The 55,811-nt window shown below is 62.9% G+C and carries 55 protein-coding genes and 4 pseudogenes (1 of these 59 only partly in view); 23 read left to right on the top strand and 36 right to left on the bottom strand.

The annotated features are described in order from the left end of the window. The first annotated feature begins 127 nt into the window (after positions 1-127). Together Q9235_RS25855 and Q9235_RS25850 are read left to right on the top strand one after the other, a co-directional pair. Positions 128-1,579, top strand: coding sequence for a GumC family protein (locus Q9235_RS25855; protein WP_306224597.1), 1,452 nt, complete (start codon positions 128-130; stop codon positions 1,577-1,579). Beyond that, a complete protein-coding gene (locus tag Q9235_RS25850) occupies positions 1,576-3,201 on the top strand; it encodes an O-antigen ligase family protein (RefSeq protein WP_306224596.1) in 1,626 nt (541 codons plus the stop codon). The genes Q9235_RS25855 and Q9235_RS25850 overlap by 4 nt, the downstream gene beginning before the upstream one ends. 304 nt (positions 3,202-3,505) lie before the next feature. Here the strand turns inward: Q9235_RS25850 and Q9235_RS25845 are convergent. The 6 genes and pseudogenes from Q9235_RS25845 to Q9235_RS25820 all read right to left on the bottom strand — a co-directional run. Continuing rightward, positions 3,506-4,270: pseudogene (locus Q9235_RS25845) on the bottom strand (IS3 family transposase); the annotation flags it as partial. A 1-nt stretch (position 4,271) separates the two neighbouring features. After that, positions 4,272-4,424, bottom strand: a pseudogene (locus Q9235_RS25840) (helix-turn-helix domain-containing protein); the annotation flags it as partial. Positions 4,425-4,483: 59 nt separating this feature from the next. Next, positions 4,484-5,536 carry an ACR3 family arsenite efflux transporter gene (arsB, locus tag Q9235_RS25835; RefSeq protein ID WP_257735562.1) on the bottom strand — a complete coding sequence of 351 codons (1,053 nt, stop codon included), beginning with the start codon at positions 5,534-5,536 and terminating at the stop codon, positions 4,484-4,486. Between the two features lie 7 nt (positions 5,537-5,543). After that, the gene (gene arsC, locus Q9235_RS25830; protein ID WP_257735587.1) at positions 5,544-5,969 is read right to left on the bottom strand and encodes an arsenate reductase (glutaredoxin); all 426 of its coding nucleotides are present in this window, start codon (positions 5,967-5,969) and stop codon (positions 5,544-5,546) included. A 4-nt stretch (positions 5,970-5,973) separates the two neighbouring features. Next, entirely contained in the window at positions 5,974-6,330 is a 357-nt protein-coding gene (locus tag Q9235_RS25825; protein ID WP_306224595.1) for an ArsR/SmtB family transcription factor, read from the bottom strand. Between the two features lie 383 nt (positions 6,331-6,713). Continuing rightward, on the bottom strand, positions 6,714-7,676 hold the full coding sequence (locus tag Q9235_RS25820) for a sensor histidine kinase (RefSeq protein WP_306224594.1): 963 nt from the start codon (positions 7,674-7,676) through the stop codon (positions 6,714-6,716). Between the two features lie 191 nt (positions 7,677-7,867). On the opposite strand from Q9235_RS25820, the gene Q9235_RS25815 reads away from it, so the two are divergent. Beyond that, on the top strand, positions 7,868-9,397 hold the full coding sequence (locus tag Q9235_RS25815; protein ID WP_306224593.1) for a PAS domain-containing protein: 1,530 nt from the start codon (positions 7,868-7,870) through the stop codon (positions 9,395-9,397). On the opposite strand, the gene Q9235_RS25810 is transcribed toward Q9235_RS25815, so the two are convergent. Both Q9235_RS25810 and Q9235_RS25805 read right to left on the bottom strand, forming a co-directional pair. Then, a complete protein-coding gene (locus tag Q9235_RS25810; RefSeq protein ID WP_422678406.1) occupies positions 9,394-9,705 on the bottom strand; it encodes a response regulator in 312 nt (103 codons plus the stop codon). The two genes, Q9235_RS25815 and Q9235_RS25810, sit on opposite strands and share 4 nt — an antisense overlap. 41 nt (positions 9,706-9,746) lie before the next feature. After that, a complete protein-coding gene (locus Q9235_RS25805; protein ID WP_306224591.1) occupies positions 9,747-10,028 on the bottom strand; it encodes a DUF6894 family protein in 282 nt (93 codons plus the stop codon). A 393-nt stretch (positions 10,029-10,421) separates the two neighbouring features. Here Q9235_RS25805 and Q9235_RS25800 point away from each other — a divergent pair, with 393 nt between their 5' ends. Next, entirely contained in the window at positions 10,422-10,613 is a 192-nt protein-coding gene (locus Q9235_RS25800) for a CsbD family protein (RefSeq protein ID WP_306224590.1), read from the top strand. Positions 10,614-10,700: 87 nt separating this feature from the next. On the opposite strand, the gene Q9235_RS25795 is transcribed toward Q9235_RS25800, so the two are convergent. The 7 genes from Q9235_RS25795 to Q9235_RS25765 form a co-directional block, all read right to left on the bottom strand. Continuing rightward, positions 10,701-13,823: a hybrid sensor histidine kinase/response regulator gene (locus tag Q9235_RS25795; RefSeq protein ID WP_306224589.1), complete on the bottom strand. Its 3,123-nt coding sequence runs from the start codon at positions 13,821-13,823 to the stop codon at positions 10,701-10,703. A 91-nt stretch (positions 13,824-13,914) separates the two neighbouring features. Next, complete coding sequence (locus Q9235_RS25790) at positions 13,915-14,742, bottom strand: transglutaminase-like domain-containing protein (protein ID WP_306224588.1); 828 nt, start codon at positions 14,740-14,742, stop codon at positions 13,915-13,917. 64 nt (positions 14,743-14,806) lie between these two features. Then, positions 14,807-15,151, bottom strand: coding sequence for a hypothetical protein (locus Q9235_RS25785; RefSeq protein WP_306224587.1), 345 nt, complete (start codon positions 15,149-15,151; stop codon positions 14,807-14,809). Positions 15,152-15,192: 41 nt separating this feature from the next. After that, on the bottom strand, positions 15,193-15,402 hold the full coding sequence (locus Q9235_RS25780; protein WP_297255744.1) for a cold-shock protein: 210 nt from the start codon (positions 15,400-15,402) through the stop codon (positions 15,193-15,195). A gap of 263 nt (positions 15,403-15,665) precedes the next feature. Then, positions 15,666-16,232 (bottom strand): phosphatase PAP2 family protein, encoded by a 567-nt coding sequence (locus tag Q9235_RS25775; protein WP_306224586.1) that lies wholly within the window; start codon positions 16,230-16,232, stop codon positions 15,666-15,668. Between the two features lie 70 nt (positions 16,233-16,302). After that, entirely contained in the window at positions 16,303-16,596 is a 294-nt protein-coding gene (locus Q9235_RS25770; protein ID WP_306228449.1) for a DUF982 domain-containing protein, read from the bottom strand. Between the two features lie 174 nt (positions 16,597-16,770). Then, positions 16,771-17,040 carry an usg protein gene (locus Q9235_RS25765; protein WP_089173061.1) on the bottom strand — a complete coding sequence of 90 codons (270 nt, stop codon included), beginning with the start codon at positions 17,038-17,040 and terminating at the stop codon, positions 16,771-16,773. 261 nt (positions 17,041-17,301) lie between these two features. On the opposite strand from Q9235_RS25765, the gene groES reads away from it, so the two are divergent. The 5 genes from groES (at position 17,302) to htpG (ending at position 21,917) form a co-directional block, all read left to right on the top strand. Beyond that, entirely contained in the window at positions 17,302-17,616 is a 315-nt protein-coding gene (gene groES, locus Q9235_RS25760; protein ID WP_306224585.1) for a co-chaperone GroES, read from the top strand. A gap of 58 nt (positions 17,617-17,674) precedes the next feature. Next, on the top strand, positions 17,675-19,300 hold the full coding sequence (gene groL, locus Q9235_RS25755) for a chaperonin GroEL (RefSeq protein ID WP_306224584.1): 1,626 nt from the start codon (positions 17,675-17,677) through the stop codon (positions 19,298-19,300). Between the two features lie 72 nt (positions 19,301-19,372). Next, entirely contained in the window at positions 19,373-19,588 is a 216-nt protein-coding gene (locus Q9235_RS25750; RefSeq protein ID WP_061966298.1) for a hypothetical protein, read from the top strand. A gap of 12 nt (positions 19,589-19,600) precedes the next feature. After that, positions 19,601-19,909 (top strand): hypothetical protein, encoded by a 309-nt coding sequence (locus tag Q9235_RS25745; RefSeq protein WP_306224583.1) that lies wholly within the window; start codon positions 19,601-19,603, stop codon positions 19,907-19,909. Positions 19,910-20,021: 112 nt separating this feature from the next. Next, positions 20,022-21,917, top strand: coding sequence for a molecular chaperone HtpG (gene htpG, locus Q9235_RS25740; RefSeq protein ID WP_306224582.1), 1,896 nt, complete (start codon positions 20,022-20,024; stop codon positions 21,915-21,917). Here the strand turns inward: htpG and Q9235_RS25735 are convergent. Further along, positions 21,909-22,808 carry an alpha/beta hydrolase gene (locus tag Q9235_RS25735; RefSeq protein ID WP_306224581.1) on the bottom strand — a complete coding sequence of 300 codons (900 nt, stop codon included), beginning with the start codon at positions 22,806-22,808 and terminating at the stop codon, positions 21,909-21,911. The genes htpG and Q9235_RS25735 overlap by 9 nt on opposite strands. A 140-nt stretch (positions 22,809-22,948) precedes the next feature. Between Q9235_RS25735 and Q9235_RS25730 the strand changes: the two genes are divergently transcribed. After that, entirely contained in the window at positions 22,949-23,362 is a 414-nt protein-coding gene (locus Q9235_RS25730) for a DUF2177 family protein (RefSeq protein ID WP_306224580.1), read from the top strand. Positions 23,363-23,382: 20 nt separating this feature from the next. On the opposite strand, the gene Q9235_RS25725 is transcribed toward Q9235_RS25730, so the two are convergent. Genes Q9235_RS25725 through Q9235_RS25700 form a run of 6 tightly spaced genes read right to left on the bottom strand, consistent with a single transcriptional unit; the run spans position 23,383 to position 27,481 of the window. Continuing rightward, positions 23,383-24,405, bottom strand: coding sequence for an SAM-dependent methyltransferase (locus Q9235_RS25725; protein WP_306224579.1), 1,023 nt, complete (start codon positions 24,403-24,405; stop codon positions 23,383-23,385). Further along, complete coding sequence (locus Q9235_RS25720) at positions 24,405-25,157, bottom strand: DUF1295 domain-containing protein (RefSeq protein WP_306224578.1); 753 nt, start codon at positions 25,155-25,157, stop codon at positions 24,405-24,407. Before Q9235_RS25720 ends, Q9235_RS25725 begins: the two co-directional genes overlap by 1 nt. Positions 25,158-25,201: 44 nt before the next feature. Beyond that, entirely contained in the window at positions 25,202-25,825 is a 624-nt protein-coding gene (locus Q9235_RS25715) for a ChrR family anti-sigma-E factor (RefSeq protein WP_306224577.1), read from the bottom strand. After that, entirely contained in the window at positions 25,822-26,442 is a 621-nt protein-coding gene (locus Q9235_RS25710) for a sigma-70 family RNA polymerase sigma factor (RefSeq protein WP_306224576.1), read from the bottom strand. The genes Q9235_RS25715 and Q9235_RS25710 overlap by 4 nt, the downstream gene beginning before the upstream one ends. 55 nt (positions 26,443-26,497) lie before the next feature. Beyond that, on the bottom strand, positions 26,498-26,866 hold the full coding sequence (locus tag Q9235_RS25705; RefSeq protein WP_306224575.1) for a DUF2147 domain-containing protein: 369 nt from the start codon (positions 26,864-26,866) through the stop codon (positions 26,498-26,500). A gap of 30 nt (positions 26,867-26,896) precedes the next feature. Beyond that, entirely contained in the window at positions 26,897-27,481 is a 585-nt protein-coding gene (locus Q9235_RS25700; protein ID WP_306224574.1) for a hypothetical protein, read from the bottom strand. Positions 27,482-27,645: 164 nt separating this feature from the next. Here Q9235_RS25700 and Q9235_RS25695 point away from each other — a divergent pair, with 164 nt between their 5' ends. The 13 genes and pseudogenes from Q9235_RS25695 (at position 27,646) to Q9235_RS25635 (ending at position 42,924) form a co-directional block, all read left to right on the top strand. Then, positions 27,646-28,983, top strand: a complete 1,338-nt coding sequence (locus Q9235_RS25695) for an NAD(P)/FAD-dependent oxidoreductase (RefSeq protein WP_306224573.1) — start codon at positions 27,646-27,648, stop codon at positions 28,981-28,983. After that, on the top strand, positions 28,980-29,534 hold the full coding sequence (locus Q9235_RS25690; RefSeq protein ID WP_306224572.1) for a DUF1365 domain-containing protein: 555 nt from the start codon (positions 28,980-28,982) through the stop codon (positions 29,532-29,534). The genes Q9235_RS25695 and Q9235_RS25690 overlap by 4 nt, the downstream gene beginning before the upstream one ends. Beyond that, entirely contained in the window at positions 29,519-30,586 is a 1,068-nt protein-coding gene (locus Q9235_RS25685; protein ID WP_306224571.1) for an MFS transporter, read from the top strand. Before Q9235_RS25690 ends, Q9235_RS25685 begins: the two co-directional genes overlap by 16 nt. Positions 30,587-30,702: 116 nt before the next feature. Then, positions 30,703-31,430 (top strand): annotated as a pseudogene (locus Q9235_RS25680) (ferritin family protein); the annotation flags it as partial. A 39-nt stretch (positions 31,431-31,469) separates the two neighbouring features. After that, positions 31,470-31,823, top strand: a pseudogene (locus tag Q9235_RS25675) (VIT1/CCC1 transporter family protein); the annotation flags it as partial. An 18-nt stretch (positions 31,824-31,841) separates the two neighbouring features. Next, on the top strand, positions 31,842-32,375 hold the full coding sequence (locus Q9235_RS25670; protein ID WP_306224569.1) for a cytochrome b: 534 nt from the start codon (positions 31,842-31,844) through the stop codon (positions 32,373-32,375). A 408-nt stretch (positions 32,376-32,783) separates the two neighbouring features. Beyond that, positions 32,784-33,197 carry a DUF1236 domain-containing protein gene (locus tag Q9235_RS25665; RefSeq protein ID WP_306224568.1) on the top strand — a complete coding sequence of 138 codons (414 nt, stop codon included), beginning with the start codon at positions 32,784-32,786 and terminating at the stop codon, positions 33,195-33,197. Between the two features lie 573 nt (positions 33,198-33,770). Then, positions 33,771-34,046 carry a hypothetical protein gene (locus Q9235_RS25660; protein WP_306224567.1) on the top strand — a complete coding sequence of 92 codons (276 nt, stop codon included), beginning with the start codon at positions 33,771-33,773 and terminating at the stop codon, positions 34,044-34,046. A 20-nt stretch (positions 34,047-34,066) separates the two neighbouring features. Then, positions 34,067-34,387, top strand: coding sequence for a hypothetical protein (locus Q9235_RS25655; RefSeq protein ID WP_306224566.1), 321 nt, complete (start codon positions 34,067-34,069; stop codon positions 34,385-34,387). Between the two features lie 246 nt (positions 34,388-34,633). Further along, positions 34,634-36,214 carry an OpgD/OpgG family glucan biosynthesis protein gene (locus Q9235_RS25650; RefSeq protein WP_306224565.1) on the top strand — a complete coding sequence of 527 codons (1,581 nt, stop codon included), beginning with the start codon at positions 34,634-34,636 and terminating at the stop codon, positions 36,212-36,214. Positions 36,215-36,281: 67 nt separating this feature from the next. Next, the gene (locus tag Q9235_RS25645; protein ID WP_306224564.1) at positions 36,282-38,198 is read left to right on the top strand and encodes an AI-2E family transporter; all 1,917 of its coding nucleotides are present in this window, start codon (positions 36,282-36,284) and stop codon (positions 38,196-38,198) included. Positions 38,199-38,261: 63 nt separating this feature from the next. After that, a complete protein-coding gene (locus Q9235_RS25640) occupies positions 38,262-39,542 on the top strand; it encodes a phospholipase D-like domain-containing protein (protein WP_306224563.1) in 1,281 nt (426 codons plus the stop codon). Positions 39,543-39,993: 451 nt separating this feature from the next. Next, positions 39,994-42,924, top strand: a complete 2,931-nt coding sequence (locus Q9235_RS25635; RefSeq protein ID WP_306224562.1) for a DEAD/DEAH box helicase — start codon at positions 39,994-39,996, stop codon at positions 42,922-42,924. Between the two features lie 155 nt (positions 42,925-43,079). Here the strand turns inward: Q9235_RS25635 and Q9235_RS25630 are convergent, their stop codons facing one another. From Q9235_RS25630 to Q9235_RS25565, 14 genes are all read right to left on the bottom strand, one after another. After that, the gene (locus Q9235_RS25630; RefSeq protein WP_291547733.1) at positions 43,080-44,201 is read right to left on the bottom strand and encodes a mandelate racemase/muconate lactonizing enzyme family protein; all 1,122 of its coding nucleotides are present in this window, start codon (positions 44,199-44,201) and stop codon (positions 43,080-43,082) included. A gap of 28 nt (positions 44,202-44,229) precedes the next feature. Then, the gene (locus Q9235_RS25625) at positions 44,230-44,589 is read right to left on the bottom strand and encodes a RidA family protein (protein WP_061963748.1); all 360 of its coding nucleotides are present in this window, start codon (positions 44,587-44,589) and stop codon (positions 44,230-44,232) included. A 35-nt stretch (positions 44,590-44,624) separates the two neighbouring features. Continuing rightward, entirely contained in the window at positions 44,625-45,989 is a 1,365-nt protein-coding gene (locus Q9235_RS25620; protein WP_306224561.1) for an FAD/NAD(P)-dependent oxidoreductase, read from the bottom strand. Further along, on the bottom strand, positions 45,986-46,318 hold the full coding sequence (locus Q9235_RS25615; RefSeq protein ID WP_113587420.1) for a (2Fe-2S)-binding protein: 333 nt from the start codon (positions 46,316-46,318) through the stop codon (positions 45,986-45,988). The genes Q9235_RS25620 and Q9235_RS25615 overlap by 4 nt, the downstream gene beginning before the upstream one ends. Further along, on the bottom strand, positions 46,308-47,444 hold the full coding sequence (locus Q9235_RS25610) for an NAD(P)/FAD-dependent oxidoreductase (RefSeq protein ID WP_306224560.1): 1,137 nt from the start codon (positions 47,442-47,444) through the stop codon (positions 46,308-46,310). Before Q9235_RS25610 ends, Q9235_RS25615 begins: the two co-directional genes overlap by 11 nt. A 97-nt stretch (positions 47,445-47,541) precedes the next feature. Beyond that, positions 47,542-48,336 (bottom strand): ABC transporter permease, encoded by a 795-nt coding sequence (locus Q9235_RS25605; RefSeq protein WP_142115850.1) that lies wholly within the window; start codon positions 48,334-48,336, stop codon positions 47,542-47,544. Positions 48,337-48,347: 11 nt separating this feature from the next. Then, a complete protein-coding gene (locus tag Q9235_RS25600; protein WP_306224559.1) occupies positions 48,348-49,220 on the bottom strand; it encodes an ABC transporter permease in 873 nt (290 codons plus the stop codon). Beyond that, positions 49,213-50,280: an ABC transporter ATP-binding protein gene (locus tag Q9235_RS25595; protein ID WP_306224558.1), complete on the bottom strand. Its 1,068-nt coding sequence runs from the start codon at positions 50,278-50,280 to the stop codon at positions 49,213-49,215. The genes Q9235_RS25600 and Q9235_RS25595 overlap by 8 nt, the downstream gene beginning before the upstream one ends. A 49-nt stretch (positions 50,281-50,329) precedes the next feature. After that, entirely contained in the window at positions 50,330-51,412 is a 1,083-nt protein-coding gene (locus Q9235_RS25590) for an ABC transporter substrate-binding protein (RefSeq protein ID WP_306224557.1), read from the bottom strand. A gap of 173 nt (positions 51,413-51,585) precedes the next feature. Continuing rightward, positions 51,586-52,572: a LysR family transcriptional regulator gene (locus Q9235_RS25585; protein ID WP_306224556.1), complete on the bottom strand. Its 987-nt coding sequence runs from the start codon at positions 52,570-52,572 to the stop codon at positions 51,586-51,588. A gap of 100 nt (positions 52,573-52,672) precedes the next feature. Next, complete coding sequence (locus tag Q9235_RS25580; protein ID WP_306224555.1) at positions 52,673-53,305, bottom strand: tyrosine-type recombinase/integrase; 633 nt, start codon at positions 53,303-53,305, stop codon at positions 52,673-52,675. Positions 53,306-53,676: 371 nt separating this feature from the next. After that, positions 53,677-54,792: an acetate/propionate family kinase gene (locus Q9235_RS25575; RefSeq protein WP_306224554.1), complete on the bottom strand. Its 1,116-nt coding sequence runs from the start codon at positions 54,790-54,792 to the stop codon at positions 53,677-53,679. Then, positions 54,789-55,736, bottom strand: a complete 948-nt coding sequence (locus tag Q9235_RS25570; RefSeq protein WP_306224553.1) for a bifunctional enoyl-CoA hydratase/phosphate acetyltransferase — start codon at positions 55,734-55,736, stop codon at positions 54,789-54,791. Before Q9235_RS25570 ends, Q9235_RS25575 begins: the two co-directional genes overlap by 4 nt. A 9-nt stretch (positions 55,737-55,745) precedes the next feature. Then, positions 55,746-55,811: the final stretch of an alpha/beta fold hydrolase gene (locus Q9235_RS25565; RefSeq protein WP_091862357.1), read on the bottom strand. 1,056 nt of this gene lie beyond the right edge of the window; only the last 66 of its 1,122 coding nucleotides appear in the window; its start codon lies beyond the right edge, outside the window — the gene reads right to left on this strand; its stop codon occupies positions 55,746-55,748.

Here is a 55,811-nt window from a genome sequence, read left to right as displayed (position 1 = left end):
AAACAGGCTAGCGAAGATCACGTCCGAGCTTCCTCGATCATTGCGAGAATAGCTGCGTCGGAGCGCCAGAGCGTCCCGGTTGCTACGGAAAGCGTGAGTACAGGGCCACCGGCGGGCGAGATTATACATGAATCTGCACCAGCTTTGGAAAATATTGTTGAGCCGGCACTGGGTTATCTGGTGCGTTTTTGCGGCTTCCGTCTTGTCGGCCTTGGTCGCAACGCGCTTCCTGAAGCCGCAATACACTGCCACTGCGCAACTTTACGTCAATCTGGCCGATGCCAATGGCGCCACGAATGTGCAGGTCCCCGGCGCGGTCGTAAGAAACTACATCAGCACGCAGGTCGAGGCTATCCGTAGCCGCGGGACGGCGCTGGTGGTCGTTGAGCGCGAGAACTTGGCCGCCGATCCGCAATGGCAGGCGGCGTTCGCTGCGAGCCAGCAGGATGGCGAGCGGATCGAGGACTGGATCGCCAGCGTACTCCTGCGCGGGCTGGAGGTGGCGCGCCAAGGGGCGAGCGACGTGATCTCCGTCAACTACCGCAGCGAGAACAAGGAGCTTTCCGCCAGGATGGCCAATGCTTTCGCCGGGGCTTTCCTGCGGAAGGATGTCGAGCTTCGGACGGGATCGGCTCAAGAGCTTTCGAAGTGGTACGACGAGAGGCTGGCGCTGCTGCGGACGCGCTTCCTGGATGTGGAGACGAAGCGATCCGAGCTCAGGCTGGAGGCGATCGGTCGGGGCGATGTCGAGGCGGCAGGTGCGCAGGACCCGTTCTCGTCCATGACGACCCAGGTGGCGAATGCTCGCAACGCGGTCTTCCAGGCGAAGGCGGCACTCGAACTGGCACGTAGCGGGCAGAGCCCGGCCGCCGAGAACCCCGAGCTTCTGGCCCTGCGGCGGCAGGTGACCGATACCGAACTCGCGCTGAAACGCGAGCTGCCGCTGCTTGGCGAGAGCCATCGGAGAATTCAGTTCCTGAGGACGAACCTGCAGCAGTCGAAAGTTCAGGTCGAGGCCGCCGCGGTTCGGCTGCGCGCGGAATTGGTCGCCGACAAGGAGCGCGAGCTTGCTGCTGCGGAGCGGCGCGTGCAGGAAACGGCGACGCAGATGAGTCGAGACGAGACGCGGCGACATGATCAGGTGAAGAGTCGTGCTGCCGCCGCCACGCTTGATCGGGAGCTCGAGAGCCTACGGTCGCAGATCGATGTCCTCGTCCAGCGGCGTGAGCGTTCAATCGTCGAGAGCGCTGCGTCCCAGAGCAACACGAGCATTCTGTCGCAAGCCTCCGTTCCGGCGAGCCCGAGCTGGCCGCGCATTCCGCTCATCATTGCCCTGGCCGCAGTGCTGGGATTGGCTTTCGGTCTGGCACTCGCGTTCCTTCGCGAGATGTTCGACCGCCGGGTCCGCTGTTCGGATGATCTGACAGCCTATTTCAATGCGCCGCTGTTGGGAGATATCAGAGGGCAGAAGCTGTCGAAGGCCATGACCAAGCTGCCGCCGGGTCTTGATCGGATGGCCGGCCGGCTCCGCGACGATGCGCCCAGGATGCTCGGGCACGCGGTAGAGGCGGCGAGGTGAGCCTGACGAGCCTATCCGACGCGCCCAAGTCAGTTCCTTCAGTCACGGCCAATGTCCGCTGGACATCGGCTGCGCTGTTGTTCGGCGCGTTGGTCGGGTTGTGCCTCCCGGCTGCGTTTGAGGGCGGGCTCGAGATTTATTTCCTTATCCTCGCACTTATTATTGTCGTCATCATTTTCTCGATGCCGAGAAAGAAAACGTTCAACGACCGAACCTGCTGGATTCTGTTCGTCACGTTTTTGTCGCTATACTCTCTTTATCCTCACTACATCTCATTGCGGATAAGCGGGCTGCCTTGGCTCAGCCCGGTTCGCATCGTGCTTGCCGCGCTGTTTTTCGTCTGGCTCTACGCCTTTCGGCATTCCGCGGTGATGGAAGAAACGCTGCGCCGGCATATCCGCGAGAACCGGGCTTTTTTTGTATTTTTCGGAATTTTCGTCGCTGCACAGATCTTCGGGCTGCTCACGTCGCGATCGCCCGCGCAATCGCTGACCCGTTTCTTGCTGTTCCAATTCATCTGGACGTTTCCCTTCTTGGCGATGATCTCGCTCGCGCGGACCGAGCAGCGCCTTCGTCTCGTTGCAGCTCTGTTCATTGTTTTCGCCGCCGTGCAGTGCAGCATGGGCTTTATTGAGGCGAGGCTCCAGCGGCTGCTCTGGCTGGACTTCCTTCCGCCTGGCTTCGGCGCCGACACCGAGTTCCTGCTTCGCATCATTCAGGGGCAATTCAGGGGCGGCACTTACCGCGTTCAAGGCTCGTTCTCGGTCAGCCTGATCTATGCGGAATTCCTCGTGCTGATGCTGCCTTTCGCGATATTTGCCGTCATTGAAGGCCGCACGCGCTTCGTCCGTATGGCGGGGTTTGTGACGGCTGCCGCGATCGTGCCGGCTCAGTTCCTGTCGGGCGCACGCCTGGGCACGGTGGGAACGCTCATTATCTTCTTCCTGCTGCTCATCGTCCATGTGGTCCGCGTAAAGAAGATCAACAAGCGAAGCATGCTGGGGCCGTTCCTCCTGTTGATGCTTCCCTTCGCCCTCGCGGCGTTTGCCGCCGCCTATGTCGCCAGTCCGCGATTGCAATCGATGACGATCGGCGGAGGTCAGCATCAGGCCAGTACCGAAGGCCGGCTCGAGCAGGTCAAAAGGGCCATTCCGCGCATCGCAGAAAGGCCTGTCTTCGGACATGGTCTCGGTGTCGCCGGAGAAACGCTCGGGTTTCGAAACCTGGCTGGCGTGCTGACCATCGACAGCTATGCTTTGAGCCTGTTGCTCGAGGTTGGCATCGTCGGAACGATCGGGTTCGTCGGCATGATCATCTGGACGATCATCGTCGGATTTCGTCTCAGCCTGCAGCAAGGCCAGGGGCCGAACTATCTGGGGGCGGCAGTGGCGCTGTCGCTCTGCGCGTATGCCAGCACAAAGCTTGTTCTTTCGCAGATTGACACGCAGATGCTCGTATTCGTCATGATGGGGCTGGTCATTGCCCTTCGCAGCTACAAGGCGGCTGCGCCGGAATGCAGTTCATCGAAGCGGCCGAAAACTGCGGCCTTGATCGGTGGGCGACCGAGACGCACGCCCCATTTGGTGACGGCGTCGCAAGGCTACTCGCTTAAAATGAAGTAGCCGAGCGAACAACGGGAGCCGGCGCTTCAAGGACAGCTTCTGAGGTTCCGGCGCCCTGGCGGTCCGGAGGCGGTGCGCGTCTGCGCAGGCCAGACCAGTTCCGCCGGGCGCGCCTCCTGGCTCTGAACCACGATCAAGGGGCAACATTGGACGCCGACCAAGGGCGCCTTTGCGAGCCGTTTGGCACGGGCCAAAGGGGGCGCTGAAGGCCCGCTCGCCGCCATGCGGATGAACGTGTCAAATCGTGACCTGAGACCCTTTTCTCCTCCGACCTGAGAGAGAGTCCTAGGTTTCGTTTCTGGCCTCAGGCGGCCTGTTTTTCCAGCGTGGATTTGAGGGCGAACTCGGCAGGCGTCATGTTACCGAAAGCCGAGTGGGGTCTGTGGCGGTTGTAGTCCTCCTTCCATGAGGTGATGGCGCTGCGAGCCTCGGCGAGCGTCGAGAACAGCATGTCGTTGAGGCACTCGTCCCGGAAGCGTCCGTTGAAGCTCTCGACGAAAGCGTTCTGCGTCGGCTTGCCGGGGGCGATGTAATGCCATGCGACGCGGGTCTCCTGGCACCAGCGCAGGATCGCCATCGAGGTGAACTCGGTGCCGTTGTCAGACACGATCGTCTCCGGCCGGCCGCGCAGGCGGATGATGGCGTCCAGCTCGCGAGCCACGCGCAGGCCCGACAGCGAGGTGTCGGCGACAAGCGCGAGGCACTCGCGCGTGTAGTCGTCGACGATGGCGAGCATCCCGAAGCGGCGACCATCCGTGATCGTGTCGGAGAGAAAATCGAGGCTCCAGCGCGCATTGGCGCGATCAGGCGCGAGCATGGGCCTCCGCGTGCCCAGTGCCCTTTTGCGGCCGCCGCGCCGGCGCACCTGCAACTTCTCCTCGCGATAGAGCCGCCGCAGCTTCTTCTGGTTCATCACGATGCCCTGGCGGTCCAGCATGATGTGGATCCTGTGATAGCCGAACCGCCGGCGCTCTCCTGCCACGGCCTTCATCGCCTCGCGCAACAGGGCATCGTCCCGTCGGGTGCTCGTGTAGCGCACCGTCGAGCGGTCGATCGTCAAGGCCAGGCACGTGGGACAACGTCGAGGCCGGAATACCGAGACGCTCCTGCACCTGCGCGACCGGAAGGCCGTCATGCCCGGCACGGACGAGAACCCGATAGACCTCTAGACGCGTCTGGTTGCCGAGTGCCTCAAGCTGCGCCGCTGCTGTTTCGATATCCATGGAAATATAAATTCCATACCGTCAGTGGACGGTCAAGCGCTATTTCCATGATCACCGAATTATTCTGGGGCTTGAACCTTCCGGACGCCGTTACCGCGCTCGTACCAGCCCTTCGATCGGTTCACGATCCAGACGACGGTGAGCATAACCGGGACCTCGATCAGCACGCCGACAACGGTCGCGAGCGCCGCTCCGGAGTGAAAACCGAACAGGCTGATCGCGGCGGCGACGGCAAGTTCGAAGAAGTTCGAGGCGCCGATCAGGGCAGACGGCCCCGCGACGCAATGCTGCTCGCCCGCGACCCGGTTCAGGACGTAGGCCAGCCCGGCATTCAGGTAGACCTGGATCAGGATCGGCACCGCCAGGAGCGCGATCACCATCGGCTGGGCGAGGATCTGCTCGCCCTGGAAGCCGAAGAGCAGGACGAGGGTGGCGAGCAGGGCCACGAGCGAAACAGGTCCCAGTCGGCCGAGCAGTCGATCGAGCGCAGCCTGCCCGCCCTTCGCCAGAACGCGGCTGCGGACGAGTTGCGCGACGATCACGGGAATGACGATGTAGAGGACGACCGAGAGTACGAGCGTTCCCCATGGCACGGTGATCGCGGACAGGCCGAGCAGCAGGCCGACAATCGGGGCGAAGGCGACGACCATGATGGCGTCATTTAGTGCGACCTGGCTGAGCGTGAAGTGCGGCTCGCCCTTCGTCAGATTCGACCAGACGAAGACCATCGCGGTGCAGGGCGCCGCCGCCAGGATGATGAGCCCGGCGATGTAGCTGTCGATCTGGTCAGCGGGCAGCCACGGCCGGAACAGCCAGGCGATGAAGATCCACCCCAGTGCCGCCATCGAGAAAGGCTTCACCGCCCAGTTGATGAACAGGGTCACGCCAATCCCGCGCCAGTGCTTGCCGACCTGACTCAGCGCGGCGAAGTCGATCTTCAGCAGCATGGGGATGACCATCAGCCAGATCAGCACGGCGACGGGCAGATTGACCTTGGCGATCTCGGCGGCGCCGACGGCCTGGAAGACGCCGGGCATGACATGGCCCAGTGCGATGCCGACCACGATGCACAGTCCGACCCAGACGGTCAGATAACGTTCGAAAGTGGACATGCTGACCTCAGGCGAGAGCTGCGGGCCGACCGGCCGCGTCGACGACGAGTTCGCCGTCCTCCTTGCGAAACTCGCCGCGTTGCGGCGGCAGGAGCGACAGAACGGCTTCGGATGGGCGGCAGAGCTTCACGCCTTTCGGAGAGACCACTAGCGGTCGGTTCATCAGGATCGGGTGCGCCTCGATGGCGTCGAAGAGAGATTCGTCGCTCATGCTCGGATCGCCGAGGCCGAGTTCGGCGAAAGGCGCGCCCTTCTCGCGGAGGATTTCCCGGACGCTCATGCCGGCGCGATCGAGAAGCTGCTTCAGCAAGGTGCGGTTGGGCGGGGTCTTGAGATATTCGATGATGTGCGGCTCGACGCCAGCGTTACGGATCAGCCCGAGCGTGTTCCGCGAGGTTCCGCAGGCTGGGTTGTGATAGATGATTACGTCGATCGGCTCAGACATTGGCGGTTGCCTTCGGTTGGCAGCACGGGCTCAGTTCGGCCATCAGCGGTGCGCAGATCTCTGGTCGCCCGCCGCAGCAATCCTTGAGCAGGAAGGCGACAACTGACCTTAGGGCATTGAGATCGGCTCGATAGACGATTGAGCGGCTGGACCTCTCTGAGCGTATGAGGCCAGCCCGGCTGAGGATGCCGAGATGCGATGACATCGTGTTGTGGGGGACGTCGAGGCGCCGCGCGATCTCGCCTGCCGCCAATCCCTCCGGCTCGGCGCTCACAAGAATGCGGAATACATCGAGCCGCGTGCTCTGCGCCAAGGCTGCCAGCGCGAGGATGATCTGTTCATTTTCCATATGTCGAGACTTATCGAAATATTTCTAGCGGCGCAAGTGAAGGCATCCTCGCTCATAGCTGCGAGGTCGAGTTCGGGGGCTGAACGTCTGCTTCCTGGAGGTGGCTGAATGTCAGCTGATGGCGCATTTCGCCCACGACCGACGTTTGTGGCCCATAGCCGACGTCTAGAACTTCTGCTTACGGGCAATTCAATGTGCGCCGCGCCGCAAAGAAAAAAGCCGGCCAAGAACGGACGTCCGGAGCTTTTGGTTTAAAGCACTTCAGTTTGGAGATGAGCCGCGCAGACGGGTAAGCGCCGCTTCGTCCATCGTGTTCCAAGCCTCCCCGGCCTCGTGGTATCGCTATAAGCGCGTATTTCCTCGTTGCTAGGGCGTTCTCGTAATCAGCTCTCGTCGTCGAGTGCGTCGAGTGGAGCAACGAGTGTGAACACCAGGCCTTCCGGCCTATACTCAACGCCGCCCGTGCCACGGAAATAGCTCGCGAGCACTCGCTCGATCATGCGTGAGCCGAAGCCCTTTCGGGTCGGCTCTTGGACCTTCGGGCCTCCGGCTTCCGCCCAAGTGAAGCGAAACTCGTCGTCGACGGACCATTCTACGTGGACGCGTCCGTCTGCGCGGAGCGCGCCGTACTTGACCGAATTCGTCGCCATCTCATGGAGGGCCAGGGCCAAGGCGACAGCGCATTTCGAGGCGATGTCGCGTTGCGGCCCGACGATATCAAACCTGTCGAGACCGTGCGGCGCGACGGCGCGTTCGACGACGTCGCGGATCGGACCGCGCGCCCAGGCTGACGGCATCAGCAGATCCTGGGCGTCGGCGAGAACGCGGATTCGGTCGTTGAAGGCCTCGCGGGCAGCTAAAGGGATGTCATCACCGCGCAGCGTCTGGCCCGCGATCGCCTGGATCATGGCGATCGTGTTCTTCATCCGGTGTTTGAGTTCCTGCGCAAGCAGCAGCAAGCGATCTTCGGCGGCCTTCAACTCGGTGATATCGCGGGACACGGAGAGGATCCGCTCAGGATTGCCATCGAGCCCGATGATCGGAGAAACCTTTACATCCCAATATCGGGGATTACCGGCCGCCGTGTTGGCGGCCCCCTGAAAGCGGTAGCTGCGACCGGCCTGAGCCTCGGCGATCGCATGCCTGGCTTCGGTGTTCCCGGCATCGGCCCAGAAGTCCGGCCACGGGCAACCCGCGAGCGCATTGAAGTCGCTGACCTCCATCACGCGCTGGCCGCCCTCGCTCATGAAGGTCAGCTTGCCGTCGAGATCGAGGACCTTGATGCAATCGTCGGATGCAGCAAGGAGGCTGCGCATGAAACGGGCTTCGCGTTCTGCGGAGGTCATTCTGCTCTGCAATCTGAGGTGGCGTTCCATCCATAAGGACGTACAGCCTGTTTGACGAATCAACGATTGAACTCGGCGAGGCCGAGAGAGTTGCCATCTCGCTATAGCAATGTGCGGTCGCGTCACGCAGCAAATGACATGACCACCGCAATTGCCTTGGGCTAAGAGGCACGTCAGGAGATCAACGACACATGACCGCCGAGACCGAGCACGACCGGATCGAGAGTGAGATCGAGAAGGTCGGCAAGTCGTCGGACCCCTTCGCATCTGCGGTTCGCGCGACGCGGATGCCGATGCTGATCACCGACCCTAACCAGCCCGACAATCCGATCGTATTCGCCAACGATTCCTTCACGCGTTTGACGGGCTACACGCGCGAGGAAGTTTTAGGCCGGAACTGTCGGTTCCTCCAAGGACCAGAGACTGATCCAAAGGACGTCGCGAAGTTGCGGGACGCCATCGCACGCCGTTCGCAGATTGAGATGGACATTATCAATCACCGGAAGGATGGCTCGCGCTTCTACAATCGCGTGCTGATCTCGCCAGTCTTCGACGACGACGGTCACCTGACCTATTTCTTCGCGTCGCAGTTCGACGTCACGCTGGAGCGCGACCGCTTGGTGCGGCTTCAGCGCGAGCATGACAAGCTGGAGAAGGAGGTCGAACGCCGCACCCGGGAGCTAAGGCTTTCCGAGGAACGCCTCAAGTTCACGATCCAGGCCGCCCGCCTCGGCTCATGGACGCTCGACCTCACCGATATGCGACTGACCTGCTCGGACATCTGCAAGCGCAATTTCGGGCGCGAGCCTGACGAGCCTTTTACCTATCAGGACCTGATTTCGACGATCCTGCCGGACGAGCGGCCGCGCATGCAGCAATCGGTCAAGGACGCGATCGAGAACCATCACGACTACGAGCAGGAGTACAGAATCGAGACGCCCTCCGGCGAGACCCGCTGGATCATGGCTCGTGCACGGCCCTACTACTCCGCGGAAGGCAAGCCGCTCAGCATGGCCGGTGTCACCCTCGACATCACCGAAAGTCGCCGCAACGAGGAGCAGCGGCTGCTGCTCACCGCCGAGTTGAAGCATCGCGTCAAGAACTCGATGGCGACCATACAGTCCATCGCGACGCAGACCCTGCGTAACGCGGGCTCGCTCAAGGAGGCGACGGAGGTCCTCACTGCCCGCATGCAGTCGCTGGCATCGGCTCACGATCTGCTCACCCGTGAGGAATGGCAGAGCGCAACCATCGCAGAGGTCGTCGCGAGTGCCACGGAATCCTTCGACGTCCCTGGTGCCAGGCCCTTTCGCGTCGGCGGTCCAGCTATCAGCCTGCCGCCGCGCGCCGCCATGGCGATGGTGCTGGCCTTGCACGAACTGTCGACCAACGCGGCGAAGTACGGCGCGTTGTCGGTGCCAGACGGGCATGTTGTCATCGACTGGCACGTCGCTGATCACGCCGGCTCGAAGGTGATCGAGTTCCGCTGGCAAGAGGTCGGCGGGCCTGTGGTCACCGGCAAGCCCACCCGCCGCGGCTTCGGCACCCGGCTTATCGAGAAGGTGCTGGCCGCAGAACTCAATGGCAAGGGCTCACTACGCTATCTGCCTTCGGGCGTCGTGTTCACGCTCGAAGCGCCGCTCCCCGACCAGGACAAGATCAGCGGCACGCCGGACGACGAGGAGCTCTTCCGGCGCAATATCAGCTCATCCTTAGACTAACCGATCAGCGACAGCGCCTGGTGCATCTGGCGCTCGGAATAGGGCTTGGTCAGGAAAGTTACATCGTCCGGCAATTCGCCCGCCTGCAGCTTGTGGTGACCGGACACGACAATGATCAGGATCGGCGGCCATCGATCGCGCACGGCATTGGCCAGCTTGACCCCGTCCATGCTGCCGGGCATCTGGACATCGGTGATGACGACGCGGATATCGTCGCGGCCTTCTAGGATGGCGACCGCCTCGTCCGCGTTGGCCGCTTCCAGAACCTCGAACCCCGCACTCTCCACGATATCCACCGCGTGGATCATCAGCAAAGGCTCGTCTTCTACGATCAAAGCGATTGGTTTGCTCACTCACGTGGTCCGTTCGAATGCCGCTGGTCTGGGTCCGTCTCCGGCTCTTCGCCGTCGTAACCGCTGAATTCGAGTTTCGCGCGATAGATGGCAGCGCCTTTGTCGTCGTCTATCTCGACAGCCAAATGAGCCTTGCGCTTTCCAGGGATATGATCACGGGCCATCTCCGTCATTGCGATCTGTGCATCACGGCGGGCCGCCTGTGCGTCGGAGAATTCCATCGGCTCTCCCCCGTCGGGCCCTTCGCCGACATCCATGCGCACATTATAGGTAGGCATCGCGTTACTCTCCGACCCCATGATGCCGAACGGCAGGAGAGGTGGACTGTTCCCGGAACATCCCTTTCTTTTTTGAGATGAACGACCTGCTGGCTGCCGCGCAGCGAATCTCTCTCTCTTTATTTCGAACGGGCTAAACGGCAGCGCGGCTTTTGGAGCAGGAATTCATGAGCCTGATCACGCGCTTCCCGCTGCTGCCTCGGCAGCGGCCACAGCCTTGAACTACCTTCGCATCGCCGAGCAAGAAGCATGGGATACGTTCCGCAGGCGCTCATACGACGAGATAATGCTGGCGCGATGACCCACGAGGCAATGGAACCTGTTCCAAACCTAGTCGTTATGCCCGTCGACGCCGTCATCGAGCGGCCAGCTTAGTCGACAGGGGATATTCCGATGGGCAGCACCATGGACAAGATTAAGGGTTTGGCCAATGAGGCCGCCGGCAACGTCAAGCAGGCCGCCGGCAAGGCGCTGGACAAGCCAGGCCTTCAGGCCGAGGGCATTGCTCAGGAGCGCAAGGGCGAGGCACAGCAGGCGCTCGGCAAAGGTAAGGAAGCGGTGAAGAAGGTCGTCGACAAGGCTTGATCACTACCGATGGGACGCAAAGCGAGCTACCGAAAGGTAGCTCGCTTTTTTGTGTTGCCACTGCGCACGACAGGCGGCCGATGGCCGCTACGCTTGATCGACGTCCGTCTTGTTGACCAGCGGGGCAGGTGCTGAGGACGAAGCTGTACCCAGCAGCGACAGCAACGTGTGCTCGGCATAGGGCTTGACGAGAATTGACGCCTGATCGTCCTTGCCGACCGTCGAGGCGTCACCCGTCGCGAAGACAACGACGACCTGCGGCCGCAGCTCTCGCGCTCTCGCCGCGAGCTCCGTTCCCGACGCTCCCGGAAGGTTGATGTCGGTCACGAGGATGTCGACCGGAGCAGTCTGCAGCGCCGCCATCGCTTCTTCCGCGCTCCCTGCATCGACGACGATAAACCCACCATCCTCCAGGATTTCAGCGGTGTTCATCCGGATCAGCGCGTCGTCCTCGACGAGCAGCACGGTACGTCGTGCATCGGCAACGGTCGGCGCCGGCACCGCAGCGCTCTCCTGAGGGCGTTGGTGCGCCGCCGCGGCGTTGCGTTGCTGCTGGTTTGCAAGCACATGCCTGAACTTCCGCGCCAGCGCTTCGCGCGTGTACGGCTTTGAAAGCAGCTCGACGCCCGTATCGAGCTTTCCCCCATGGACGATCGAGTTCTCGGTGTAGCCGGAGGTGAACAGCACAGCGATGTTCGGAAGGCGCTCGCGCGCTTTTCGCGCCAGCTCGGGGCTCTTCAACGTGCCGGGCATCACCACATCCGTGAAGAGTATGTCGATGGGAATGCCGCTCTCGATCACATTCAGCGCGCTCGCGGCATCGACGGCCTTGAGGACGCGGTAGCCCAGATCGGCGAGTAGCTCGACGACAGTCGCGCGGACCTCCTCGTCGTCCTCGACCACCAGCACCGTCTCGGTTCCGCCCGCCACGGGTCCGGTATCGACCGCGACCTCTACATCCTCGCTCTCCAACGCGCGGGGTAGATAGAGTTTGATCGTCGTGCCATGCCCAACCTCGGAATAGATCTTCACATGGCCGCCCGACTGTTTGACGAAGCCATAGACCATGGAGAGGCCCAGGCCCGAACCTTTGCCCTCGCCCTTCGTCGAGAAGAACGGCTCGAACACCTTGTCGATGATTTCGGGCGCCATGCCGCTGCCCGTGTCGGTGACGGCCAGCATGACGTACTGCCCCGCCGTCACCTCGTCATGGGCGCGGACATAGGCATCGTCCAACATGGTGTTGGCGAGTTCGATGGTAAGCTTGCCCTGCCCCTCCATCGCGTCACGGGCATTGATCGCGAGATTGAGCAAGGCGTTCTCGATCTGGGCGGGGTCGATGAACGTGTTCCACAAGCCGCCGCCGACCACGGTCTCGATCTCGATCGCCTCGCCGAGCGCGCGGCGCAGCATATCGTCCATACCGCGCACGAAGCGGCTGACATTGACGACCTTGGGTTCGAGCGCCTGGCGGCGGCCGAAGGCGAGAAGCTGAGAGGCGAGCTTGGACCCGCGGGAGACGCCGGCCATCGCGTTGGTGACGCGTCGCTCGGCGCGCTCGTTACCGGCGATGTCCTTGGCGAGAAGTTGCAAGTTGCCAGCCACGACCTGAAGCAAGTTGTTGAAGTCGTGCGCGACGCCACCTGTCAGTTTGCCGACCGTCTCCATCTTCTGAGCTTGCGCGAGCTTGGCCTCAGCCTGGCGCCGCTCGTCGATCTCTGCGATGACGCGCGCCTCCAGAGTATCGTTGAGCTGTCGCAGCTGCGCCTCGGCCCGCTCGCGATGCCGGACCTGCCGGGAGAGATCCTCGGCCTGCGCGCGAAGGGCTGCTTCGGCGGCCCGCTGGTGCGTGATGTCGGTATGGACGCCGACCCATTCGACGATCTCGCCGGTCGTATCGAGCATGGGCAAGGCCCGGATTGCGAAGTTGCGCCAGCTGCCATTTCTGTGGCGCACGCGGTGCTCGTGAACGTACATGCTCTTCGCCGCGACCGCCGCGTTCCAGCTTTCGACCGATCCGGACCGGTCATCTGGGTGCACCGCCTCCGCCCAACCGAAGCCCTGGTACTCCTCATAGGCCTCACCGGTGAGCGCGGCCCAGCCCGGCTGCTCGCCCTCCATCCGGCCATCGGGACTGTTGGTCCACAATACCCCGTGCACGGCATCCATCGCCGTCCGAAACCGGCTGTTGCTCCGGGCCAGCGCAGCTTCGCGCAGGGCGCGCTCCTGCACATCGATTCCTAGGACGTATACGCCAGGGATCGAACCGTCCGGCTCGACGCGCGGCACATATCGAACCTCGAGCCTCCGGGTTACGCCGTCGCGGTGCGGCATCGTCGTTTCGGCGGTGAAGCGCTCACCCGCAAGCCCACGGTCGAGATCAGCTCGGCGATCCTGATAAGGGGCATCGCCGATGACGTCCCTGACATGCCGCCCGATCATGCCCGCCGGCGACATCCCAAACCAGGTTTCATAGGCGATGTTCGCGAAGCGATAGACATGCTCCCGGTCGACATAGGAGACAAGCATCGGCAGGGCGTCCGTGACCCTGAGCAGTTCGGTCTCGCTGACGGCAACGCGCCGCTCCGCCTCGACCCGTGCGCTGTTGTCGACGATCGTGCACATGACGCCGCCGACGCGGCCATCGGCTTCGTAAACCGGGGTATAGAAGAGGTCGAGATAGAGCGTTTTGGCGCCGTCCGGCCTGTCGAATTCGATGGGCTGGTCGCGATAGGAGATGGTTTCGCCGCGCAGGCCGGCTTCCAGAATGGGGCGGTTCCAGTCCCATACCTCGGGAAACGCCGTCGCAACCGGGCTGCCGAGAGCCGAAGGATGACGTTCCCCGGCAATCGTCCTGTAGGCATCGTTGTAAAGCATGATGTGATCGGGCCCCCACATCAGCACCTTGGCCACCGGCGAGTTCACGATGTTGGCGATCGTCGCGCGCATTTCGACGGGCCAGGTGTCGACTGCGCCCAGGCTGGTCGCGGCCCAGTCCCGATTCCGGATCAACGCACCACATTCTCCCCCGGCCACCGGCCACGCCGAGAGTTCCTTCGCCGTCCAAGGGCGAGGCTTATCCCGGAGGGCCTTCAAGGCTGCGCGGACGACCGCGCTTGTATCGGCAAAATCGCCAGAGGCCACTTGCTCGGATATGAAATCGTCGAGCTCGGGCGTGAGGGAAACGTCGCGAATTTGACCGGTCATCATGGGGCTGGCATCGGCTGCTAGTTTGCTCGTGTCAACAGTTTCTCATTCGGTATCCGCGTGACTGGAACGGCCGTCTGGTCGCGCGATCCGATCAGTCCACAGCCACCTCTTCGGTAATCACCTCAAAGCGGTTCAGCACATGCGGCCCGAAGGTGTGGACCATCGGGATGTCGGCTGCGTCGCGCCCTCGCGCCACGAGGATGCGACCGATGCGCGGCACGTTGTGGCGCGCATCGAAGGTCCACCACGTCCCGCCGAGATAAGCCTCGAACCAGGCGTTGTAATCCATGGGCGCCGGATCGGGGGGAACCCCGATATCGCCGAGGAAGCCGTTGCAGTAGCGCGCCGGAATATTCATCGCCCGACACAACGCGATGGCTAGGTGAGTGAAGTCGCGGCAGACGCCTACCCGCTCGTTCATGGCTTGCGCGGCAGTCCGCGTACTGCGGGCGCACTGATAGTCGAAGCAGATCTGCGCGTTCACGTAATTGCAGATCTGCTGAACCCTGTTCCAGCCCGGCGCAAAACTCCCGAACAGATTCCAAGCTGTGGCCGACAGCTCGTCGACCTCACAATAGCGGCTCGGCAGCATGTATTCGATCACGTCAGAAGGCAGATCGGCGGGCCATATCTCCACCGCCGCCGGATCGAACTGATCGGGCGTGCCGGAATCGCGGACGACCATATCGTTGGTGAGGATCGCCCCGCCTGCGGGAATGACGAGCCTGCGACAGAGATTGCCGAAGCCGTCCGTGTACTCCTCCACGGGCACATCGCTTCCGTCGACGACGGAGGCGGCCCGCGCGTTGGGTCCAGTCACGAAATCCGGCTGTCGGCTCGGATGCGGGTCGAGCAGCAAGATTCCCGGAGTAGCCTGGATCGTACCGATCTCGATCCGGTAGCCGACGCGAATGTCCATGGATGTCCTCTCACCTGAACGGGTGAGACCGCAACACAAGGCCACAGAGCCGAGTTCCGGGCGACTATGCGGAGATTTTAGACACCTTCGCGCGCTTGGCTTTGACCGGCGGCAACGCGAGAGCCATGGCCTGGTCTTGTGCCTCCTTTGCAAGCCGAAGGCCCCGCAGACGGGCTGTGTTCTCGGCGCGCTGTTGGATGATGCTGTCCATCTCCGATGTCATCCGACCTCTCGCCAGCGACTTGGTCTGAAGCTTGAGGAATTGATTGTCCGCTGTCATGCGCTGCTTGGATTGTTGAAGCATGCCGCTTCTCCTTGGGTTCTCGTCGAGCACTGAATGTTCAGCGCAAGTAGGCTGAAAGCAAAAAAGGCCGAGCATGAGCCCGGCCTTTCCGATGGCTATGTTCAAGGCGCCAGTACATCCGTGGTCGCCGTTGACGCATCGCCTGATTACGCGGTCTGGAGCTGCTCCGCCGCCATCTTCCCGGACTTGTTGTCGCGAGCGACCTCAAACCCGATCTTCTGGCCTTCGCGGAGATCCCGCATGCCAGCCCGCTCGACGGCGGAGACATGAACGAACACGTCCTGACCGCCATCGTCGGGCTGGATGAAGCCGAAGCCCTTGGTCGAGTTGAACCATTTCACGGTGCCGGTGGTCATGAATAACCCTCCTTCTGGCAAACTCTGTCGCTCCCCGACAGGATGTCGGGAGAGTTCAGAACGATTTTGAAAGGGGGGATCATCGAACCCACGCTCGGAGCGCGGCAAAACAAAAACCAACCAAGCAATCTCGATGTACTTATATTTATGAGATGACTTTCAAAAACGCAAGGAAATTCTTTCACAGCAATCACGAAACAGGAAATCAGTACGATTTTATTTTCCATAGACCGTTCCTTTTCGGGACCGGCTCGGGACGGAGGTCATCGCAGAGCATGAATGCGCCGCGATAGTCTTTCGACGACGACCCCGGCCGCAAACCCAGCCGCGACTCCTGAAGGCCAATGAGCCAGGGCAGGGACACGCGACAGCGCCAGCGCGCCGAAGGCACTCCACAGCCATGGCGGCGAACCGGTCCCGGAACCGGCCAGAAACGATGCCAAGGCGCCGGCATGCATCGCGTGCCCGGAGGGAAACGCATCGCTCGCCCTACCGATCAATTGATGCCTTACAGGGGGCCGAATGACGCGATCGGGACGCTGCTGATCGACAAACCTTTTGATTCCGTGGTGGAGAATCGTCGTCGTGGCGAAAACGGCGAGATAGCGCAGAGAGGTTTGTCGCTTCCCCGGGGGCGAGACCAGCCACCAGATCGCTCCCGTGCTCAATAACGTCCGCGCATCACAGGCCCATCCGAGGGCCTTGGCGGCTCGACCGCTCCCGCTCGGAGCGTTCTGTGCGAGCGCCCGCACGGATCTCTTCTCGCATTTGCTGACCTCCAGGCGGATGCGAGGCAAGCGAAACAACGGCACTTTCTCGCTCTGAAACATTCATATCCTTTCAATGGCGCCTTCGCCTCAAAAGTCGCCCGGCCCCGCCGCCGCGGTGCCGGGCTCCTTGTCAGGCGTGGCCGCGCGAGCCTTCCTTGCGGCCGCTGGCGAACGCGGCCACGTCGGGAGCAAGGAGATCATGCTTCTCCGCCCAGGACGCGAACAAGCCGCGCGCCGTATCCGCTTCGATCTCGCCGCGGATCGCCGCCAGGCAGGCCTTCAGCGCGAAGCCGTGGACCGCATCGCGCCTGCTCGCCGGCCAGTCGGCCAGGAACATATAGGCCTCCATGGCAGACGCGATCGCCGCCGGATGCCCAAGACCGGTCAGGATCACGACCGGCCTCTCGAAGTCGTCTGATGTCATCATGCAGTCCTCCCGCGGCGGGGAGCGATTGCCAACGTTGCCATAGCCATATCCTCCTGGAAGCAACATGGATCCGGGTTGGTCGATCGCCGCGTCGAGCGCGCTGTAGCTGTCGGCGGCTGCGATGATTTTGGGATGTGTTCTCCTCGGATCAAGCCCGTCGACGCATCGACGTCACTGAAGCCGGAACTCGCCGCTGACCGCGCTGAGGTCGGCCGGGCCGATCAGGTCCTTGTGGGCGACGGTGATGCGGAACAGCCTGCCATCAAGCTTGGCCTGCCAGAAGGCGAGGAATTTGTTGAGCTCGGGAAAGCGCGGAGCGAGGTCGTAGTCCTGCCAGACATATTCCTGGAGGATGGAAGGGTGGTCGGGCAGGCGGTAGAGGATGCCGGCGGTGGTCAATCCGTAGCCGGCGATCTGGCGGGCGAAGTCCGTCGAAGCCATTCCTTTCAGCTCCCTGGTTTCACTGCGCCGATGGCAGCGGATTCTCAACGCTCTGGCAAGATAAAAAGTTGCGTTTGTGCTGCCTTTTCAGCCTGTTAGCACTCGATCAAAAAAAGTGCTGCCGACCTCTTGAAGGCAAAAATCGGGCAACCCAAATCTTCGCGCGGGCACGGCGCCTCAGGGCGCGCGGAACCTCGCCGCGAGACCTGAACAGGGCCGGCCCGCTTTGACATGTGACCGACATGGAAACTGGAGGAACTCATGAAGTTTCGGCCACTGCATGACCGCGTCGTCGTGAAGCGCATCGACGCCGAGGAGAAGACCAAGGGCGGGATCATCATTCCCGACACCGCCAAGGAAAAGCCGCAGGAGGGCGAGGTCGTCGCCGTCGGCGCCGGCGCGCGCGACGAGACCGGAAAGCTCGTGCCACCCGACGTCAAGGTCGGCGACCGCGTGCTCTTCGGCAAATGGAGCGGCACCGAGGTCAAGATCGACGGCCAGGATCTCCTGATCATGAAGGAGACCGACATCATGGGCGTCGTCGAGACGACGGCCGCCCTCAAGAAGGCCGCCTAACGGGGCCTTCATCCCACATCATCAACCTGAAACCTCAAGTCTGAAGGAGTGAGGAATCATGGCTGCGAAGGACGTGAAGTTTTCGCAGGACGCGCGCGAGCGGATGCTGCGCGGCGTCGACACGCTTGCCAATGCCGTGAAGGTCACGCTGGGTCCGAAGGGCCGCAACGTCGTGATCGAGAAGTCGTTCGGTGCGCCGCGCATCACCAAGGACGGCGTCACCGTCGCCAAGGAGATCGAGCTTTCCGACAAGTTCGAGAACATGGGCGCCCAGATGGTGCGCGAGGTGGCCTCGAAGCAGAACGACGCGGCAGGTGACGGCACCACGACCGCGACCGTGCTCGCCCAGGCGATCGTCCGCGAGGGCGCCAAGGCGGTGGCCGCCGGCATCAATCCGATGGACCTGAAGCGCGGCATCGATCTCGCCGTCGAAGCGGTGACGAAGTCGCTCGGCGAGCATTCCAAGACGATCACCGGCTCGGAGGAGGTCGCGCAGGTCGGCACCATCTCGGCCAATGGCGACCGCACCATCGGCGAAATGATCGCCGAGGCGATGAAGAAGGTCGGCAACGAGGGCGTCATCACCGTCGAGGAAGCCAAGACGGCCGAGACGGAGCTCGATGTCGTGGAGGGCATGCAGTTCGATCGCGGCTATCTCTCGCCCTATTTCGTGACCAGCACCGAGAAGATGGTCGCGGAGCTCGAAGATCCCTACATCCTGATCCACGAGAAGAAGCTCTCGGGTCTCCAGACGATGCTGCCGCTGCTGGAAGCGGTGGTGCAGACCGGAAAGCCGCTGCTGATCGTGGCGGAAGATGTCGAGGGCGAGGCTCTGGCCACGCTCGTTGTCAACAAGCTCCGGGGCGGCCTGAAGATCGCGGCCGTCAAGGCTCCTGGCTTCGGCGACCGCCGCAAGGCGATGCTCGAGGATATCGCCATCCTGACCGGCGGCACCGCGATCAGCGAGGATCTCGGCATCAAGCTGGAGACCGTTACGCTCGACATGCTCGGCCGCGCCAAGAAGGTCCGGATCGAGAAGGAGAACACCACCATCGTCGATGGCGCTGGCGCGAAGGCCGAGATCGACGCCCGGGTCGCGCAGATCAAGGCGCAGATCGAGGAAACCTCCTCGGACTACGACCGTGAGAAGCTCCAGGAACGCCTGGCCAAGCTCGCCGGCGGCGTCGCGGTCATCCGCGTCGGCGGCGCGACCGAAGTCGAGGTCAAGGAGAAGAAGGACCGCGTCGACGATGCCCTGAACGCCACCCGCGCAGCGGTCGAGGAAGGCATCCTGCCGGGCGGCGGGGTGGCCTTGCTGCGCGCGGTCAAGGCGCTCGAAGGGCTCGTGCCCGGCAATGACGATCAGCGCACCGGCATCGAGATCGTCCGCAAGGCGATCACTGCTCCGGCCCGCCAGATCGTCGAGAACGCGGGCGGCGATGGCGCGGTCGTGGTTGGCAAGCTGCTGGAGTCGCAGGACTACGCCTGGGGCTACAACGCGCAGACCGGCGAGTACGGCGATCTGGTCAAGGCCGGCATCATCGACCCGACCAAGGTCGTGCGCACGGCAATCCAGGACGCGGCGTCGGTCGCGGGCCTGCTGATCACCACCGAGGCGATGATCGCCGAGGCGCCGAAGAAGGACGCGGCACCGGCCATGCCCGCCGGCGGCATGGACTATTGAGCATCGTGGGCGCCGCGGTTTCCGCGGCGCCCACTTCTAACGTCCAAATTTCTAGGCATGCTGAGGGGAGCCATGCCCTTTTCATCACTGACCGATCCCATCGACTTGGCCCGCGCCGAAGCTGCTTTGGAAAAGGCGTGGTCGAAACTCAAGCCGGCGCTTCCGGAAGGTTCGGACGAGTTGGAGCGAAACAACCTCGCCTATATCGTGGCTTCGCTGGTTCCGCTGGCGCTCGACGAGGATGATCTCGCACAACGCGCGATCGACCGGTTTCGCGAGAAGGCCTAGGCGAGAGGCCGCATGAAATCCCCGACATTTCCTCAATCGCATCAGATATCCGACATGACCGATGCCCCACAAGAACCTAAGGACCTCTCGCCTTCCGACCGCTTCAAGGCCCTCATCACCAATGCTGAGAGCGCAACGTATGGGCTCAAGGATAATCTCCTAGCCGTCATGACGCGGGATGGATCGGCAACGTGGCAGACCGTCGCCGCTCACATCGAGGCTCAGTTGCCTGGCGCCGGCGAGTTCGCGACCGCGCGCCTGAACGCCATACTTGCTCTGGTCAGGACGTTGTCTAACCGACAAGCGTCGGGGAGCGGGTGAACGGCGCTCTCTATACCCCCGGCCGTCAGCAAACAGGCTGGCTCGCCGCGGGCCCGCGCGATATCGCTCTCTGCCAGCGTCTCCCCGCCGCCAATCTATTCGAGAAATCCGAATGACAACGACCGCCACAGCCGAGCATCGCAGCTTCGAAGCCGACGTCTCCCGCCTGCTCCACATGATGGTGCATTCGGTCTATTCCGACCGGGACGTTTTCCTGCGCGAGCTGATATCGAACGCAGCTGATGCCTGCGAGAAGCTGCGCTACGACGCGATCGGCACCCCCGCGCTTCTGGGGGATGACCCGAAGCTCACGATCACCATCTCGGCCGATCCGGAGGCCGGCAGGCTGACCATTGCCGACAACGGCATCGGTATGAGCCATGACGAGATGATCGAAGCTCTCGGCACGATCGCCCGCTCCGGCACGCGCAGCTTCATGGAGCGGGTAGCAACCGCTGATGGCAAGGACGGCGCGCAGCTCATCGGCCAGTTCGGCGTCGGCTTTTATTCCGCCTTCATGGTGGCCGAGAAGGTCGAGGTTTTCAGCCGCCGTGCCGGCAGCGCCGAAGCTTGGATCTGGTCTTCGGACGGCAAGGGCGAGTTCACCGTGGCGCCTGCGGCGCTGGACGCGGCTCCGTCCCGCGGGACGCGCGTGACGCTTCACCTGATGGAGGAGGCCAAGTCCTATGCCGAACGCTGGACGCTGGAGCGCATCGTCACGGAACAGTCCGGCCATGTACCGGTCCCGATCTCGCTGATCACGGAGCCGGGCGCCGATGCGGTCGCCCTCTCCGACGGAGCCGCGCTCTGGACCAGGCCGAAAAGCGAGATCACGAAGGACGAATATGCTGATTTCTACCGCAGCGTTGCGGGACAATATGACGAGCCGGCGGCCACGATCCATTTTCGCGCCGAAGGCCTGCACGAATATACCGCGCTCGCCTTCGTCCCGGGCGCGCGTCCGTTCGATCTCTTCGACGCCGACCGCAAGGGGCGGATCAAGCTCTACGTGAAGCGCGTCTTCATCACGGACGAAGCCGAGCTCCTTCCGCGCTACCTGCGCTTCGTGCGCGGCATCGTCGACACCGCCGACCTGCCGCTCAACGTCTCTCGCGAGATGATCCAGGACAGCCCGATGCTCGGGGCGATCAAGAAGGGTGTCACCAGCCGTGTCCTCGCCGATCTCGCGAAACTGGCCGAACAGGAACCGGATACATTCCGCCTGATCTGGGACAATTTCGGCGTCGTCATCAAGGAAGGACTGTACGAGGATTTCGCGCGCCGGGAGCAACTGCTCGGCCTCGCTCGCTTCCGGACCACGGCCTCCGGCGAAGGGTGGCGCAGCCTCAAGGACTATGTCGGCGCGCTCAAGGACAACCAGACCGCGATCTACTACATCGCCGGCGACGACGCCTCCCGGATCGCCAACTCCCCGCAGCTCGAAGGTTTTCGGGCGCGAGGCATCGAGGTGCTGCTGCTGTCGGATCCGATCGACAGCTTCTGGGCCTCGGCAGCACCGGATTTCGAAGGCAATGCGTTCAAATCCGTGACCCAAGGTGCGGCCGATCTCGGTCTCATCCCGCTACTCGACGGCGCAACGCCTTCTTCCGCTGAAACGGATGAGACAATCGGTGCCCTGCTCGCGTCGATGAAGGAGATCTTGGCGGACGAGGTCGCTGACGTCCGAACCTCCGATCGATTGACCGAGAGCGCGGTCTGCCTAGTTGCATCGGACAAGGGGCCGGATCGCCAGTTCGAACGCTTGCTCAGCGCCGCCGGCCGGGTCGACAGCGCGGCCAAGCCGATCCTCGAGGTCAACCCGCGCCATGCGATGGTCTCAGCCCTCGCGTCTGTCGAAGATGATGCGTTGCGTAGCGACGTCGCCCATCTGCTCCTGGATACCGCGCGCGTCCTGGACGGCGATCGCCCGACAAACGCGAACGCATTCGCTGAAAGGCTCAACCGGCTGGTGACGCGAAGCTTCGGCGATAGGGGAGGGCTAAGCTAGCTTCTCAAAGCTTGAGTGTGGCTCAATCCGGCAGGAGACCGATGTTGCGCTCTTTCGGAGAAACGTGACGACGTCGGCGAGCACGGGGGCTTGCCATTGCAGAATCCGGGACAGCGCTGTGGCCGTGCTGGCATGGCCGAGCCCTTGATAGATCTTCAGCGAGACCGATGCGGCGCCGGCCTTCTTGAGCGCCCGCGCAAGGTGCTCGCTATTGCGGGGAAGGACCGTTGTGTCGTCCGAGCCCGTCGCCAGAAAGATCGGCGGAGCGTCGCGACGCACAAAGTTGATCGGTTGCGTCCGGGCGGGGTCGCGCGCGTTTCCGAACGTTTCCTTCGTGACGTCGATGTCGAAGGGCAGAAAGTCGTAAGGGCCGGAAAGGCCGACGGTGGAGCGGATCTCGCCGGCATGCATTCCGACGGCGGCGAGATAACGCCTGTCCAGCGTCAGCATCATCGCGTTGTAGGCGCCAGCCGAATGCCCTATCAGGTGGATGGCTCCCGGGGAGCCGCCGAAGCGGGCGATGTTGTCTCGCACGAAGCGCAGCGCCAGCGCTCCGTCTTCGATGAAGACCGGGAAACGGACCTCCGGGACCAGGCGATAATCCGCGATCACCGTGACAAAGCCGCGAGCAGCAAGCGCGTCCCCGACGAAGGAATAGGTTTCCTTGGCGCCATTGGCCCAGGACCCGCCATAGATGAAGAGAACCACCGGCTTCGGCGCGCTGCCACAGTCGGAAGGCACGTAGATATCCATTCGCTGCCGGGGATGCAGGCCGTAGGCCACATCGCGCGCGCCTTTGGTCAAGGCGCCGGGGCGCAAGGCTGCGCAGGCAGGCAAGGCAAGCCCGGCGAGCAGCGGCAGGATCGTGCGTCGGGCAATCCGGAGCGTCATGGTCACCTGGGGGCGAGGAGGTATCGTCTCCTATACGCTCCGCCCGCGGGAACGGATTTCCGTGACGAGACAGGATCGCGAGCGGAACTGAACCATGTCAGCCCGCGCGGCGTATCTCTCGCAGGATCAGGGAGATCGCCATGCGCTTCGTTGCCGGTTACATCGCTTTCCTCATCGCATTCGGCATTTGCGACGCCATCTGGCTGAGCACGATGACGGCCAGGCTCTATCGGCCGGTGCTCGGCGACCTGATCGTCGAGCAGGTGCGCTACTGGCCGGCGGCGCTGTTCTATTTCGGTTTTCCGCTCGGGGTCGTCTATTTCGCGCTGATGCCGGCGCTGCGTGACGGTAGCGCGAGTACCGCATTGCTCAATGGCGCGCTCATCGGCCTGCTCGCCTACGCGACCTACGACCTCACCAACTATGCCACGCTGCGGCCCTGGACGCTGACGATCACGCTCGTCGACCTTGTCTATGGCACGGTCGTCGTCGGCCTGTGCGCATGGGTCGCCTTTATCGTGGTCCGGCGCCTTGTCGGCTGGGGCTGGGTCTAATCCCCGGCCCAGCCAATCCGTCAGGCTGCCCGCAACCGATAGTGATGGACGCCCCAGGCATCGCCAACGGCATGGCCGAACAGTCCGCTGGTCGCGAGAAAGAAGAGCCGCCAGCGCCGGCGCCAGAGTGGCGCTTCCGCGCCATAGGTCTCACGCAGGATCGGATTGATCGTCCCGAGATTGCGATCGAAATTCGCCAGCCAGTCCTCGGCTGTGGCGCGGTAGTGCTCGCCGCTCCAGCGCCACTCGGCCTCCACCGTGAAGAGATCGGGAAACTGGTGCGCAAGCGTCGCGCTCGGCATTAGTCCGCCGGTGAAGAAATGCTGCGCGATCCAGTCGCCTGTGTCCGCAGTATCGAAGCGGTAGCAGCCTTGCCGGTGGGCGAAGACATGGATGAAGAGCCGGCCGTCCGGCTTCAGCCAGCCGCGAACGCGCCCGAGGAGTTCGCGCCAGTTCGCCATGTGCTCGAACATTTCGACGGAGACGACACGGTCGAAACGTTCCTCCGTACCAAACGCGTTCATGTCGGCAGTGACGACGCGAAGATTTCCGAGATGGCGGCGCTGCGCCCGCTCTTCGATATAGGCGCGCTGCGAGGCCGAATTGGAGACTGAGACGATCCGGGCTCGCGGATAGCGCTCAGCCATCCATAGCGACAGCGAGCCCCAGCCGCAGCCGAGCTCGAGGATGTCCTGCCCGTCCGCAAGATCGGCATGCTCTGCGGTCAGTTCGAGCGCTTTCTCCTCGGCGGCTGCCAGCGTGTCGCCGGGATCGGCATAGTAGCAGCAGGAATATTTGCGCCGTGCGCCGAGCACCTGGTCGAAGAAGGCGGCCGGCACCTCGTAGTGCTGGGCGTTGGCGGCATCGGTGTGAACCGCGATCGGAAAATCCGCCATGTCACGGGCGAAGGCTGCGGCATCCGCCGACTGAGCCGCGAGCGAACGCGCGGTGCGTCCGACCAGTGACGCAATCACCATGCGGCTGACGGCATCGGGAACAGGGAGGCCTTCACCCCAGGTCGAGAGCCTCTGCATGATCGTCATCACGTCGCTCCTTTCGGCGGCAGCGGGATCAGGGCGCTGGTTCGATGCTGGTATGCGCGATAGGCCTCGCCGTGCTTGGCGAGCATGTGCTCTTCAAGGGGCGGTATGCCGGAGATGCGGGTGAGCAGGAGCGTGATGCAGGCCGGCGCCAGCACGGCGAGCCAGCCCCAGGGATAGTCAGCCGCTGGTGCGATCAGCGCATAGGAGCACCAGAGCAGGCACTCGAAGAAGTAGTTGGGATGCCGCGACCAGCGCCACAGGCCATGGTCGCAGACGCCGCCCGCTCCCGAGCGCGCAAATGCCCGTAATTGCCCGTCAGAGATGGCTCCCCCTGCAAGGCCGGCGCCGAACAGGGCCAAGCCAGCGAAATCCCGCCAGCCCAGCGATGGCGCGGGGCTATGTGCAGCGAGGACGATTCCCAATCCCAGGGGAATGCTGACAAGCGCCTGCATCTGCAGCAGGCGGGCGAGCTGCCGGGGGGCATCGCTACCCCAGTCGCGCTTCAGCTTCGCATAGCGAGGATCTTCGGTGATGCCGGCTGTCCGTCGCGCGATATGCAGCCCGAGCCGCAAGGCCCATGCCAAAGCGAGCGTCGCGACGAACAGGCGTCGCGGCATCGGCCCCTCCCCGAAAGGCAGCAACGCGCCGACGATACCTGTCAGGCCCAGTCCGAAAGTCCAGACCACGTCGATCCAGCCGGAATTGCCTGTTCGGCGCTCGACAGCCGTCGCAAGGGCCATGAAGGCAGACATGGCCAAGGCCACGAAGACAACAGCCGCGGCGAAGGACGCGATCGTCAAAACCGCACCAGCGGTTGCAGCAGTCGGCCGAGCCATCCCTGCAACTGCACGCTGCCCGTCATCGCGACGATGCAGGTGCAGCCCTCGACCGGGTCGACGCGCGGCGTGTGATCATGCTCGGCATCCGCCTCGTCGAAATCCCCGGCCGTATAGCGCCCGTATTCATGCTCGTAGGCGCCGGCGAGGATCGTCGTCCATTCGAAACCCGTATGCTTGTGGTGCGGCAAGGCGATGCCGGGGCCGGCCCGCAGCATGAAGACGCGCGCATCTGCCCCGGGAACCTCGACGCGTCGCATGGCGATGCGGATGCCAATCGGGCGCCAAGGACCGAGGCCATAGGGGCGCAGCACCTGCGGCATCCCTGCCTCGGACATCGGGGCAGTCGCCGATGACGGCTCGGCTGGCGCTGCTGTGGCTGCATCAGTTGGGCCGGAAGCCATTGCGACGGGCTCGACCGTATCCAGCAATGCGCCTTGGACGGCCTCGAGCTCGCGCAGGCGTCGCCGGCTCTCCTGATCCGCCTCGACATGGCAGGCGACGACGACCGCCAGACCTTCGTCGAGCTGACCCGCTGCGAAGGCGGCCAGCGTCTCGTCGGATGGGCGATGCACGATGCTCATCGCAGATCCTCCAGCCGGCCGCGCAGATGCGACAAGGCCAGGCGCAGGCGGGATTTCACCGTGCCCAAGGGAATGGCGAGCTGATCGGCGACATGCTGATGGCTGAGACCTTCGATGAAGGCGAGTTCGACCACGCGGTACTGGTCGGGTGAAAGCTGGGTCATCGCGGCTCGCACGCGCGCATCGCGTTCGGCGCCGGAGAGCATTGCATCGGGTTGTTCGGGGGCTTCTTCATCCAAGATCTCGTAAACTTGCGACAGCCGCGACCGGGTCTCGCGTCGGGCAATGTCGATGCGCAGGTTGCGCGCGATCGTTGCGATCCAGGTCGAGGCGCTGGCCTTCGCCGGATCGAACAGGGCGGCCTTCCGCCAGACGGCCAGGAGCGTTTCCTGCGCGACTTCCTCGGCCAGCTCCGCCGGGGCGCCCCCACGCATCAGCAATCCCTTCACGCGCGGCGCGAAATGGTTGAACAGCGCAGCAAAGGCCGCCCGATCACCCGAGCGCGCGATGGCGGCAATCAGACTGTTGGCGTCGAACAAGACGATGAACCGACCTCCTTGCGCGACAAATCCCGCGTTGCGCATGCCATCCACGGTCAGGGCGAGTGCGGGAACCATATACGAGATACGCGGGCGGAACCGCTCCGGATCACCGGGACGAGATCGGAGGCCATCACTCCACGGCCTTCCAGTTCACATCGCGGCAGATCAGCCGCCCGACGATGCAGCCGCGCGTGGTGAGCGCACCCGGCGTCGCGGTAATCGTCATCGAGTAGGTCCAGTCGCGCTTGGGGTCGTAGGCGTTGCCGGAAAACGTACCGTCGCGCTGGCGGGCCAGCGTCATGACGAGCTTGTCGCCGGCCGCCTCGCCCTTGCTGGTGTCGCCGATCCAGAGATTGGTGGCGCAGATCTTGTCGCCGCAGGGCGCGATCCGCACACGCGCATTGCCGTCATCGCGCAACCATGTCCCGTCGAGATCTTGAGCGGCCGCGCCTCCGAACCAAAGGGCGGCCAGGACGAGGGCGAGCGGAAGACGCTTCATGGCGTTGTCCTTTCGGCAGATGCGTCTCGTCTACGCTCCGCGGACATCGTTGGTTTCATCGGCGTGCGAAATTGTGTCGAGTCGCCCGGCGAAGAGCCATGCGATCAGAGCCGTCAGGGATGCGGCGCTGAGGAAGTTCAAGCGCTGCAGGGCTGCATATTCGTCGATCGCGTAGCGATGTATCGGCGCGCCGAGACACGCTGCCGGCAGCAAGTACGCGGCGAAGGCGAGCGCGGTGAAGGCGAACGCAAAGGCGCGTTCCGAGCGGCGAAACAGCATCAGCGCCAGCATGAGGCAAGGAAACAGGAAGACCTCGACCCCTGAGCCGGGGCCAAAGGCGGCCCGGCAGAGCAAGGTATTGCCGATGCCGGCGACAAGAAGCAGCGATCGCCCGAGCACGGCGCTGCGCCGCATGAGGGCCGGCACCGCCGCGAAGAAGGGCGTCGACAGGAAGGTGACATAGGACGGCGTGACGACGGGCGAGACCGCCCAATAAAGATAGAGCGGGTAGAAGGGCTGGTTCGAGACGATGACCAGCGCGACGGTATTGGCGATCGCGGCCCGTGGATCGGGATGCGCCGCGAAGGCGCCGATCGCCGCAGCGACCCGCTTCATTCGACTCATCGGCATCGTCGCCCTCGCGGAAAGTCCCGGCCTGTCTTCGTTTACGCACGAAGCGTTGCTGTGGCTCACTCGGCCGGCGCGCTTTTGCTGACGCAGCGGCAAATCCAGTCCGGCCTTGGCCGCGTATACCCATCATGACAAATGCAGCAGCGACGATGGAACGCTTACAGGCCAAGGGGATGCGGATTGCCGTGATCGGTGCCGGCATTTCCGGTTTCTCGGCGGCATGGCTGCTGGGACAGGCCCATGACGTGGTGCTGTTCGAGGCGGATTCTCGCCTTGGCGGTCACGCCAACACGGTTCGCGTGACGGGTATCGGCGGCGAGACGGCGGTCGATACCGGTTTCATCGTCTACAACGAGGCGACTTATCCGAACTTCATCGCGCTGATGGAGCATCTGCGTGTCGCTACGCAGCCGACCGAAATGTCCTTCGCCGTTTCGCTCGATGGTGGGCGGCTCGAATATAGCGGCACCAGCGTCGCTGGGCTGTTCGCCCAGCGCAGCAATCTGGTACGCCCACGTTTCTGGGCCATGCTGCAGGACATCACCCGCTTCTACCGGAATGCATCAAGGGATGTGCTGGCGGGGCACGCTGCCGATATCTCGCTCGGCGACTATCTCGTCGCCGGAGGCTACGGCACCGCTTTCCGGGACGATCATCTCCTGCCGATGGCGGCCGCGATCTGGTCGGCTCCCTGCTCGGAGATCCTGTCCTATCCGGCCGCCGCCTTCCTGCGCTTCCATCACAATCACGGATTGCTCCAACTCAGCGACCGGCCGATCTGGCGCACCGTGACCGGCGGCAGCAGCGTTTATGTCGAGCGGCTACGCGCAGCCTTTTCCGGGGAAGTCAGGCTCGGTACGCCGGTGCGTCAGGTTCAGCGGGGGGCAAATGATGTCGTCCTGGCGGGTGACGGCTGGGCGGAGGCCTTCGATCACGTCGTCTTCGCGGGCCATGCCGACCAGACGCTCGCCATGCTCGCCGATCCCAGCCAGGCGGAATCTCAGGCGCTGGGCGCCTTCCGCTACAGCCGCAACCGCGCCGTGCTGCATGGCGACGAAACACTGATGCCGAAGCGCCGCCGCGCCTGGGCGAGCTGGAATCATATCGGCCATCGCGCGCAGCCGGATTCAGCCTGCGCGGTCACCTACTGGATGAACCGACTGCAAGGTTTGCCGGAAGCTCGGCCCTTCTTCGTCACGCTCAACCCGCCGGATACGCTGCGCGAAGGCAGCATCCTGCACGAGGAAATCTACGAGCATCCGCTGTTCGATGCGGCTGCGCTCGCCGCGCAGGAACGGCTCTGGTCTTTGCAGGGCGCGCGCCGAAGCTGGTTCTGCGGCGCCTATTTCGGATCGGGCTTCCACGAGGACGGCCTGCAGGCGGGGCTCGCCGTCGCCGAGGCGCTCGGCGGCGTCCGCCGGCCCTGGAGGCTCCCCAACGAATCCGGTCGCATTCCGATCCTGCCCCGGCTGGAGCAGGCGGCATGACCTTGCAATCCGCTCTCTATGTCGGCCGTGTCAGGCACCATCGGTTCCGGCCCAGGCCGCATGCATTGGCCTATCGCGTGTTCTGGATGCTGCTCGATATCGACGAGATCGATCGGATTTCGGCGAAGCTCAGATTTTTCTCGCGCAACCGCTTCAATCTCTACGCCTTTCGCGACACGGATTATGGGGATCGCAGCGGCAGGCCACTACGCGCCCAGATCGAAGAAACCTTGGCGAAAACCGGAATCGCGCATGACGGCGGCCCGATCCGCCTGCTGACCATGCCCCGCATTCTCGGCTACGCCTTCAACCCGCTCAGCACCTATTTCTGCTATCGCCGCGACGGCAGCCTTTGCGCCACCGTCTACGAGGTGCACAACACCTTCGGCGAGATCCATAGCTATGTCGCGCCTGCCGATCGTTCGGAAGGCGCATTGAGGCAGGAAGCAGACAAGGTCTTCCACGTCTCGCCGTTCATGAACCTCGACATGCGCTACTTCTCGCGGCCCCCATCGCTGCCGATACGGGATGGCCGTTGTCCTGGATCGTAGGCGCGCTTTCGGTCGGCCTGCTCACGGCGGGCGCCGTTGCGCCCTATGTCGGACGCCTCATCGGGCAGACTGGCGGAAGGCCGGTCCTGGCTGCTGCGGCCATTGTCATCGCTTGCGGGCAGCTCATCCTCGGTCTGTCGCCGAACCTTCCCATATTCGTCCTCGGCTGGGTCGTCTTGGGGGCCGGCATGGCGGCCGGTCTTTATGACGCGGCGTTCTCGACCCTCGGGCGCCTGTATGGCGGAAGCGCGCGATCGGCGATCACCGTGCTGACGCTTTGGGGCGGCTTCGCCAGCACGGTCTGCTGGCCGCTGTCAGCCTATCTCGTCGAGCAATTCGGTTGGCGGGGGACCTGCTTCGTCTATGCAGCCATGCAGCTTCTGATCTCATTGCCGCTCGTGCTTACGATGCTGCCGCGCGTTCCGCCGGACCTGCCGAGCGCGACGACGGGGATTTCCGGGGAAGCATCCGTCCTGCTCCCGGCGGAGCGTCGCGCATTCCTCCTTCTCTCCGGCATCGTCGTCATCGGTGGCGCGATCGGTGCCATCGTTGGCGTTCATCTGCTGACGCTGCTCCAGGCACAAGGGATCGGTCTCGCGGCGGCCGTGGCTCTTGGCGCACTCGTCGGTCCAGCGCAGGTCGGCGGACGGGTTATCGAGATGGCGGGCGGAGGGCGGCATCATCCACTCTGGACCATGAGTGCCGCACTCGGGCTGATCACGATCGGACTCGGATTGATGGCGCTCGATGTCGGCCCGATCGGGCTTGCAATCATCCTCTATGGCGCGGGCAACGGGGTCTTCTCCATCGCCAAAGGCACGCTTCCGCTGGCCCAGTTCGGCCCTCAGCGCTACGCGGCGCTGATCGGAAGGCTGGCGCGGCCAAGCCTAATCGCACAAGCAATCGCACCGACCGCAGGCGCCTTGCTACTCGATCGCATGGGCTCGGTGCCGACGTTCGGCGCGCTACTGTCCCTCGCGCTCCTCAATGTCGTGCTCTTTGCCGTGCTCTGGCTCGACCGACGCAACAGGCCTCATGGAACCAGCCAATGACAACCACTGTACGCGCTCAGGCCGGTGGCGATGGCGGGCCGCAGTCGCAAGAAAGAGGCTGGATTTCAGTTTAGAAAGATTCTAAAGAACGGGCATCGATATCCGGTGACAGCACGATGCCATCCCTCTTTCCGATCTTCCGCTCCAGCCGCCGCCGGTTCGACGATCTGGGTCCACAGGAAATCCTGTCGCTCGCCATTCTGTCGGAAGAGGAGGACGGGCGGATTTACGCAGCCTATGCTGCCAACCTGCGCGAGACTTATCCTGCCTCGGCCGCGATGTTCGACGCGATGGCCACCGAGGAAGACGAGCATCGACGCGCCCTGCTCGATCTCTATGTGAGCAAGTTCGGGCCGACGCTTGTCCCGATCAGGCGCGAGCACGTCGAAGGATTCTATGCGCGGCCGCCTCTCTGGCTGGCGAAGACCCTGCCGCTGGAGCGGGCACGCGCCGAGGCGGCGGACATGGAGCGACAGGCCGAAACGTTCTATCGGCTGGCTGCGTCGCGCAGCACGGACGCAGCGACCCGCAAGCTGCTCGGAGACCTCGCGGTTGCCGAAGCTGCCCATGAGCGCCGCGCGGTCGCGCTTGAAGATGGATTATCGACAGGCGACGAGGGCCGGCAGGAAGAGGAGACCGCGAAGCGCCAGTTTGTCCTGACCTGGATTCAGCCGGGGCTCGCCGGCTTGATGGACGGCTCGGTCTCGACACTGGCGCCCATCTTCGCGACGGCTTTCGCGACGCAGAACCCTTGGACGACGTTTCTGATCGGCCTGTCGGCGTCCATCGGCGCAGGCATATCGATGGGCTTCACCGAAGCAGCACATGACGACGGCAAGCTGTCGGGACGTNCTTCGCGACGGCTTTCGCGACGCAGAACCCTTGGACGACGTTTCTGATCGGCCTGTCGGCGTCCATCGGCGCAGGCATATCGATGGGCTTCACCGAAGCAGCACATGACGACGGCAAGCTGTCGGGACGTGGGGCCCCGTGGAAACGAGGGCTAGCCTCAGGCGTCATGACGGCGCTCGGCGGGCTGGGGCACGCGCTGCCCTATCTCATCCCACATTTCTGGACCGCGACAGTCATCGCCCTGTGCGTCGTCTTCATCGAGCTCTGGGCCATCGTCTGGATTCAGAACCGTTACATGGAGACGCCCATCGGACGCGCCATGTTCCAGATCATTCTCGGCGGCCTTCTCGTCCTGGCCACGGGCATCCTCATCGGCGGCGCATGACATTCAAAGGATAATGCGATGGCTTCCGTCCAAACCTCGGTCCGCTACGACAATATCAGCATCCGCTTTCACTGGCTGACCGCGGTCCTGATAGCCCTGCTCTGGCTCATGGCACAGAGCGAAGCGGTTCTGCCTCGGGAGTGGCGACACAGTATGTGGTCGGCCCATATCACGCTCGGAGGCCTGCTCATCGTCGTTTATGCGGGTCGGCTCCTTTGGCGCCTGACAAAGGGATCCAGGCCGGCATCAGTGAATTCCGGCAACTTGCGAATAATAGAGCATGCCGTTTACGCCCTCTTATATACGCTTATCGCGGCGACGCTGATCGTGGGGTTTGCCAATGTCTGTGCGCGTGGCTGGGATCTGTTTGGCCTCGTCCAAATCCCAGCTTTCGCCGCAGACAACCGCGCTCTGCGCCGCTCGATCAATGGCTGGCACGAACTCGCGGCCAACGGCCTCGTGCTTCTCGCACTTGCCCATGCTGGTGCGGCCCTGTTCCACCAGTTCGTACTGAAGGATGGGGCTCTGTCTCGCATATCTCCATGGCGGTGAGCATGGGTCGACCCGGCATTATTCCTATCGCGAAAGGCTCTTGTGACGGAAGTTGGCGTTTGGCCGCCAAGCGGACGTTTGCAGATCGAAGTAACCTCCGTCAGCTTTCTACACGACCAGGACGAGCCAATCGTGAAGTACAACCATCCTGTGGCTTGACTCCTTCCTCAGTTTCCGGGGTCGGGCGCACGGGTAAGAACAAACCCCTATTTGTGATCGCTATATTCACGGAAATATTGCGACCCCTGCAACGCTAGTTTTCTGAATGGATATTCAGGTTTTCCTGAATTTTTGTTCAGAATCGGCATTTTAAGAGGGAAAATCACGAAAATCTGGGAGGAATGCGGAACAGTTTAGAGGGGTTCAAAGTTGCGGCCTGCGTCTGGGGGAAATTCAGGAGATCGACCGATGAAGAAGATCATTCTTGCTGCGTCCATCGCGATGCTCCCGCTGACTGCTCTCGCCCAGAATCCCGAAGGCGCGCGCGGTGGCGCGGCCGCTGGCGCTGCGACTGGCGCCGTCGGCGGCGCGATCGTTGGCGGCCCGGTAGGGGCAGTGGTCGGCGGAGTTGGTGGCGCCGTCGTCGGCGGCATCGCAGGCGATTCCACACCGCGCTTCAAGACCTATGTCCAGGCGCATGAAGTGCCATCCTACCGATATCGCGAGGATGTCCGCGTCGGCGTCGTCTTGCCGGACAGCGGCGTGACCTATCGCGAGGTGCCGGCCGAGTTCGGCACTAAGGGCTATCGCTACACCGTGGTCAATGATCGGACCGTGATCGTCGAGCCGAAGACCCGCAAGATCATCCAGGTGATCGAGTAGCGGATCTATGGCCCTCACCTACTACTGAAGGTGAGGGCCATCCCTGAGCACGCTTAGGGGCCGTTCAGATGACAATCTCACACATCGTTCGAAGGGATGCTGCCAACTGCCGGCAGGTCGGTTCGACCCCTCCGACGCGCGAACTTCTCAGAGAACGCTGGTGCGATGAAGATGGGAACGTCTTCACTGTCGTTGTGTGGCGTGCCCCGTCAAAGCTGAAGCGGACGTTCTACACGCTCGACGATGGAACGCCGGTTGAGTTCAAGAGCGACTCCATCTTCAGGATCGTCCCCACTGGAAAGCTGCTCTTCCCTTGCGAGGACTGAGATCCATCGTACCGCATTCACGAGTGCGAGAAATATCCAGCAAAACTGCTGGGGTGAAATTAGGTCACTCTTCAGCGGATGCAGATCGCTCCGGCGCAGCCATGGCTTGCGGCGCTACTTCAAACCCCTTTCGTCGTTTGAATTGCAGAGGGCCGAAGCGCGCCGACGACCCGATATGGTCCTATTTGGAACCATTCCAAACGGTGGTCGTTCTGTGAATTCCACGATGCAAACCTGGAGTTCTCCGATGAAGAAGTATCTGCTGCTGGCTCCCCTGGCCTTTCTGGCTTTCCCGATTGCTGCTGCCCCGGCCTCGGCTGAGACCGTGATCGTCAAGGAACGCCGCCATGTCGACAATGGCCTTCATCGCGGCTGGCGTCACGGTCATCGGCAGGGTGTCCGCAAAGTCGTTATCCGCCGCGATGTTGGGCACCACGGCACCACCCGCGTCACCAAGAAGGTCACTCACACAAATGCCTACGGCGACCGCATCACCCGCAAGGTGACCCGTGAGGTCAACTGAAGAATTTGGAAGGATGGCCAATGGGCCATCCTTCGTTTCTTTTTGGCGCGGTCATGCGCTCCGAAAATAATGAAGCCCAATTTCACCACGAGGTTGATATGCGGCGTTCGACACTAGTTGTTTTGGTACTGCTCGCAGGCAGCTCACTTGCGCAAGCGAATGATGTGCACAAGAGAACGGAATTGGGGATCGCGCAGGTGGAGCTCAGCGAGCGGCTCAAGTCCAAGCTCGCAGACACTGAGCAACCCGCCCATGCGATTGCTTCTGGCGACGATGCTAGTACGCCGGCCTCGGAGCCCACGGCGCGAAAGGTTCGCATTGTGTACCCCCTTTCGCGGTAATTCGTTCTGCTTGGCCGTCTGCTGTTGGATGATCCGACCGGCTTCGTTCCCAGCCGATGGCGCAGTCTCGGCACCTGTAGTTGCCACTCTGCCCTCTGGGATCAGTCGCTAACTGTTCGATTACAAAAACGCCAAGCGGACGGCGATCGGAGGCAGCAGAGGGAAGTGGGTCCGCGGAACCCGCTTAGATTATCAGAGTTCTAAAGTCGGCCCATCGAGGTCAATTTGAATCCGGGGGGATTATCCGTGTATGCACCATCCCGCCGCGCGTTTCTCGCTCTGGCTTCGAGCGCTTACGCGCTCGCAAGCCGTTCAGTGCAGGCCCAGGCACCCAAAGGAACCTTCAGCTATGGAGACGTCGTGCAGCAAGCAACGGCGTTGGCCAAGCAGCCCTTCGATGTCGAGAGTGCGAAGATCCCCGACGAGCTGTCGAAGCTGACCTATGATAGCTATCGCGAAATCCGCTTTCGCCGCGACAAGGCCTTCTGGCGCGAAGGCGGCTCGGATTTCCGCCTTCTGCCGTTCCATCTCGGCTTTCTGCATAACAAGCCGGTCCAGATTCACATCATCAACCACGGAACAGCTGTCCCGATTGCGTTCACCACCAGCCTGTTCGAATACGGCAAAGTCCCTGTTCCCAAGAACCTCTCCCCAGCACTCGGCTTCGCGGGTTTCGCGGTCACCACCAACCTGAACGATCCGAAAGTGCAGGACGAGCTCATCTCATTTCTGGGCGCGAGCTATTTCCGGTTGATCGGCGGTGGTCACCGCTACGGACTTTCGGCGCGCTCGCTTGCCTTGAATGTCGGCGGTGAGGGTCCCGAGGAGTTCCCGTTCATGCGGGCGCTCTGGGTGGAGGAGCCGTCTCGCGACACGACCGAGCTCGTCATCTACGCCCTGCTCGACTCCCCGTCCGTCGCAGGAGCGTTTCGCTATGTCGTCAGGCCGGGCCGCGATACCTCCATGGACGTGACCGCCACGATCATCCCACGCAAGGAGATCGAGCGGATCGGGATCGCACCGTTGACCTCGATGTTCCAGGCCGGCGAGGGCGATCTCGGTCAGCGAACCGATTTCCGTCCCGAGATTCACGATTCGGACGGGCTGATGTTGCAGTCTGGCAGTGGAGAATGGATCTGGCGGCCCATTCGCAATCCGAAAGCGCTACGCATATCGAGTTTCGGAGACAAGAACCCGCGCGGCTTCGGCCTGATGCAGCGCGACCGCGACTTCGGCAGCTACCAGGATCTTGAAGCGCGTTATGATGCCCGGCCGGGCTACTGGGTCCAGCCACAGGGCGACTGGGGCGAAGGGCGGATCGACCTCATCGAAATCCCGACGGTGAATGAGGCGTTCGACAACATCGTCGCCTGCTGGACGCCGAAAACTCCGCTGCAAAGCGGGCCGGCTGCCGAGTTCAGCTACCGCATCTCGGCAATTTCAACGACTTGGCACCTGCATCCCTACGCCCAGGTACAGCAAACCTTCAACGGCTCGGATATCGAGGACGGCGTTGCCGAGGGCAAGGGCACGAAGCGCTTCATCGTCGACTTCGCCGGCGGCGATCTCCCCTATTATCAGAGCGAACCCGATCGCCTCGAACTCGTTGCGACGACGACCGCTGGCGCGATCACCACGAAGATCCTGACATTCAATGCCCCTCTGAAAGGCGCGCGCGCCATCGTCGACGTAACGCTGCCGGACGGCCAGTCGGCCGAGCTTCGCATGTTCCTGAGAGCACGAAATCGCACCTTGAGCGAGACCTGGACGGCGACATGGTCGGTTCCTCCCGGCGATGCTGCTGGGCCGCAATCGTCAAAGAAATAGCTCGTCCCGACGGGTGCCCTTCCGTCGACCGCTTCATGTCGGCGTCCAGATTGAAGGAAACCGATCGATGCCTGCGATTGAGGTTACGCCAACCCTCTCGGCGCCGTCGGCAAGGTCCCCGGCTGACGTCGTCTCGAACGTCGCCATCGGAGCCTTTATCGTGGCTGCACTTTATTTTGGGCGCGAGGTTTTCGTCCCGATGGCGCTCGCGATCCTGTTCAGCTTCGTCCTGGCGCCGCTTGTCAAGGGTCTGCAGAAGCTCCGTGTCCCACGAGCGCTGGCGGTTTTCGTCGTCGTCTTGGCCGCGTTCGCGACCTTGGCGGCCTTGACGATGGCCATGGTTGGCCAGGCGACGCAATTGGCGAGTGAGTTGCCGACCTATCAGAGCACCATCCGCGCCAAGATCGCCGCTTTGAAAGGCTCGGGAGCCGGAAGCGGCGTTTTGAGCCGCGCCGCGGATGTTTTACAAGATCTGGGTAAGGAGCTTGATCGTCCCAAGGCGGAATCACCCGGCCCAACCGACCCGCCAAGCCCTGTACGCGACGGACGCCCGATCCCGGTCGAAGTGCATCAGCCGGAGCCGGGCGCGATCGAAACGCTGCAGGCCTTTCTGGCTCCGCTGATCCACCCTCTGACCACAACCGGAATCGTGCTGATCTTTGTCGTCTTCATTCTCTTGAAGCGGGAGGATCTTCGAAACCGGTTCATCCGGTTGACCGGAACCCACGATCTCCAGAAGACCACGGCCGCGTTCGATGACGCCGGCAAGCGCCTAAGCCGGCTGTTCCTCACTCAGCTTGTCGTCAACGCGGGCTTTGGCATCGTGGTGGGCTGCGGTCTTTGGGCGATCGGAGTGCCGAGTTCGCTGCTCTGGGGCATCTTGGCAGCCATCCTTAGGTTTATTCCGTATCTTGGAGCGGTGCTCTCGGCTGTGTTCCCGATGGTGATTGCCGCCTCGGTCGATCCAGGCTGGACGATGCTGGCGCTGACAGCGGGTCTTTTTGCGATCACAGAACCGCTTGTCGGTCACGTCGTCGAGCCATTGGCTTACGGTCGCTCAACTGGGCTTTCGCCTGTCGCCATCATTGTCGCGGCAACGTTCTGGACCTGGTTATGGGGCCCCATCGGTCTGGTTCTTGCGACGCCATTGACCGTTTGTCTGGTGGTTCTCGGTCGCCATGTCGAGCGGCTGGAATTTCTCGACGTCATGTTAGGGGATCGCCCACCGCTTTCAGCGCCCGAGATATTCTATCAACGCGTCCTTGCTGGCGACCCATCAGAAGCGGCTGACAAAGCGGAGGAGGTGCTCAAGGAGCGCTCTTTATCGGCCTATTACGACGAGGTGGCAATCGAAGGGTTGCGACTGGCTGCGGCCGACGAGGCTCGCGGTGTTCTCGATGCTGCCCGGCGAAACCAGATTCTGGCCAGCATTCGCGAGGTCGTCGAGGACCTTTCCGATCACGAAGATCGTCGTCCCGAGCTGGCGGGCGCAACGGCTGATCCAGAGACCGCGGCCGCCGTCGAACAAACCGATGAACGTGAAGGTGCATCGGACCTGCCAGTTCTGATGGCAGTCGATTTGAACGATGCGTTTCACGGGAGCGATCGCGTGGTTTGCATTGGCGCGAGGTCACAACTCGACGAAGCCGCTGCGCTTATGTTGAGCCAGATACTTGGCAAGCATGGTTTGGCCGCTCAGGCACTTCCGCCAACCACCCTCTTGACGTCTGGTCTAGAGCGCCTCGCTGAGCAGAATCCCGCATTGATCTGCCTTTGCTCCATCGGCCCGCAAGGTACCGCCCAAATAAAGTATGCCGTCAAGCGACTGCGGCGACGCATGCCGACCGCCATCCTCGTTCTTGGGCAGCTCGCGCAAGCCTCGAACGCTTCAGCGGATCTTGGCTCTACTGACGCGGTCGCAACCTCTCTGCGAGAGGTGTGTCGGGCTTGTGTGACATTAGCTGCAGGAAAGGTAGCAGCATGATCGAGCGGTGCCGATGATCACTACGATTGGACCAAATCTGCGCAACATTGCTTCGAGGTTCGCGTGAAGTTGCGGGGAAGTCCGGCGTTTATCGCGCTGGCATCGGCGCTTCTGGGAGCGGCGGGATGTCTCGTTGTCTTCAACCTGCTGCCCGAGCCCCAGGAGCTGAGGGAGCCATTGCCGCATCGCCTGACTTCGTCTGATCAACAACTCAAGACATCGATGGGCGCGCTCTTCGGGTCCAATTATATCCCCGGCAACAAGGTCGACACCCTCGTCAACGGCGATCAGATTTTTCCGGCGATGCTGCGCTCTATTCGCGACGCTCGCCAGACCATCAGCTTTGAAACCTACATCTATTGGCGTGGCGATATCGCGGAGGAATTTGCAGACGCGCTTTCGGCTAAGGCACGGGATGGACTGAGCGTCAAAGTGCTGCTCGACTGGGTCGGCAGCCTCCCGATGGATGAGCGGCTGATCAAGCGCATGCAGGACGCAGGCGTGGAGGTCGTGCGGTTTAGACCGGTAACCTGGTACACCATCGACCGGGTCAATAATCGAACTCACCGGAAGCTGCTGATCGTCGATGGTCGCATCGGCTTCACGGGCGGTGTTGGCATTGCCGACGAGTGGAAGGGAGACGCGCGTTCGCCAGATGAATGGCGAGACAACCATTATCGCGTCGAAGGACCAGTTGCGGCTGAGTTTCAAGCTGCTTTTGCAGAGCACTGGATCGAAGCGACCGGCGAACTGCTGTTAGGAGACCGGTTTTTCCCAGAGATCAAATCAACTGGGGACCGCGCTACCCAGGTCGTTGTGAGCTCAACCCATCAGCGCAATGTCATGCATCTCATGCTGATGACCGCGCTTGCGGCCGCGCAAAAGAACATTCGGATCGCCACGCCGTATTTCGTTCCCGACGAGCTCACGCGCAGGCAGCTTCTTGAAGCCCGCCAGCGCGGCGTCGACATCCAGATCATCGTCCCTGGGTCACAGACCGATGCGCGCATCGTCAGGAAGGCGTCACGGCACCTTTGGGGGGATTTGCTCCAGGCCGGCGTGAAGATCAGCGAATATCAGCCGACCTTCTTCCACTGCAAGCTGATCATTGTCGACGATATCTGGACCTCGGTCGGCTCGACCAACATCGATGATCGCGCTCTACGGCTCAATGACGAGGCGAACATCAGTCTGTTCGACCGCGAATTCGCCCTCACTCAAACGGCCGTGTTCGACAAGGATGCAGGGGTCTCGAAGCCCTACACGTTTTCGGACTGGCAAAGCCGCACAGCCGGCCAGAAGATCTCTGACTGGATATCCAGCCTCGCCAGATCACAGATTTGAGCGCGTTTCACACATCCGTTGTGATCGCTCCAGCCGGCATGAGTGCCTTTTCAAGTCAACCGATGAAGCGAACAACCGTCCGCCAAAGTCAGCTTGTCCCCAGTTCGATTGATTTTCTGCGGATCGAGGCGGGCAGCGTCGCGCCACTTGCAGACATTGAGACATTGTCCGGATGCGGACGTTCACAGCTCCGGCTCGGAGTAACAGATCGCCCCTTGCCGTTCTTCGCAGCGGGTTGAAGGCCCAGTCTGACGATCCTGATTTGGAGGATCGTTTTGTGTCTAGGCTTGACCATAGACTTGAGGCTGAGGGCGCGGTGCGGTGCCTTGAGGTATCACCGCGGCGAAAACGGAGGACCGCAGACGGCGTCATACCCGACTACCATAGGGAGTTGATTTCTCACTAGCGCAACCGCTAGTCTGGGCAGGCAACAGCATCTGTCGGGGGGCAGATGAGCTATTTCGCTGACAATCAGCTACTGCTTCGACCATTGGACGGTCCCAATACCGGTTTGCGGCCCGGCCAGCTTGGCGGCCTGCACTCGGTGCTGGCGCACTTCTCCGTATACGACGAACCGGCCATCGTTTCCCTGCCCACCGGCTACGGCAAAACCGCTTTGCTCATGGCGCTGCCGTTCGTGCTTAAGGCCAGGCGGTTGCTTGTCGTGGAGCCTTCGGACGCACTGAGAAGGCAAACCGCAAGTCACCTGAAAGAACTGTCAACGCTGAAGCGTCTTGGCGCAGCCGCAGAAGAGACCCCCAACCCTAACGTTATCAGCCAAAAGGGCAGCCCCGCTGATGCACAAGAATGGGCAAGGCTGCAGACCGCCGATGCTGTTGTGTCTACGCCCCAAAGCATCTCACCAGCGGTCGCGGCAGGTGCACCAGACGATCTGTTCGACTTGATAATTTTCGACGAAGCCCACCATGCCCCCGCTGAAACCTGGGCGGCATTTCTATCCCACTACAGGAACGCAAAATTCGTATTTTTGACGGCGACACCGTTTCGGCGCGATCGAAAAGTCATCCCAGGTCGGATGGCATATTGGTATCCGGTTTCAAGAGCAGCCAAGGAGCGGGCTTTCGGCCGTGTATTGTTCCGCTCCGTCCGCGTGGCCAACGATCAGGATGACCAACAGATCGATGTCGCGATCGCGGCCGGCGCCGTGGCGCAGTTGCGAGCTGATAGAGAAGCTGGCTTCGATCACCGCCTTTTCGCACGAGCCTCCTCCATATCGGCAGCCCGTGATCTTGTGGGCGTGTACGAGCGAGCCGGCGCGAGAGTTCGAGCGATCGACAGCCATATTCCAAAAAAGACCCAGGACGAAGTTGAGAGAGCCCTGATCGTTGGTGAGCTCGATGGCGTCGTTTGCGTCGACATGTTCGGTGAGGGCTACGACTTCCCGAAACTGAAGGTCGCAGCGCTTCACGCGCCGCACCGATCCCTTGTACCAATGCTTCAGTTCATCGGGCGGTTTGCTCGCACGACAGATGCGCGAACGGGAGATGCGACGCTCATAGCTCATTTGGGCCGACTTCAGGCCGCTTCAAAGCGACTTTTCCAAGAAGGCATCGATATCGCAGACATGATCGATGCGGTCGCCCAGGAACAGCTTGCCGAGGCCGAGGCTGATCGCGAGGTTCTTGAACTCCTGAAGACGCGCCAGCAGGCAGATTCCGATTATGACTCGGTGACACCGCTTCTGCTTGAGCTCTATGCGCATGCGCAGATTTTCGAATGCTCGGTACAGCCAGATTTTGAGCGGTTTGAGGACACCATCGGTCGCAACCTACGCATTGTGAAGCAATGGTTGTCTGAGAATGGCTTGGTGGCGCTCATTCTGACAATCGATACCTCGCCGCCCAATTGGGCCACATCGGACGTGTTGGTAAACATCCGGCACGACGCTTTCCTGATGGCTTATAACGAGGCCTCTAAGCTTTGCTTCATAGGCTCTACACGCAGGACTGATCGCATTTATCTCGATTTGATGCAGACGGCCTGCAGGGATCAGCATCGACAAATCAGCTTCGAGCGAACGCGCCAGGCCCTCATCGGATTAGATTCGCTCAGATTTTATAACGTCGGTCTTCGCAACACGGCGCTAAACTCGCAAGCGGAAACGTATCGCACAATGACCGGCCCTGCTGCGGAGCGCGCTATCACTGCGGGTGATGCACGTGCCTATTCGCAGGGCCACTTCTTTGGCAGTGGAGTAGGCAAGGACGACGAGCGCGAGACAATCGGCGCAAGCAGCAGTTCTCGGATCTGGAGCAACCAAAGGCTGACAGTCGCGGAATACATCAGCTGGATCACGGAGCTAAACCGACGCCTCAACAGCACGGCCAATATCACACCTTCCAAGCTAGACATTATCCAGCATGCCCGAACGCTGCGGACGCTCCCAGAAATCGTCATCGCAGCAGGCTGGCACAAGCAGGCATATCGGCTCGCGCCGCGCATCCGCTTTCGCTTGACGGAAAATGACCAGTGGCAAATTGGTCAGATCACGGACTTAGAGCTGGGAGATTTTCAGATCTCCGCGCAGCGCGACCGTCTGCAGTTCGCTGCCAAAACAGATGCATACGCCGTCCAGTTCGATTACCGCCTTACGGGCGGAAATCTGATTGTCCAAACCGGCGCTGGCGAACTGCAGATTTTGGCCAGCTTTGAGGACTGGATTGATCTCGCATTGTGGATGTCACTGCACCCGCCGGTATTCTACGCGAGTGACAAGACATCGTTCCAAGGTGTCAATTTGATCGGAGCAGCGCCGACCGTAATCACGCGTTTGGCCGAGGGCGATGCGGAAGCCGCGGATTGGGCCGGTTGCAACATCCAGATCGAGTTCGACAGAACCAAAGCCGATGGCGCGTTGACGGTGCACGAGGCGCTTGAGCGGCGCTTGAGCGCCGCTGCGGGCGTGCAAGCACTATTTTACGATCACCGCAGCGGGGAAGCAGCCGATTACGTCTCGATCATTCGGGATGATGACGGGACCGTGCGAGTTCAGTTGTATCACTGCAAAGGCGCCGGCGGAGCCCCAAGTGGGGGACGTGTCGATGACGTGTATGAAGTCGCCGGTCAGATGTTGAAGTCGGTCGCCTATTGCGAACCGAGCATTCTGCTTGATCACATTGATCATCGCGTCAACGCAGGGCGCCATAGGACGCCTTCGCGGTTTGTGATTGGAGATGCAGCGATGGCTCGAACCATTATCGAAGCCGCCCCGGCGACCGGCCTTGTTTTTGAGATATACGGGGTTCAGCCCGGTATCTCGCTCGCTGCGGTTGATGAGCATCTCGCAGACCTCATGGCGTATGGTCTGGACTATGTGCAGCGCGGCGGTGCCGCACGCGCCATGTGGCTGCTCAGCGCTTAACTGCTCATTTGTTGTTGTCACCAACGATCAATCTTCCGTCCTCAACATGGGATTGAGGGAGCGGAAAAGACGAGAAACGGACGTGCGCCAGGAGCGGACTCTCGCTCGTCGCCCGGAAGCAGACATTTTGCGTAGGATGGCCGAGAAGCGCGCCATTAGGCGCGAACAGTCCTTTTTGCGACCGCCAATTGGGCCAGCGCCTCCTCATCGATCTCGACGCCGAGCCCCGGAGCCTCGGACAGGCTGTAGCTGTCTCCTTCGATCATGGGCCCCTGCCGGACGAACTGGCTGCGCGAAGGCGGATTATCGTTCTCGTAGGATTCCAGGATCACGAAATTAGCCACCAGCGCCGCCAAGGTCACCGATGCAGCGATCGCGACGGGTCCGTGCGGATTATGCGGCACGACGCCGATGTTGTAGGTCTCGGCCGCGTTTGCGATCTTGATGGCCTCGGTCAGCCCGCCGACGCGGATGATCGAGGGTTGCACCAGCCCGACGGCCTGCCGCTCGATGATCTCCGCGAATTGCCGGCGGGAATGCAGCCTTTCTCCGAAGGCGATGCGGGTCCGTGTGGCGGATGACAGCCGTGCCAGCGCGTCCGCGCTCTGGAACTCGGTCGGCTCCTCGACGAAGACGAGGTCGCAATCGGCGACGCCAGAGCAGAACTGCGCCGCCGAGGCCCAGTCGAGCCGGCGCCAGAGATCGACCATCAACCCGATCGACGGGCCGACGGCGGCGCGGACCGCCTGGACCTGCGCCACCGCCTTCGGCACGTCGTGCTGCCGAACGCGATACTGCAGCTGATCGGCGGTCCCGAACGGATACCATTTCAGGGCGGTGGCACCGCGCGAAACCGCGTCCTGCGCCTTCTGGATCAGGTCATGGGTCGATCGGTATCCGGCCCACCACTGGTTCAGGTAGACGCCGACGCGATCCCGAACGGCGCCGCCGAGGAGTTTGTGCACCGGCAGGCCATAGGCCTTGCCGGTGATGTCCCACAGTGCCTGGTCGATCGCGGCGAGAGCCGCCATGCTGCTGGCGCCCTCGCCCCAGTAGACCTTGTCCTTGAGCAGGCTCCAGTGCTTCCCGACCGTGGTCGGATCCTGCCCCGCGATGGCCCGAAAGCCTTCCTCGATGCCGGCGGCGACGGACGGCCAGCGATGGTCGAGCGTCGCCTCGCCGAAACCGACGATTCCCCGGTCGGTCTGGATGGCCGCGTAGAGGTAATGCTTGTTGGCATCCGCGAGCACATAGGTTCGCAACTCGGCGATTTTCATGGCCCGCCCCCTGTGCCCTGCTCCGAGATTACCGGCCGGCCGCGGCCGTCACGATGATCTCGACGAGAACGTCCGGCGCACCCATCTCGCATTGGGCCGTCGCACGGGTCGGCGCGGCGTTCGGTGCGGTCCAGGCATTCCAGATCTCGTTCATGCCCTCGAAATCGCGCGCGAGGTCCTTGATCCAGATCTGCGCGGTCAGGACGCGACTCTTGTCGGTGCCGGCCCTGGCAAGGAACTGCTCGATCTTTTCGAGCGTCTGCCGGGTCTGCCCCTTGATGTCCTGGCTGCGATCGTCGGCGGTCATGCCGCCGACATAGACGACGCCGTTATAGACGACGACGCGGCTGCGGCGCGGATCGGTTTCGATGCGGACGATGTCGTTCATGGTCTTCTCCTCGTGGTGAAATGGAGGGCGGGAATTCAATCGCCGAAGTCGCCGAGCATGACCGGCTTGATCGGCGCCCTGATGCGGTAGTAGCCCACGTCGTCCGGCGTGACGCCGCGTGCCTCGGCGATGATCTCGGTCACCGTCAGCCCGCACAGGCGCCCCTGGCAGGGGCCCATTCCACAGCGACCGAACGCCTTCGTCTGGTTCGGGCCGCGGCAGCCGAGCTCGACATAGCCGCGGATCTGCCCTGCCGTGACCTCTTCGCAGCGGCAGACGATCACCGCGGAGTCACGCGGGATGCGGTTCGCATCGGCCGGGCGGTAGAGGGTGTTCAGGAAGCGCCGGATATGGCTTTGCCGTTCGAATAGAGCGAGCAGCGCCGCGCGCCGGCCGGAATCGACGGCGTTGCCGGCACGCTCCGCGATGGCGAGCGCCGACAGTCTTCCCTGGGTCGCCGACGCCCGCGCACCGACGATCGCCCGGCTGTCTCCTGCAACGTAGATCGGCGTTTCGCCCAGCCGGCCCCAACGGTCCGTCTCGGGCAACCAGCACAGCTGTTCGCCGTCCCAGCGGTGGGCCCCGCCCGTCGACCACGACAATTGCGTATTCGGCACGACGCCCTGATGCAGCAGGACCAGCGACGCAGGCAGCGTCACCCGCCGGCCACGATGGAGAAAGGAGAGGCCCTCGGCTTGCCGCTCACCCTCGATCGCGAGATCACTCGCGGCAGAATAGAACCTGACTCCATGCCGGCGCAGCGTCGCGATCAGCTTGAGGCCCTTGGCGAAATCGCGCCAGCCGCGCACGGCGCCGACACCGTGCCGTATCGCGCCCAGATAGCCCGCCCCTGCCGTCGTATCGACGATGGCCGCGATCGTCACGCCGGCACGGAGATATTGCCAGGCGAGGAGGTAGAGCAGCGGCCCGCAACCGGCCAGGACGACCGGCCCGCTGGGCAGGGCGCCGGAACCTTTCAGCAGGATCTGCGCGGCGCCTGCACCCAGGACGTCGGGAAGCGTCCAGCCCCGGATCGGAAACGGCCGTTCCATGGCGCCACTGGCGAGCAGCACGGCCTTGCCGACGACGTGTCGCGATCGTCCATCCGCGACATAGTCCACGGCGCCGTCCTGCGCGACGTTCCAGACGGTCGCTCCATGCAGATGCCCGGCACCGCTGTTGCGGAACTCGGCCGCGAGACTGCGCCCGGCTTCGTAATCCCTGCCGAGAACCGCGATGCGATCGGCGGGCGCGGCTTCGATATTGCGATAGATCTGGCCTCCGGGCGCCGGCTGCTCGTCGAGAACGATCACGGAGAGACCGAGCGCGCGCGCCTCGCAGGCCGCAGCCATGCCGGCGGGTCCGCAGCCGACGACGACGAGATCCGCCGCAGCGCTCATGGCTCTTCTCCGAGGCTGAATTCATCGAGATGGGCCGCACCGAGCTGGCGCGCGACGACCATCCCTTCGTGGACGGGAATCAGGCAGCTTTGCCGCGCCGGCACCCCGTCGATCTCGACGAGACATTCAAAGCAGACGCCCATCATGCAGTAAGGCGCGCGCGGAACACCGCCGACGACGCTCGACCGGAATTCCCTGACGCCGCCGACGAGCAGGGCCGCGGCAACCGTGATGCCGGCTGGAACCCGCAAGGGCGTGCCCTCGAAGACGATCGTGACCGAGGCGTCGGCCGGCGCGTCCGGCACGGTGAAGAGCGGTTCAATGGTCATGGGAGAAGCTCGCGTCGGCGTCCAGGAAGCGATCGCCGGTGAACACCTCGAACCCGGCCGGCACCTGCGAGAGACCGGCCATCCAGGGGCCGACGACGTAGCAATGGGCCGCCGCGAGCGTGACGCCGCTATGGCTGGTGGCGAGGAAGGCCCCCGGGCAGGACGCCGATTCCTGGTAGATCGGGTAACCGTCCGGAGTCAGCGGCCGCAGGGCGCCCCACGCCCGGACAAGGCGCGCGCGCGCCAGAGCCGGAAAGGTTTCGACCGCGCGGCGTGCCAGTATCTCGATCTTGTCGGTCGTCGTGCCGTCGTCGAGGCCGACATCCTCGGAGGTCGAACCGATCTGGACGCTGCCCTCCCGCGTCTGCCGGCACTTGTTCGTGGGGTAGTCGAGGAACGGCTTCAGCCGCTCGGTGATGAGAACCTGGCCGCGCGTGGATGCGATGGGGGCGTGCAGGCCGACCTGCGCGGCCAATCCGGCGTTGCCGAGCCCTGCCGCCAGCACGATCCGGTCGCTCTTCCAGCTCTGGCGATCCTGCGAGACCGCCTCGAAGGACCCGTTGGCGGGATCGTGCCTGATCTCGGCAATGTCGACGCCGGTGATCACATCCGCCCCGCGATGGCGAAGCGCGGCATGCAGGCCGCGCAGCAACATCAGGGGATTGGCGTGGCCGTCGAGCGGGCAGAAGCTCCCCCCCACCACGGCCGGCCCGATCCCGGGGAGATATTGCCGGAGCTCGGAGGGGTCCATCATCTTGAAGGGGATGCCGCCGACCTCGCGATCGATCCGTTCCAGAAGATCGGCGCGCGCCCTGACATCGGCATCGTCGAAGCCCAGCCAGAAGCCCCCCGGCTGTTCGAGACCGGCATCGACATCGGTCAGATCGACCAGTTCCTTCTGCAGGTTCGGCCAGAGCTTCAGCGCATCGCGGCTCCAGCTCGCGTAGCGGGGCATCTTGCCGCCCTTGCTCGAGACCCAGACCAGGCCGAAATTGCCGCGGGAGGCGCGAAACGCGGTATCTCCCTGGTCGAGAACGCGGACGCGCATTCCCGCCCGCAGCGCTCCGTAGGCAATGGCGGCCCCGACAAGCCCGCCCCCTACCACCGTCATCGTCTGGCTGCTCATGTCCGCAACTCCGGTCCAGGCCGGCTTTCGTCTCGAATTTCGGGCGCAACTGTCCTGCCGGCGCCGATCGGGCGACCGGTCGGGACGGTCGTTTCGGCTATTTCTTTCCGATGAGAACCCTGTCCAGGCCGACCATGCGGTCGAGGATGAACATGAAGGCCATCGTTCCCAGGATCAGGATGGTGGAGACCGACGTCGTCACCGGATCCGTGAGCTGGGATATGCGGTTGTAGAGCGCGACGGGCAGCGTCGTGGTTCCGGGCGTCGCGACGAAGATCGTCATCGTGACCTCGTCGAAGCTCTGGATGAAGGCGAGCACCCATCCCGCCGCGACGCCCGGCAGGATGAGCGGCAGGAGAATGCGGCGGAAGGCGACCGCTCGCGAGGCTCCGAGCGACCGGGCGGCCGTCTCCGCGTCACGTTCGAGCCCGATCACGGCGGCGAGCGTCAGCCGCAGCGAATACGGCACGACGGTGATCGCGTGAACGAGCACCAGGGCCACGAAGGAGCCGGTCCACTCCATGATCGAGAAAAAGCGCAGGAAGGCGACGCCGAGCACGACATGGGGGATCATCAGCGGCGACATCAGGAACGCCATCAACCCGTCGCGTCCGAAAAACCGATGACGGGCGATCGCGAGCGCCGCGGGCACCGCGACGATCGTCGCCAATGTCGCCGAGGCCAGACCGAGCCATATCGACAGCCAGAACGCGCTGATCAGTTCCGGCGCCGCCAGGATTTCCCGGTACCAGCGCAGCGACATGCCGTCGAAGGGCATCGAAAGGTATTCCTTGTCGGAGAGCGAGACCAGCATCACCACGACCAGCGGTGCCAGGATGAACACGGTGAGCAGCGCATGGAAGACCAGCGCAAGCGGCCCGTTCCTTGAGATATCCCGGCCGCTCATGCGAACACCTGCTTGAAACGCCGCTCGACGAGCCGGTTGCAGCCGACGATGATCAGGATGTTGGCAAGCAGCAGGAGCACCGCGATCGCGGCTCCGAGCGGCCAGTTCAGCGAGTTGAAGAACTCGTCGTAGAGCGTGGTGGCGACGACCTTGACCCTGCGCCCGCCGATGATCGCCGGGGTGGCATAGGCCGATGCCGCCAGGGCGAAGACGATGATGGCTCCGGACAGGATGCCGGGCATCAGCTGCGGCAGCATGATGCGGCGGAAGGTGGTGAAAGGCCCCGCTCCGAGCGAGCGGGCCGCGTGCTCGATCTGCCCATCGAGGCGCTGCATGGCGCTCCACACGGCAATGACCATGAAGGGCAGGAAAACATGGGTCAGGACGATGATGACGCCTGTCATCGAGAACAGCAGCCGGATCGGCTCGTCCACCAGGCCGAGCCCGCGAAGCGCCGTGTTCACCACGCCCTGGCTGCCGAGCAGCACCGACCAGCCCAGCGTGCGCACCACGACGGAGATCAGCAGCGGCCCGAGGATCACGACGAAGAAGGTGCCGCGCCAGACCGGCTTCATCTTGGCGAGGATCAGGGTCTCGGGCACCCCGAGGACGATGCAGATCAGCGTGACAGCGAGCGCCATCCCGCCCGTCCGCAGGAAGATTTCCCGGTAGTAGCCGTCGAGCAGGACTTCGAGATAGTTGCCGAAACCATAGCTCTGCTGGATGCCGCGCATGCCGTCGAAGGCGTTGAACGACAGGATCGCAGTCAGAACCAGCGGAATGGCCAGCAAGGCGAGAAAGAGCGCGAGAGCCGGCAGCGAGAGCAGCCAGGGCAGGCCGCGGCTGGTCTGGGGGGTCGTGCTAGCCATCGGAACGCTCCGTCGCGATGACGCGCAGATCCTCGGCGTTCCAGCTCACTCCGATCGTTTCCCCCTCCTCGGGCTGCACCGTCCCGGTATTCTGCTGGGTGATACGAAGCATGCCGAGTTCGGTCTCGATTTCGTAGATCCACGACCCGCCGAGGAACAGGCGGGTACTGACACGCCCCTGGAGGGTGGCCTGGTCCGGCGAGCCGAGGCGGAGGCGCTCCGGGCGGACGAACACGGCGATCTCGGGGGTCACCTGATCTTTCGCGACCCTGGTCCGGAACGAGGTCGGTCCGACCCGGACGGTCGCCTCGTCGGCGATCCGGCTTTCGATCCGTCCGCTCAGCACGTTCGTGTGCCCCAGGAAGCTCGAAGCGAATTGCGATGCCGGCCTGTCGTAGACCTCCTGCGGCGTGCCGAGCTGCGCGATCCCGCCATTCGTCATGACGGCGATCCGGTCGCTCATCGTCATCGCCTCGACCTGATCGTGGGTGACCAGGATCGCGGTGATGCCGAGCCGCCGCTGCAGGGAGCGAAGCTCGACATGCATCTCGCCGCGAAGCTTGGCGTCGAGATTCGACATCGGCTCGTCCAGCAGGAGAACCCGCGGACGGATGGCCAGGGCGCGGGCGATGGCGACACGCTGGCGCTGGCCACCGGACAGCTCGCTGGGATAACGCCCCTCGAGACCGGCCAGGCGGACCATCGCCAGGGCCTCTTCGACCCGTCGCTTCAGCTCACCGCGCTCGACCCGGCGCATCTCAAGGCCGAAGCCGATATTCTGGGCCACGGTCATATGCGGAAAGAGCGCATAGCTCTGGAAGACGACGCCCATGTCGCGCTTCTCCGGCGCGATGCTGGTCAGGTCCTGCCCGTCGACGACGATGCTCCCCGTCGTCGGCGGAACGAAGCCCGCCACCATCTGCAAGGTCGTCGTCTTGCCGCAGCCCGATGGGCCGAGCAGCGAGAGGAATTCGCCTTCGTTCACATCCAGGTCCACGCCGCGAACGGCCTGGACCGGGCCATAGCTCTTCGACAGGGCGCGCAGAGACAAACTGCTCATTTCGATGGGCCTTCGCTTCGACGGCTGCGGAGATCGGGCGCTTGCGCCCTTATCTCTCGATCGTGCGGTTCCAGCGATTGGTCCACTCGGCGCGGTTCTTGTTGATCTCGCTCCACTTGACCGAGATCATCCTGCCGACGCGCTCATCGCCGTAAGGGACCTGCGCGGCCAGCTTGTCATCCAGCCTGGTCTGGCGATTGGTGGGGCCGAAGCCTTCCGTGGCCAGCTTCGCCTGGATCGCGGGCGTGACGAGATATTGCAGGAAAGCCTGCGATGCTTCGGGAAGACTGTTCTGGACCACCGGGCAGGCGCCGAGCACGAGCGCGGGCGTTCCCTCCTTCGGATACACGAATTCCATCGGGAAGCCGGTGTTCTTCAGTGCGATCGCGCGGCTGCTGCCCCAAACGGCTACGTCGACATCGTTGTTCTGGAACATCTCGGCTAGCTTCGCGGGCGAGGAAGACCAGCTCAGGACGTTCGGCGCCAGCGATTTCCGGATGGAGTCAAAGCCGGGCTCGATATTGCTCTCGTCGCCGCCGTTGATGCGAGCGAACATCACGAGCGTATGGACTCCGTAGGTGCCGGACAGTGAGGAAGCGGTCAGGCGCCCCTCCAGCTTACTGTCGGTCAGGTCCTTCCAGGAGGAGGGCGCCGGCCAACCCTTCTTCTTGTAGTTCGCCGCATTGTAGGCGATGCCGGTCGCCACCAGCCCGACGCCGATGCCATTTCCGCCGAACTGGGCGAACGGATAGATATCCTTGTAGATCGGAGCGTCGCTCAGCTTGTCGCAATAGCCGAACTGGATCGCCTGATAGAGCGGCCCGTCATCGAAGATGGCGACATTGATCTCCTGCTTGCCGGCCTGAGCCTGCAGCTTCGCGACGATCTCGCTCGAAATCCCGGGAACGTAAGTAATCTTGACGTTATGCTTGGATTCGAACTCGGGAATGATCTGGCTTTGGAAGAGCTTCTGCGTGCTGCCGCCGGGCCCGGCGACATACATGGTTTGCTGAGCCAATGCGGGGGAAGCAAAAACCAGGGTTCCCGCCAGCAACAGATTACGAAATCGATTCATGACCCCTCCGAATTTTTTATCTGATCTGAGATGCGGCGCGCGCTCCTCCGGCGCCACGATCTCATAAGCAGGCAGGCTATGAACCGCCTGTCATTAGAGCAAATAGAAATACACCGGGGGTCTATGCAGTTATGATATAGGCTTTGCCGCGCTTCGCCTTTGGCCATCGAGGGTTTCCGGGCCGAGCCCCAGGAGCCAATCGACGCTCGTCCCGGCGAGCCCTGCTATTTTTAGCCGCGTTCCCGCACCGCCGAGAGGGCTGCCTTCTCCTCCATCGTCACGGCCTTGAGGATCTCGATGAAGCTCGCGACCAAACGGTTTTCCGGACGCCCCTTCGGATAGATTAGCCGGGCTTCATGCTTGATCGAGGGGCGGAAGGGACGCATGACGACGCCGAGATGCCGGTAGTCCTGCGCCGCGAGCGGATTGACGATCGCCACGCCGAGCCCTTGCGCGACCAGCGCGCAGGTGATGGTGCTGAACGGCGTTTCCAGGGTGATGCGCCGATCGATGCCGGCCTTCGAGAACACCTCGTCGACGTCCGAACGGCCGTGGTCGTTCTGCGCGAAGGAGATATAGGGCTCGTCGGCGAGATCGGCCGGGCGCACTGCCGCCTTACCGGCCAGGCGATGCTCCGCCGGCATCAGGCAGACCCCGTCGACGCTATAGAGCTCCTCGCTGGAAAACCCGTAATTCTCGTAGAGATGCGATACGATTCCGACATCGCAGGACATTTCATCCACCCATTGCGACACCGCCGCGGAATGTCCCGCATGAATCGAAATACCGGTTTCCGGATAGATTTCCGCGAAGCGCTTGATCGCGCGGGGGATCAGGCCGTGAGCCAAGGTTTGGATCGACCCGATTCGCAACAGTCCCCCACTGAACCGGCGGATACGGTTCGCCGCCTCCTCCAATCGCCTAAGACCGTGGAAACTGCGCTGAACCTCGTTGAAAAATGTCAGGCCGTCCGTGGTTGGCACCACTTTTCCCGGCATCCGCTCGAACAATTGCAGTCCGATGGCCTTTTCCAGCTGCGCGATCGAGCGGCTGACATTCGGCTGCGAGGTATGAAGGATACGAGCGGCCGCGGTGGTGGAGCCGGTGATCATGACCGCGCGAAAGGCCTCGACGTGAGAAAATCGCACTCCTTCGCGCTCCCTCAAAGCACTCGGCATCCGAATCTGCCCGTCCTTGGCACATGGCGGCGCCATCATTCGCGGCACCGTGCCGTCTGCCTGGATCGAGCGCAACGGTGCCGATGACGTCGAACGCCAATTCCTTCCGACTGAACCGGGCCGCGCTCGCGTGGCCGAATTACCGCCTGCGGCTGGCTAGCTCCGAAAGGAGAAGCGCATCGTCAACCTCGATGCCGAGGTAGCGCACGGTGCTTTCCAGCTTCGTGTGACCGAGAAGAAGCTGGCAGGCGCGCAGATTGCCGGTGCGCTTATAGATCAGCGCGACCTTCGTGCGCCGGAGACTGTGCGTTCCGTAGAGCGCTGGGTTCAATCCGATCAGGGCGACCCAGTAGTCCAGAAGGCGGCCGTATTGGCGCGTTGTGATGTGATCGCCAGGCCGGCTGCGGCTCGGGAAGAGCCAGTCGTCCTCACGCGAACCTCGCTTTCTAAGCCAGGCGGCAAGCGCTTCCCGGGCTGAGTCCGTCAGTTCGAATGGTACCGGCCGCCCGGTCTTCTGTTGAACGATCGCGGTTCGGAGGCGAACAGTGCCTCCGAGGACGACATCTCCGACCCGAAGGCGAACGAGATCGCAACCCCGCAGCTTGCTGTCGATTGCTAGATTGAACATGGCGAGATCGCGAGTTCGCCCTTCATGCTGAAGCCGCGTCCGCAACGCCCAGATGTGCTTTGGCTTCAGAGGTGGTTTCGGCCCGATGATGCGCCCGAGGTTCCAGGCCTGATGGGGTAGTTGGTTCTGCGCTTGGATAGCCATGGCAGATCCCCTTCTTGGGATGCCGCATCCACCAAAATTCTATCAAAGACGGATGGCCCTCTCACGCCTCTTGGCCAAAACCGCGGCGAGGAGCGCGCCCTGCGCCAGTTGCGGACGTTGGGCGGCCTTCGAGAAACAGACATTGGCGCGCCCGGAAGGTCACCTGTCCTCTCTCGATATGAGCCAACTTCAGTTTTGCAATGACCACAGCCGGCAATGGACGTTTTCGATGACACGCCCCGCTGTCGATCAGCCTGTGTAGTCGCCATTGCTCAAGAAGCGACGTATTGCGATCTGCATGTCGACTGAGCGGGTGAATTCGCTCGCTGCCCCATGCGGAGTGCGTCACGCGGCTGTAAGAGCTATTGTCTCTATCCCTCTCCGGCGAGACATGCGCGCGCTTGCAGCGCCATCACACGCTCTTCGTTCGCCTTGATCACGATGACTTCGAATGCGCCGAGAAAGCGGAGGCGTTCGACGATCGCATCGCGCACCGGAGCTGCGTGCTCGCCGATGCCGCCAGTGAAGACGAGCGCGTCGATCCCACCGATGGCGGCGGCCATGAATGCAGCGAACTGCGCGACCTTGAGCGCGAAATAGTCGAGAGCGAAGCGGGCGCGCGGGTCGTCGCTTTTCAGCAGCGTCTCGACGTCGTTGGAAAGGCCCGACAACCCGAGCAGACCCGAGCGTTCATAGAGCGCGTCCGAGACCTCCTGCGCGTTCATCCCCAGGCTCTGGAACATGTAGAGCACCGCCCCGGCATCAAGCGCGCCGCAGCGCGTCCCCATTGGCAGGCCATCGAGGGTCGTCATTCCCATGGTCGTGTCGATGCTGCGCCCGCCCTGGATGGCGCACAGGCTCGCGCCATTACCGAGATGGGCCGCCACGACACGGCCCGCATGGAGATGCGGATGCTGCTCCGCCAGCACCATCTCCAGCCATTGATAGGACAGGCCGTGGAAGCCATAGCGGCGGATGCCCCTGTCGCGCAGATCCTGCCCGAGTGCGAAGTTATGGGTCAGCGCATCGTGCCGGGCGTGAAAGGCTGTGTCGAAACAGGCGATGTTCGGGACGTCGCCCATCAGGCGCCGGGCAGCGGTCACCGCGGCCAGGTTATGGGGCTGGTGCAGCGGCGCGAGCGGCGAAATTGCCTCTAGCGCCGCAAAAACCTCGGGTGTGACCACGACAGCGTCGACAAAGCGTTCGCCGCCATGGACGATGCGATGAACCACCGCCTTCATCCGCCAAGCATCGTCGTGGCGGTCGACGAAGGCGAGGACGGCCGCGAGAGCGGTATCGTGATCGCAGGCCGGCGGCAGCGCGATGCGCTCCCGGGTGCCGTCCGCGAGGCTCGCGTCCATGGCAGGCTCGGGCTCGCCAAGGCGCACGGCCTTGCCGCGCGCCAGAACGTCGAGATCACCGACGCGAAAGACCTGGAACTTGAGGCTGGACGAGCCGGCATTGAGGACGAGGACGGTGTCGATCACTTGATCCGCCCCGTGCGGCGCGCTTCCGCCAGGAGAACGGCCAGCGCACAAGAGAGCAGGCGCGCGCGCAGATTATCGGCGCGGCTCGTCAGGATGATCGGCACGCGCGCACCGAGCACGATGCCCGCAGCGTCGGCACCGCTCAGGAAGGTGAGTTGCTTCGCCAGCATGTTGCCGGCCTCGATCTCGGGCACAAGGAGGATATCGGCATGGCCGGCTACGGCTGAGGCGATGCCCTTCTCCTTCGCTGCTGCGGCGCTGATCGCATTGTCGAAGGCAAGCGGCCCATCGACGATGGCTCCGGTGATCTGGCCGCGATCGGCCATCTTCGAGAGAGCAGCGGCGTCGAGCGTTGCCGCCATATGAGGATTAACGGTCTCGACGGCGGCGAGCACCGCGACCTTCGGCAACTCGCCGATGCCGTTCAGCGCGACATGCCAGAGATTGACGGCATTCTGGACGATATCGGCCTTCGTCATCAGGTTAGGCGCGATGTTGACCGCGGCGTCGGTGATGATGAAGGGCTTGGGATAGCTCTCGATATGCATCACGAAGGCGTGCGAGATGCGCCGCTCGGTCCGCAATCCGGAATCGGCCCGGACGACCGCGCCCAGAAGCTCGTCGGAATGGAGCGAGCCCTTCATCAACGCATCAAGCTCGCCGGCGGCGGCCAGCGAGACCGCCTTCGCTGCGGCTTCGTGGCTGTGCTCGGCATCGACGATCTCCCAGGGCGAGATGTCGATGCCGGCCTCCCGTGCGGCAGCGTGAATGCGGCCGGCCGGGCCGATCAGGACAGGCGCAATCAGCTGCTCGCTGACGGCATCGGCCACCGCCTCGATCACATTGGCCTTGACGGGATGTACCACCCCGGTCCGCACGGCCGGAAGAGCCTCGCAACGGCCGAGCGCGAGCCGGAAGTACTCGGAGGAGGTCAGCGTCGTCATGGCGCCTCTCTAGCTTTGCGCAACAAGCCAGCGGGCGATGCCGGGCCATGTCTCGCCCAGCGTCTTGCGACCCAT

Origin of the sequence: Bosea beijingensis (genome assembly GCF_030758975.1) — a bacterium.
GTDB lineage: Bacteria > Pseudomonadota > Alphaproteobacteria > Rhizobiales > Beijerinckiaceae > Allobosea > Allobosea beijingensis.
Note: the sequence above shows the minus strand (reverse complement) of the source record. Positions and strands in the feature narration are given on the sequence as shown.

What these genes read in the sequence shown, in the direction of transcription:
- Q9235_RS25855 (WP_306224597.1), top strand. Translation starts at nt 128, where the DNA reads ATGAATCTGCACCAGCTTTGGAAAATATTGTTGAGCCGGCACTGGGTT.
- arsB (WP_257735562.1), bottom strand. Translation starts at nt 5,536, where the DNA reads ATGTCCACTTTCGAACGTTATCTGACCGTCTGGGTCGGACTGTGCATC.
- Q9235_RS25825 (WP_306224595.1), bottom strand. Translation starts at nt 6,330, where the DNA reads ATGGAAAATGAACAGATCATCCTCGCGCTGGCAGCCTTGGCGCAGAGC.
- Q9235_RS25820 (WP_306224594.1), bottom strand. Translation starts at nt 7,676, where the DNA reads ATGACCTCCGCAGAACGCGAAGCCCGTTTCATGCGCAGCCTCCTTGCT.
- Q9235_RS25815 (WP_306224593.1), top strand. Translation starts at nt 7,868, where the DNA reads ATGACCGCCGAGACCGAGCACGACCGGATCGAGAGTGAGATCGAGAAG.
- Q9235_RS25810 (WP_422678406.1), bottom strand. Translation starts at nt 9,705, where the DNA reads ATGATCCACGCGGTGGATATCGTGGAGAGTGCGGGGTTCGAGGTTCTG.
- Q9235_RS25805 (WP_306224591.1), bottom strand. Translation starts at nt 10,028, where the DNA reads ATGCCTACCTATAATGTGCGCATGGATGTCGGCGAAGGGCCCGACGGG.
- Q9235_RS25800 (WP_306224590.1), top strand. Translation starts at nt 10,422, where the DNA reads ATGGGCAGCACCATGGACAAGATTAAGGGTTTGGCCAATGAGGCCGCC.
- Q9235_RS25795 (WP_306224589.1), bottom strand. Translation starts at nt 13,823, where the DNA reads ATGATGACCGGTCAAATTCGCGACGTTTCCCTCACGCCCGAGCTCGAC.
- Q9235_RS25790 (WP_306224588.1), bottom strand. Translation starts at nt 14,742, where the DNA reads ATGGACATTCGCGTCGGCTACCGGATCGAGATCGGTACGATCCAGGCT.
- Q9235_RS25780 (WP_297255744.1), bottom strand. Translation starts at nt 15,402, where the DNA reads ATGACCACCGGCACCGTGAAATGGTTCAACTCGACCAAGGGCTTCGGC.
- Q9235_RS25775 (WP_306224586.1), bottom strand. Translation starts at nt 16,232, where the DNA reads ATGTTTCAGAGCGAGAAAGTGCCGTTGTTTCGCTTGCCTCGCATCCGC.
- Q9235_RS25770 (WP_306228449.1), bottom strand. Translation starts at nt 16,596, where the DNA reads ATGACATCAGACGACTTCGAGAGGCCGGTCGTGATCCTGACCGGTCTT.
- Q9235_RS25765 (WP_089173061.1), bottom strand. Translation starts at nt 17,040, where the DNA reads ATGGCTTCGACGGACTTCGCCCGCCAGATCGCCGGCTACGGATTGACC.
- groES (WP_306224585.1), top strand. Translation starts at nt 17,302, where the DNA reads ATGAAGTTTCGGCCACTGCATGACCGCGTCGTCGTGAAGCGCATCGAC.
- groL (WP_306224584.1), top strand. Translation starts at nt 17,675, where the DNA reads ATGGCTGCGAAGGACGTGAAGTTTTCGCAGGACGCGCGCGAGCGGATG.
- Q9235_RS25750 (WP_061966298.1), top strand. Translation starts at nt 19,373, where the DNA reads ATGCCCTTTTCATCACTGACCGATCCCATCGACTTGGCCCGCGCCGAA.
- Q9235_RS25745 (WP_306224583.1), top strand. Translation starts at nt 19,601, where the DNA reads ATGAAATCCCCGACATTTCCTCAATCGCATCAGATATCCGACATGACC.
- htpG (WP_306224582.1), top strand. Translation starts at nt 20,022, where the DNA reads ATGACAACGACCGCCACAGCCGAGCATCGCAGCTTCGAAGCCGACGTC.
- Q9235_RS25735 (WP_306224581.1), bottom strand. Translation starts at nt 22,808, where the DNA reads ATGACGCTCCGGATTGCCCGACGCACGATCCTGCCGCTGCTCGCCGGG.
- Q9235_RS25730 (WP_306224580.1), top strand. Translation starts at nt 22,949, where the DNA reads ATGCGCTTCGTTGCCGGTTACATCGCTTTCCTCATCGCATTCGGCATT.
- Q9235_RS25725 (WP_306224579.1), bottom strand. Translation starts at nt 24,405, where the DNA reads ATGACGATCATGCAGAGGCTCTCGACCTGGGGTGAAGGCCTCCCTGTT.
- Q9235_RS25720 (WP_306224578.1), bottom strand. Translation starts at nt 25,157, where the DNA reads ATGTCTGCCTTCATGGCCCTTGCGACGGCTGTCGAGCGCCGAACAGGC.
- Q9235_RS25715 (WP_306224577.1), bottom strand. Translation starts at nt 25,825, where the DNA reads ATGAGCATCGTGCATCGCCCATCCGACGAGACGCTGGCCGCCTTCGCA.
- Q9235_RS25710 (WP_306224576.1), bottom strand. Translation starts at nt 26,442, where the DNA reads ATGGTTCCCGCACTCGCCCTGACCGTGGATGGCATGCGCAACGCGGGA.
- Q9235_RS25705 (WP_306224575.1), bottom strand. Translation starts at nt 26,866, where the DNA reads ATGAAGCGTCTTCCGCTCGCCCTCGTCCTGGCCGCCCTTTGGTTCGGA.
- Q9235_RS25700 (WP_306224574.1), bottom strand. Translation starts at nt 27,481, where the DNA reads ATGAAGCGGGTCGCTGCGGCGATCGGCGCCTTCGCGGCGCATCCCGAT.
- Q9235_RS25695 (WP_306224573.1), top strand. Translation starts at nt 27,646, where the DNA reads ATGGAACGCTTACAGGCCAAGGGGATGCGGATTGCCGTGATCGGTGCC.
- Q9235_RS25690 (WP_306224572.1), top strand. Translation starts at nt 28,980, where the DNA reads ATGACCTTGCAATCCGCTCTCTATGTCGGCCGTGTCAGGCACCATCGG.
- Q9235_RS25670 (WP_306224569.1), top strand. Translation starts at nt 31,842, where the DNA reads ATGGCTTCCGTCCAAACCTCGGTCCGCTACGACAATATCAGCATCCGC.
- Q9235_RS25665 (WP_306224568.1), top strand. Translation starts at nt 32,784, where the DNA reads ATGAAGAAGATCATTCTTGCTGCGTCCATCGCGATGCTCCCGCTGACT.
- Q9235_RS25660 (WP_306224567.1), top strand. Translation starts at nt 33,771, where the DNA reads ATGAAGAAGTATCTGCTGCTGGCTCCCCTGGCCTTTCTGGCTTTCCCG.
- Q9235_RS25655 (WP_306224566.1), top strand. Translation starts at nt 34,067, where the DNA reads ATGGGCCATCCTTCGTTTCTTTTTGGCGCGGTCATGCGCTCCGAAAAT.
- Q9235_RS25645 (WP_306224564.1), top strand. Translation starts at nt 36,282, where the DNA reads ATGCCTGCGATTGAGGTTACGCCAACCCTCTCGGCGCCGTCGGCAAGG.
- Q9235_RS25635 (WP_306224562.1), top strand. Translation starts at nt 39,994, where the DNA reads ATGAGCTATTTCGCTGACAATCAGCTACTGCTTCGACCATTGGACGGT.
- Q9235_RS25630 (WP_291547733.1), bottom strand. Translation starts at nt 44,201, where the DNA reads ATGAAAATCGCCGAGTTGCGAACCTATGTGCTCGCGGATGCCAACAAG.
- Q9235_RS25625 (WP_061963748.1), bottom strand. Translation starts at nt 44,589, where the DNA reads ATGAACGACATCGTCCGCATCGAAACCGATCCGCGCCGCAGCCGCGTC.
- Q9235_RS25620 (WP_306224561.1), bottom strand. Translation starts at nt 45,989, where the DNA reads ATGAGCGCTGCGGCGGATCTCGTCGTCGTCGGCTGCGGACCCGCCGGC.
- Q9235_RS25615 (WP_113587420.1), bottom strand. Translation starts at nt 46,318, where the DNA reads ATGACCATTGAACCGCTCTTCACCGTGCCGGACGCGCCGGCCGACGCC.
- Q9235_RS25610 (WP_306224560.1), bottom strand. Translation starts at nt 47,444, where the DNA reads ATGAGCAGCCAGACGATGACGGTGGTAGGGGGCGGGCTTGTCGGGGCC.
- Q9235_RS25600 (WP_306224559.1), bottom strand. Translation starts at nt 49,220, where the DNA reads ATGGCTAGCACGACCCCCCAGACCAGCCGCGGCCTGCCCTGGCTGCTC.
- Q9235_RS25595 (WP_306224558.1), bottom strand. Translation starts at nt 50,280, where the DNA reads ATGAGCAGTTTGTCTCTGCGCGCCCTGTCGAAGAGCTATGGCCCGGTC.
- Q9235_RS25585 (WP_306224556.1), bottom strand. Translation starts at nt 52,572, where the DNA reads ATGATGGCGCCGCCATGTGCCAAGGACGGGCAGATTCGGATGCCGAGT.
- Q9235_RS25580 (WP_306224555.1), bottom strand. Translation starts at nt 53,305, where the DNA reads ATGGCTATCCAAGCGCAGAACCAACTACCCCATCAGGCCTGGAACCTC.
- Q9235_RS25570 (WP_306224553.1), bottom strand. Translation starts at nt 55,736, where the DNA reads ATGACGACGCTGACCTCCTCCGAGTACTTCCGGCTCGCGCTCGGCCGT.